The sequence below is a fragment of the Bradyrhizobium sp. 137 genome, from assembly GCF_023074095.1.
GTDB lineage: Bacteria > Pseudomonadota > Alphaproteobacteria > Rhizobiales > Xanthobacteraceae > Bradyrhizobium.
Genome location: NZ_JADPKU010000044.1, coordinates 111,574 through 167,723, shown reverse-complemented (window position 1 = coordinate 167,723; position 56,150 = coordinate 111,574). Strand labels below are relative to the sequence as shown.

Here is a 56,150-nt window from a genome sequence, read left to right as displayed (position 1 = left end):
CTACGTGTTCGACCGGGAGAACCCGCTGTTCGCCAAGCTCGAGGCCTTTCTGGGGCGGTGAGCCTCTGTTTCGTTCAGCGTAGCGACAGCAAACCGCAGCTAACATATGCTGTTGATAAGACCTAACGCCTTGGAACCTTGATCGATGACGCTGGGCTCTGACGTTTCCGGCATGACGACCACCGCGGCCAGCGCCGCCGCGAAGGGACTCTCGATTGTCGTCCCCGTCTACAATGAGGCGGCGGGCCTCGCCGCCCTGCACCAGCGGATCTGCGAACTCGCGAAGACCTTGCGGCAGCGCTATCGCCTGGCCTGCGAGGTCGTCTATGTCGACGACGGCAGCGCGGATGCGACGCTGTCGATCGCCCGCAGCCTGCCGGCTGACGCAATCGGCGTCCAGGTGGTCTCGCTGTCGCGCAATTTCGGCAAGGAGGCGGCGCTGATGGCCGGCCTCGACCATGCCCGGCTCGGCGCCGTCATGTTCATGGACGGCGACGGCCAGCATCCGCCGGCCCTGGTCGAGCAGCTGGTGCGGCACTGGATCGATGACGGCTACGACGTCGTCTATACCGCCAAGGCGCATCGCGACAACGAAAGCTTCCTGCGCCGGCTCGCCGTGCACGGCTTCTACGCCCTGATCAATTGGGGCGCGCGGCAGAAGATTCCCGAGGACGCCGGCGATTTCCGCCTGCTCTCGCCGCGGGCGGTTGCAGCGCTGAGACAGCTGCCGGAGCGCAACCGCTTCTTCAAGGGACTGGCCAGCTGGATCGGCTTTCGCCAGATCCGCGTCGACTACGAACCGGCGCCGCGCGCCCATGGCGCCACCACTTTCAACGCCGCACGCCTGCTCGGCCTGTCGATCGAGGGCCTGACCTCGTTCTCGGTCGCTCCCTTGCGCTTCGCCAGCCTGCTCGGCGTGGTGCTCGCCGGGATCGCCTTCCTGTTCGGCCTCTCGATCCTCTGGGAGGTGTTCACGACTGGCAAGCAGGTGCCCGGCTATCCCTCGCTCGTGGTCGGCCTGATGACCATCGGCGGCGTGCAGCTCATCATGATCGGCATCGTCGGCGAATATATCGGCAAGATCCTCTCCGAGCTAAAGGCGCGCCCGATCTACTTCGTCGCCGAGCACAGCGAAAAGCGCTTCGAGACCGACAACGCCGAGGACGCTTCGAAGCGGACGGCGGCCGAATGAGCGCGGCCGCGAGTCTGCGGCGAATCTGGCTCTGCGCCGACGATTACGGTATCAGCGCGGGCGTCAATCGCGCCATCCGCGACCTGATCGAACGCGGCCGCCTCAACGCCACGTCGGTGATGATGGTGGGACCTGCGATCGCGCGCAGCGAGATCGAAGCGCTGGACGCGGCAGCCAAATCGAGCCCGCACTGCGCGATCGGCCTCCACGTGACGCTGTCGGCACCGTTCCGGCCGCTCACCATGCATTTCCGTCCACTCGACGGCGACATGTTCTTGGCCTTTCCGAAGCTGCTGCGCGCCGCACTGATGCGACGGCTCGACCGCGAATTCTTTCGCAACGAGGTGAAGGCGCAGCTCGCAGCTTTCATGGAAGCATTCGGACGTGCGCCCGACTTCGTCGATGGCCACCAGCACGTCCAGCTCTATCCGCAGGTGCGCGACGGCTTTGTCGATGCCGTTAGCGAGACCGCACCGAACGCGTGGGTACGCCAGGGCGGCCGCAACCTGCCGCTGGCGCGGCGGCTGGCGTCACCAAAGGCCATGGTGCTCGATATCCTCAGCGCCCAATTCCGCCGCCGCGCCGGCAGCGCCGGCCTCAGCTTCAATCCAGGCTTCGCCGGCGCTTACGACTTCACGCGGGCGGCCGATTTCGGCGCATTGATGCGGCAGTTCCTGGAAGGCCTCCCCGACGGTGGTCTCGTGATGTGCCATCCCGGATTCGTCGATGACGTCCTTGTTGGCCTCGACCCGATGACGGATGTGCGCGAACGCGAGCACGCTTATCTCGCCGGCGACGCATTCCCACGTCTGCTGGCGGACAGTGGGGTCACGCTGGGGTGAAATCGCCGAAACGGCCGTGCGAGGCAGCTTGTCGCATACCGAAATTTAATCCGGCCGGCACTGTTGGGGCCACAATGGAACCCTACATCTGCCTCGCGCTTGGTTTTGCGCGAAGGAGACAGATCATGACGCCGCAGGAACGCCAGCTCGTCGACGAGCTTTTCGACCGGCTTACCAAACTCGAAAATGCACCGCGCGATCCCGACGCGATCGCCGCGATCTCCGACGGCTTGCGCAAGGCACCCGGTGCGATCTACGCGCTGGTCCAGACCGTGCTGCTGCAGGACGAAGCGCTGAAGCGCGCCCACGGCCGCATCCAGGAGCTGGAAGCGGGGCAGGCGCCCGAGCAGGCGCAGTCCGGCGGCTTCCTAGATACCATGCGTGACACGCTATTCGGCGGTGGCTCGTCGCGCAGTTCTGTGCCGAACGTGCCGCCGCGCGATTCGCGGCCGGTCTGGAACAGCGGCCAGGCGATGCAGCAAGGCCAGCCGGGTTATGGTCAGCCGCCTTACGGACAGGCCTACGGCCAAGGTCCGGGTCAGGGCTATGGCGCGCCCCCTATCGGCGGTGGCGGCGGCTCGTTCCTCGGCACGGCGGCGGCGGCGGCAGCCGGCGTCGTCGGCGGCTCGCTGCTGCTCTCCAGCATCCGCGGCATGATGGGCGGACCGCATCAGCAGGCTTTTGGCGACACCAACGCCTTGGGCGACCGCAGCCCCTGGGGCGGCAGCGATCAGTCAGGCGGTTCGCTGGCGCGCGACGCGGGCCTCAACGACATCGGCTCGAATCACGACTCCCGCCAGGGCTTCTTCGACCAGGCGTCGAACGACCGGGACAACAACAACGATCAGAGCTATGACGACGATCGCGACGACAACATGGATGTGGCCGACGACAGCGACTTCGGCGGTGGCGACGACGGCGGCAGCGATTACGCGTGAGCAATTCGCCCGATAGATGCGCAGCGGTCGCCTTTAGGCGGCCGTTTTCTTTTACCGGATAACTCAAGCGCCCTCGCTGCCACGTCGCACAGAGAATCCGATCGATACAATATGACTAATCCGCACGCTTGCTGCATTGCACGGAGCTAAACGTGGCCGGACGCGCCGAGTTCACCATGAAACACGAAATCGCCCTCTGACACGCGCGGCCGTAGACTCCCGGATTTCCAAATTTGGACATGGGTGTTCAACTTGAAGAACACGTTGCTCATGCCACACACACCGACGTGGCTGCCTCTCTGGTTATAGTTGGGGTTTTTAGAAATGAGTCCACTTCAGCAGCGCATTGCAACCTTGACCGACGTGACAACGCATCTCATCACCGAATTGTATGAGTTGGAGGGACTGCACGAGCGTGTCAGGAAGGCGGAGCGGTCGGCGCGACGGTTGAACCGCTCCGCTCGCGCACCGCATTCCCATTCGTCAACTCGTCGCCGCCGCTCGCTTGCCCATCGTTTCGGGTCGACGCGTCACCGCCAGCGAGCATAGACCCTAGCTGAAGGCGTACGCCGACGGCACGCAACGCCTTCGATGCCGCGCATCGCGAGCTGGCGCGACACGCAGAGGTCGGCTCACATCGAGCGCATGACGTTCACATCACCACGACCTTGGTGCCGACATTGACGCGGCTATAGAGGTCGATGACGTCCTCGTTGCGCATGCGGATGCAGCCGGAGGAGACGTTGGTGCCGATGGTCCAGGGCTCGTTGGAGCCGTGAATGCGATAGAGCGTAGAGCCCAGATACATCGCGCGGGCGCCGAGCGGATTTTCCGGGCCGCCTTCCATATGCCGGGGCAGATCGGGGCGGCGCGCGAGCATTTCCGCCGGCGGCGTCCAGTCTGGCCATTCGCGCTTGGCCGTGATCGACTTCACGCCCGACCAGGTGAAGCCGGGACGACCCACACCGATACCGTAGCGCATTGCCCTGCCATTGCCCTCGACCAGATAGAGGAACTTGTTCGGCGTATCGACCAAGATCGTGCCGGGACTTTCCTTGCCGCTATAATCGACGAGTTGCTTCTCGAATTTCGGATCGAACGGACGCTGCCGCGGATCGATCGCGTCCTGCTGGACCGCACCTTGCAGAAGCGCGCCTTGCATCTGCGGCTCGCCCATCGGCGGCAGACGGCGCTGGTCGTAATAGGCCGGCTGCTGCTGATACACCGGCCGCTCGGGCGCGTAGGCCGGACCACGACCGGGACCGTCACCGAATAGAAACTCGATGAAGCCGCCGCCCATGTTCGAATTTGAGGCGACGCGCACTGGCGCCGGCGGCACTTGCGGGGCATAGAGCACCGCGGGCGGATCGTTCGGCACCCTGTTGTCGAAGGCGCTGGCGCTGTTTGCGCCCGCAATGACGGTGCAAGCGCTGCCGAGCAGCGCGACGGACATTTTCTTGAACATCGACGTACTCTGTACTGTTTCGTCTAGATCGCATGCCGTGGAGAGCTGGTGGCTGATCCGCGTCCCTCGGCGTGGTCAATAAAAAGCAAAAGCCGTTTTGTTTGGTAAACGGAAGCAGCCTTTGGATTCACCACATCGTCAAGCGCGGGGCAATTTGGCGATCAGCGTTTATTTTCGGTGAATGCAGCAAGGCCATGGTTAATCGCGTCCTTGCGCGGCGGCGCGCGACGCCGCGCATCGGTTCCTGCTGTGAACTTCGTGTTAAATCGCTTCTGCCTACAAAGACGCGTGAGTGAGGTGGGGGAGTACCTGATGGCTGTTCACCGCAAACGTTTCCGTGTCGAAGACATCGTCGGTGGCGAGATGCCGATTCTTGACGAAACCGAAGAGGCAATCCCGATGCACAGCGAGATCATGGCCGAGTTGCGAGCGATCCGCGCACAGATGGCGAAGGGCACTATTCCGCTGTCCGGCAGCGCCGCCATGGCGGCGATCGATGCCTCCACCACCCACGAGCTCTCCGACGCCCGCACCATGCTCGAGACCTACCGGGCCCAGATCGAACAGTGCGAGAAGCTGAAGGTCGAGCTCGACCTCATCCACGACGCCATCGACCGCACCAAGCGCGAGATCGCGACGCTGCACGGCAAGAGCTTCGACGGCGGCGAAATGGCCAAGGTCAATGGCGAGCTTGGCGCGGTCGTCGGCGGCACCGAGCAGGCGACCCAGCAAATCCTCGAAGCCGCCGAGTCGATCGACCAGGCGGCCAGCGCGATGTCCAAGGTGCAATCGGCCGATCAGCAGAAGCGGCTCGCCGACGACATCCAGGAACGCGTCATCTCGATCTTCGAAGCCTGCAACTTCCAGGACCTGACCGGCCAGCGCATCAGCAAGGTCATGACCACGATGAAGTTCATCGAGCAGCACATCAATGCGATGATGGAGATCTGGGGCGGCGTCGACGCGATCAAGGCCCATGTGCCCGCGCATGTCGACAACCGCAGCGAGGACGAGAAGCTCCTCAACGGCCCGAAGCTCGCCGGCGACGTCGGCCACGCCTCGCAGGACGACATCGACGCGCTGTTCGACTGAGCGGACGCGAGGATATGAGAACGAGACGCCGGCCTTGGGGGCCGGCGTTCTTGTTTTTGGAGACGTCGATCGCGCGCCCTTCTTCCCTTCTCCCCTTGTGGGAGAAGGTGGCGCGAAGCGCCGGATAAGGGGTCTGTATCCGCGAACTCAAATGAAGTTGGATTTCGGGGAGAGAGACCCCTCACCCGTCTCGCCGCCGTCGCGGCGAGCCACCCTCTCCCACAAGGGGAGAGGGGAAAAGTCAATCACGCCCTCGGCGCGCAGCGGACGTAGACCATGTTGCCGTAGCGGGTGGCAGCGTCCTTGTCGATGAAACGGGTGATCAGCACGCGGCCGTCGAAGGAGATGATCTCGCGGTCCTGGTCGCCCGGCGTCGGGCCGGCCGGCCCGATGTAATTCTTGCCGCTCGGGGAGCCCTTCAGCCGCAGCTCCTGCGGAGTCGCTTGGTCGGCCAGATGCATGATCACGCCGCCGGAAGAGCCGGCGGTGATCACATAAGGATTCTTGCACTGGGCCCGGGCGGCCGCCTCGGTGCGCGCCCGGTCGGCCGGATTCTGGAACGAGGCGAGGCCCCAGCGGCCGACGATCTCGTCGGCGCGGATCGTCGCAGGCATTTCCGGACCGGTGCCGGGCTCAGCCTCGGGCGGCGGCGAAGACGACGAGAAGGACGGCAGGCTCATGCCGCCGCCGCAGGCGCCCAGCAATAGCGCCAGACAGGACGCGGCGGCCAGATTGGCAACCGTGCGCGCGCAAGCTGAACTGATCATGGCATTCCCCCGAACAAGACCATGGCCGCACCCCTGCAGCAGCCAAGCGCAAAACCGCTGCCGGAGCAATGCCGTCGTTTGATACGCCGGCGCCCCGAACGAGTTTCCAATGCCACCATCCTATATCCGCCTCACCAATCGCTTAACCACCTTTGCTTGACAGGATCGCGGCCAAGCCATATTTCCGGGCGCACTATTAGCACTCGGAGAGCCCGATTGCTAAGCGCGCCGTCGATCCTCGGCAAGAGGGTGGGCGGAAGCGCCGCCCCAACCTACTTCCACTACTTCCGAAGCGAGCCTCCAAAGGGAAACGTCATGGCTAAATCCAAATTTCGTCCGCTGCATGACCGTGTCGTGGTCAAACGTATCGACGCCGAGGAAAAGACCAAGGGCGGCATCATCATTCCCGACACTGCCAAGGAAAAGCCCTCCCAGGGCGAAATCGTCGCCGTCGGACCCGGCGGCCGCGACGAGACCGGCAAGCTGATCCCGATCGACCTCAGGGTCGGCGACCGTGTGCTGTTCGGCAAGTGGTCCGGCACCGAGGTCAAGATCGACAACGAAGAGCTCCTGATCATGAAGGAGTCGGACATCATGGGCGTGCTGGCCTAAGACCATCCGCCTGAACGGCCGCTGAATATCCCTACTGTCATGCCCGGGCCTGACCCGGGCATCCTCATTCTTCGCACGAAGATGGATTGCCGGATCGAGCCTGGCAAAGACGAAGGGAAGCGCGGCAACACAACACCAAACACGAGGGATTGCAGATATGGCTGCCAAAGACGTCAAATTTTCCGGAGACGCGCGCGATCGCATGCTGCGCGGCGTCGACATTCTCGCTAACGCCGTCAAGGTGACGCTCGGCCCGAAGGGCCGCAACGTCGTCATCGAGAAGAGTTTTGGCGCACCCCGCATCACCAAGGATGGCGTCACCGTCGCCAAAGAGATCGAGCTCGAGGACAAGTTCGAGAACATGGGCGCCCAGATGGTGCGTGAGGTCGCCTCCAAGACCAACGACCTCGCCGGTGACGGCACCACCACCGCAACGGTGCTGGCCCAGGCCATCGTGCGCGAAGGCGCCAAGGCAGTTGCCGCCGGCATGAACCCGATGGACCTCAAGCGCGGCATCGACATCGCGGTTGCCGCGGTAGTCAAGGACATCGAGAAGCGCGCCAAGCCGGTCGCCGCCTCCTCCGAGGTTGCCCAGGTCGGCACCATCTCGGCCAACGGCGACGCCGCCATCGGCAAGATGATCGCCCAGGCGATGCAGAAGGTCGGCAACGAGGGCGTCATCACCGTCGAGGAGAACAAGTCGCTCGACACCGAAGTCGACATCGTCGAGGGCATGAAGTTCGACCGCGGCTATCTCAGCCCCTACTTCGTCACCAATGCCGAGAAGATGACCGCCGAGCTCGAGGACGCCTACATCCTCCTGCACGAGAAGAAGCTCTCGGGCCTGCAGGCCATGCTGCCGGTGCTCGAAGCCGTGGTGCAGTCCGGCAAGCCGCTCGTCATCGTCGCCGAGGACGTCGAGGGCGAGGCATTGGCCACCCTGGTCGTGAACCGCCTGCGCGGCGGCCTCAAGGTCGCAGCCGTCAAGGCGCCGGGCTTCGGTGACCGCCGCAAGGCCATGCTCGAGGACATCGCGATCCTCACCGGCGGCCAGCTGATCTCCGAGGAGCTCGGCATCAAGCTCGAGAACGTCACGGTGAAGATGCTCGGTCGCGCTAAGAAGGTGGTGATCGACAAAGAGAACACCACGATCGTCAACGGCGCCGGCAAGAAGCCCGACATCGAGGCCCGCGTCGGCCAGATCAAGGCGCAGATCGAGGAGACCACGTCGGACTACGACCGTGAGAAGCTCCAGGAGCGCCTCGCCAAGCTCGCCGGCGGCGTCGCGGTGATCCGCGTCGGCGGCGCGACCGAGATCGAGGTCAAGGAGAAGAAGGACCGCGTCGAGGACGCGCTCAACGCGACCCGCGCCGCGGTGCAGGAAGGCATCGTGCCCGGCGGTGGCGTTGCGCTGCTGCGCGCCAAGAAGGCGGTCGGCCGCCTCTCCAACGCCAATGCGGACGTCCAGGCCGGCATCAACATTGTGCTGAAGGCGCTCGAAGCCCCGATCCGCCAGATCTCCGAGAACGCGGGCGTGGAAGGCTCGATCGTCGTCGGCAGGATCCTGGAGAACAAGTCCGAGACCTTCGGCTTCGACGCCCAGACCGAGGCCTATGTCGACATGGTTGAGAAGGGCATCATCGATCCCGCCAAGGTGGTCCGCACCGCGCTCCAGGACGCCTCCTCCGTGGCCGGCCTGCTCGTGACCACCGAGGCCATGGTCGCCGAGACGCCGAAGAAGGAAGCGCCGCCCGCCATGCCAGCCGGCGGCGGCATGGGCGGCTTCTAACGCCCGATCGTCCGTTAGCGTGTTCCGAAGGCCGCCTCCGGGCGGCCTTCTTTTTTGCCGACCCTGCCCCTCCGCTTTCCGATTCAACCGGCGGCCAAAACCCACTACGGTGGCGCCGATTCTGATGGCTCGAGGATTTCATCGATGCGCGCGCTCCTGGTTTGTTTGACCGCCCTTTTGGCAGCCTTGCTCGCCTTTGCGCCCGAGGTCGCTTCCGCCCAGATGAAGCTATCACCGAAGGCCACGACGGCCGGCGGCGCCGAGACGCGCTATTTCACGTCGATCGACGGGCTGATGGACGGTAATGCCGACGCGATCCTGAAGGAGACGCGTCAGGGCAAGACGGTCACGGCGGCCGTACTCGACGTCTGCTATCCGATCGCGAAGAATTCCGACCGCAAGGACCGCTTCGTCGTCAATCTTCAGGTTGCAGGCCAGAACCTGACGGGCACGACGCAGAGCCTCGGCGCGAAGGCGCCCGTCAGTGTCAAGCTGCTGCGCAAGCAGGCCGGGGACATGTTCGAATTCCGCGGCCAGATCACGATCGGCCAGGCCGTGACCGAGGTCACCTCGTCCGACAATTCCGATCTCAGCGAGAAGGAATTTCTGGACAACCAGACCTCCGACGACGGCATCACGCCGCAGCCGAAGGATTTCACCGACGTCTCACCGGAGGCGATCGCGGTCAAGGTCAAGCTCGATGCCGCGACCGACTTCCTGAAGAGCCTGAAGGGCCAGGAGGTCGAGGTGACGCTGGCCAGCCTCAATGTCAGCTGCGACGCCCTGCGCGCCGGTGAGCAGACCATCAACATGTCCGTCGATCCGGAGCGCGCGGGCGCACTGCTAGCAAAGTTCAAGGCGATGCCCGGCGTCACCGCCGCCGGGTGGACCGCGGGCATGACCGAGATGGACCGCACCATCCGCTTCCCCGCCGCCGACTGGCGCGACGGCGACAAGATCAACCGCGACAAGCTCGCGACCGCGGTTGCGGGCGTGCTGAGCAGGACGCTCGCGGCAAAGCCGGTCTCACAGAGCTTCAACCCCGCCACCGGCAAGCTCAAGCTGGTGTTCAAGCGGCCGAACCAGGATCACCCGGCGCTCGAGCTCACCGACACGATCGAGGTCGCAGGGCTCGTCTCGCCCGACAAGCCCGGCACGACCGACAAGCTGATGCTCTGGATCGGAAGCCCCGCGACGACCACGGCCGATGAAAGCAGCGGCGCCAGGCTCAATCTGTCCGACGACGCGAGCCCCGACGAAGAAGGCGAGCTGCCCGACGACAACGGCTCGATCGAGGCGCTTGCCAGGGAGCTGAAAGGTCAGCGCTGGGACGCCGACAAGTCGGTGTGGAAGTGACGAAGTCATTCCGGGGCGACGCGCCAGCGTCGACCCATGGTGCGCAATCGCGCCCCTGAATCTCGCGCCACAATCTCCAGATTCCGGGTTCGCGTTTCGCGCCCAACGCTCAATTCCCGTTGACGCGAAAGCGCAGCGGCTTGGGACCGACCAGCGTGAGCACCTCGCCCTGGCGCTTCCAAGTCTCGACGCTGCCGAGCGCGGCCACGAGCTCGTCGTCGGCCTGCGCCTTCGCAGGCGGACAGGACCGGTCCTGGATCTGGCCGGGGACGAAGATCACGGTGTTGCCGGCGACCGAGAACTGGCCCTTGCCGCTCTTGCACCAGAGCTCCAGCACGACCTCACCATTGTCGCCGATCTCGATGTTCGGTATCCGCTTCGAGCCGGGCTGCGGCAGCGCCTCCAGCGTCATCTCGGTGCCGAACGGGAACCCCTCCTCGGCACGCGCAAGCGTGGACATCGCGAACATTGCCACTGCCGCAAACGTCAATCGCCTGAGCGAAACCATGAGACCTCTCGACCAACCTGACTTGGCGCACCTTCTATAAGACGGCGGCGCCCTTGAGAAGGTTCGCGCAGGCGGATGTAGATGCAAAAATCCCCGCGAGGCGAACCTCGCGGGGATTTGCATCGCAGCCTGGCGCCGACCGCTACTTCAGCACCAGCGCCGTGAACGGCCAGACATAGGCCTGCAACGTCACGAGCACGCCGACGAGGCAGGCGAGCACGATCGAGTGCCAGAACACGAAGCGCAGGATGGTGCCCTCGTGGCCGTACCAGTTGGTCGCAGTGGAGGCGACTACGATCGACTGCGCGTCGATCATCTTGCCCATCACGCCGCCGGAGGAGTTCGCCGCGGCCATCAGGACCGGCGACAGGCCGAGCTGCTCGGAGGTGATCTTCTGCAGGTTTCCGAACAGCACGTTGGAGGCGGTGTCCGATCCCGTCAGTGCGACGCCCAGCCAGCCGAGCAGCGTGCCGAAGAAGGGATAGAGCACGCCGGTTGCCGCGAAGGCGAGACCGAGCGTCGCGTCGACACCGGATAGCCGGGTCAGCGTTCCGATCGCGAGCATCGCTGAGATCGTGATCAGCGAGATCGCGCACAGCCGAATGGTGCGGCCGTATTCGGTCAGGAGCCGGCCGGGACCGACGCCCATCAGGAAGCCGGAGATGATCGCCGCGATCAGCATGCCGGTGCCGGTGAAGGACAGGTAGGTGAAGGCGAACACCGCGCTTTCCTTGGTCGGCCCTGGGGCGACCGGCGGCATCTTGTTGATCATCTGGTGCAGCTCGGGCACGGGATAGTTCCAGGTGAAGATCGAGTTCGCCCAGCCCTTGAAGGCGCCGCTGCCCCAGACCAGCATCACGATGCAGACGATGATCCACGGCAGCAACGCGTTAAACAGCTCGCCCTGCGTGAGTGGCGTCTTGTCGAGCGGCTTTGCCGCCGCCATCGTGGAGGCCGATTCGTCGCGGCCGCGGAGCGCCGGCGACAGCCAGAGCTGCTTCGGCTGCCACACCTTCAGGAACAGGATCAGCGCGCCCATCGAGATCAGCGACGCACCGATGTCGACGATCCAGGGATTGATGTAGTTGGAGATGACGAATTGCGGGATCGCGAACGACACCCCCGTGACGAGGATCGCCGGCCAGACGTCCTTCATGCCCTTCCAGCCCGCGAACGCCCACACCACCCAGAACGGCACGATCAGGGAGAAGAACGGCAATTGCCGGCCGACCATGGCGCCGAGGATGTAGGGATCGAGCCCGGTGACGGAGGCAAGGCCCTGGATCGGCGTGCCCAGCGCGCCATAGGCGACCGGTGCGGTGTTGGCGATCAGCGACAGGCCGGAAGCCGCCAGCGGCGAGAAGCCGAGGCCGATCAGCACCGCACCCGTGATCGCGACCGGCGTGCCGAAGCCCGAGGCGCCCTCGAAGAATGCGCCGAACGAGAACGCGATCAGCAACAATTGCAGCCGCCGATCTTCGGTGACGCCGCCGACCGCGCGCTTCAAGAGCTCGAAGCGCCCGGTGGTCACGGTCACCTGGTAGAGGAAGATGACGTTGAGGACGATCCAGCCGATGGGGAAGAACCCGGTGACGATGCCCAGCACCGAGGCGCGGATCGACATGTTCGCGGGCATGGTGAAGACGAAAATCGTGATCAGGTTGGTCACGATCACGGCGATGATTGCGGCGATGTGGGCCTGGACGCGCCCGCTCGCGATCAGGACCAGCAGCGTGACGACGGGCACAGCTGCCGCGATCGTCGACAGCACCGGGCTGTGCAGCGGATCATAGATTTGATTCCACATGGTTCCTCCCCCACGCATGTTGCGGCAGGCGACTCGCGTGGAGAGCCGATCCTGCTTGACGTTGGAAGCGATAACCCCTGAGCTTGACGCGAATTCCTCACGAATGCGGCGGTTCCCGTCCGCTCACAAGCTCGCGAAACCCTGGTCACCCCGCCCCGCGCCGTCGAGCCCCATGCTAGGGTTGCAAGCTGCGACAAGCCAACGCAAATTGCAGAACTTGCGACTTTAGTCTAAGCGCGCCCATTTCCGTCATTGCCTCAGCCATTTGGCTCCGGCCGTTATGCACATCCCCTCTAGGAGACCCAGCTCTGTGAACAACATCCGCGCCACGCTCGCGATCGTCTGGCGAATCGCCGGCCCCTATTTCCGATCGGAGGACAAATGGGCCGGCCACGGCCTGCTCGCCGCCGTCATTGCCATGGAGCTGGCGCTGGTGGCGATCAATGTTCTCGTCAGTCAGTGGCAGAACCGATTCTTCAGTGCGGTCCAGGGATATGAACTGGACCGGTTCGTCAGAGAGATTTGGATCTTTCTCGGCCTTGCTTTCACCTTCGTCGCGCTGGCGGTCTACAAGCTCTACCTGAACCAGTGGCTCCAGATTCGCTGGCGACGGTGGCTGACGCAGCATTATCTCGGCGAATGGCTGAGCGGCTCGACGCATTACCGCATCCAGCTCAAGGGCGACCCCGCCGACAACCCGGATCAGCGCATCACCGAGGACGTCAAGAATTTCGTCGAGCAGACGTTGACCCTCGGGCTGGGCCTGCTGTCGTCGATCGTGACGCTGGCCTCGTTCGTCGTCATCCTCTGGGGTCTGTCGGACAAGGCGCCGCTGCACATTTACGGCACAGACATCATCGTCCCGGGTTTTCTGGTCTGGTGTGCGCTGGTCTACGCGATCCTGGGTACGGCGCTGACGCACTGGATCGGTGCTCCGCTGATCAACCTCAATTTCGAGCAGCAGCGCTTTGAGGCCGACTTCCGCTTCAACCTGATCCGCGTACGCGAAAATTCCGAGCAGATCGCGCTTTTGAAAGGTGAGAGCGCGGAGCGAGGGAATCTGCTGCAGCGCTTTGGTTTCGTCATCGGCAACTGGTACGCGATCATGAGCCGGACCAAGCGCCTGACCGCCTTCACGGCAAGCTACAGCCAGGCTGCAGTGATCTTTCCCTATGTGGTCGTTGCTCCGGCTTACTTCGCCAAGAGAATTCAGCTCGGCGACATGATGCAAACTGGCTCGGCGTTCAGCAGCGTGCAAGATGCGCTCTCGTTTTTCGTCACAGCCTATCGCTCGCTCGCGGAATGGCGCTCGGTGATTGCCCGTCTCGACGGTTTCGAGATGTCGGTCAGGTCGGCGGCCCATACGGCGACGCGCGAGCCGACCATCGGCGTTGCACCATCGAGCGGCAAGGCAATCGGTCTCGATCAGTTGCTGGTAAAGCTGCCGAACGGCGAGCCGCTTGTTGCGGCCGATACCTTCGCGATCCAGCCGGCGGAGCGGGTGCTGGTGACCGGGCCGTCGGGCTCCGGGAAATCCACGCTGTTCCGGGCCATCGCCGGAATCTGGCCGTTCGGCACCGGAACCATCGCGATTCCCGAAAAGGCCAAGCTAATGATGCTGCCGCAGCGGCCGTATTTTCCGATCGGCCCGCTCGGCGACGCCGTAATTTACCCCGCAGGGCGTGGCGCGATCGCACCCGAGAAGATCGCAGAGGCGCTGAACGCGGTCGGCATGCCGCGGCTGGCAAAGCGGCTCGACGAGAACGGTCACTGGAATCGGATGCTCTCGCTGGGCGAGCAGCAGCGCCTCGGGCTCGCCCGCGCGCTGTTGCATGTGCCGGACTATCTGTTCCTGGACGAGGCCACCGCCTCGCTGGACGAACCCTCCGAGGCCCGGCTCTACCGGCTGCTCGCTGAGAAGCTGCCGCAGACCACCATCGTCTCGATCGGCCACCGCTCGACGCTCGACGCTTTCCACACCCGCAAGGTGGCGCTGGTGAAGGACGGTGCGATTCACGTCCTCGGCGGCGAACGGGCTGCAGCGGAGCCGAGCGCGGCGCGTTGAGGCGCAGGGCAATCCGCACTGCGTTCTCCTTAGAACGGATGCCAAGTCTTCCTCGCGACAACGCGCCGCGTTTCTGCGTCGCCATGGCCGGGCTTGTCCCGGCCATCCACGCGCTCATTGCGCGACAGTGCCAAAGAACGTGGATGCCCGGAACAAGCCCGGGCATGGCGTTTGCGAAGAGACCCGACCCCAAAGCAAAAAGGCGGCGGATTGCTCCGCCGCCCTCATCAAGTCGTTTCGGGAAGAAACTTACTTCAGGTTGGTCATCGCTGTCAGGTCGAAGGACAGCTTGGCGATGCCGGCGGCGCCGCACCAATTGGAGCCGACGCCAGTCGGATTGATGTTGCTGAAGCTGCCGTTGAAGCCTGCCGTGTAGTCGCTGGTGAAGGCGTTGCAGTTCGCCTTCGAAAGGTCGGTGTCGGAGTAACGCAGGTCGAGCGTGAATACCTTGTACGTGAATCCGATGCCGATATTCCAGGTGTTGTAGTCGGCGTACTTGATGCCGTTCGGGAACGGACCAGCGAATCCCGGCGCAGCGAAGCCGGTGCCATAGAACGAGTCGGAGGTGCCCAGGAATTGGCGGCCGAACTCACCCGAGACGTACATGCCGACGCCACTGGAGCCGAAAAAGGTGCTCGGCGCCGTGTACTTGGCGGTGATCGACACGTAGTCGCCCCACGCACCGGAGTTCAGGAAGCTCGGCGTATAGTACTCGTTCAGGCCAACGGTCCAGTTGTCGTTGATGGTGTAATTCACCTTGCCGTAGACTTCGAAGAAGCTCACGTCCTTCTTCATGACGTTGCCGTTGAGCAGAGCGTTGGCGGCGCACTGCGCGCTAAGCGGGTTGCCGGCGGTGTCAGTCGGCGCGCCGTAAAAGCAGGTGCCACCCGGATAGAGATAACCCCAAACACCGATGTCGAAAGCGAATGCACCGAAGGTCGGGCGGATGCCGCCGTAGACGTCGATCTCGGCCGCGGCGCGGTTCGGGAAGGAAATGCTCTCACCGGCGACGCCGATGTAGAGCTGGAGGTCCTTGGTAACGTTGTAGCGCGGCTCGAAATAGGCGGCGACCGACGGTTTGTGGTTCGACTGGCTGATACCGCGGAAGATGTAGTCGCTCATGATCGCGCCACCAAAAGCGATGTCCCAGGGATCGAAGGCAGGCGGCGGCGGGGCTTTCAATGCCTTGACCGGCATGTCTGCCGCGAAAGCCGAACCCGTCACCATTGCCAGCGCCGTTGCCAACAAAGCCACTTTTTTCATTTCGATCCCCATCGCCAGTTCTTGAGCCCCAGTCGGATCCCGGTAACCCCCGGGGCGCTCGACTTGATTGCAATCTCGTAACTGCGGCAATTTGGATTGAGGGGTGCGAGCCGTGAAGCAAAAAGCGCGGGCATTTGCCGACTTTTTAGGCGTTTTGACGATTCCACGAAACGTTGTCAGCCTGTGTGTCTTCTCGAACACATTCTTTGCGTTGCAAGGTGCACGAGAGGGACCGTGCAAGTACGGGAAAGCCAGGCAGCGTGGCGCCCCGGATACGAATCAGACAGGCGCAGGAAAGGGCGGCCTCTAAAGGTGCTTGCGGCGATGCAAAAAGGCCGCAGCGTCACCGCCGCGGCCTTCCTTGTCGTCGATGGTGGTCGCTGGACCTAGCCTTGCCCCTCGGCCGGCGCAGCTTCCGCAGAAGACGAAGGCATCGCCCAGCTTGTCTCAGCGACAGGCTCGGCAGCCGGAGCTGCCGGCGTTGATGGCTTCGGCGCAGGAGCTGCCTTCGCCTTCTTCGGTGCCGCTTTCTTCGCGGCCTTCTTGGGTGCGGCCTTCTTGGCCGACCTAGTCGCCGCCTTCTTGGCGGCCTTCTTCGGGGCTGCCTTCTTGGCAGATTTCTTCGTAGCCTTCTTGGCAGACTTCGTCGCGGACTTGGCTGCCTTCTTGGCGGTCTTCTTCTTCGCCGCTACGACCTTCTTGGCCTTTTTGGCCTTCTTGCTTTTTTTCTTCTTCGCTTTCGCCATCGTGGTCCTCCTGTTGCCGCCGAACAATGGTCGATCGGGCGTCTTCAGCCGTCACTTCCGGACGAAAGCTCAGCCTTTGAAAGCTCAAACTTGCGCGTTCAATGCCGGCCGCGACCCGCCCGTAGCCCAATCGAGAAGCTCAATCGTGTGTACGACCGGAACTGACGTGCCACTGGCAATCTGCACCATGCAACCGATATTGCCCGCGGCAATCATGTCCGGCTTGACGCTCGCGATGTTGGCGACCTTGCGATCGCGCAACCGGCCCGCAAGCTCGGGCTGGAGAATGTTGTAGGTCCCCGCCGAACCGCAACACAAATGGCTCTCCGGCACATCTTTCACCACGAATCCATTCTTGGAAAGCAATTCTTTCGGAAGGCCCGTGATTTTCTGCCCATGCTGCAACGAACACGCAGAGTGATAGGCGACGACGATTTCATCGTGCGGCGCTGTGGTCGCGAGTTCGAGGCCGGCGACGTATTCGGTGATGTCCTTGGCGATCGCGGAGACCTTGGCCGCGTCGGCGGCGAACGCAGCGTCCTCGCGCAGCAGATAGCCGTAATCCTTGATCACGGTGCCGCAGCCGGAGGCCGTCACCAGGATGGCGTCGAGCCCCTCGCCGGCCGCTTCCTTCCGCCACGCCGCCACATTGGCGCGGGCTCGCGTCAAGGCGTCATGGTCGTCGCCGAGATGACGGGTCAGCGCGCCACAGCACTGCTCGTCCCGGACCAGGACAACCTCGATGCCGTGGCGGGTGAGAAGGCTGATGGCAGCCTGGTTGATGCGCGGCGCCAGCACCTGCTGGGCGCAGCCTTGCAGCAGAGCGACCCGGCCGCGCTTCTTGCCGAGCGCGGCGAACACGCTGCCGGCGCGGGGCCCCGGCGATGGCAGCCGGTTCGGCGCCAGCGCCAGCATCGCCTTGATGCGCTGGATCAACCCGGGCGTGGCCGAGGGCCGAGGCGTCGGCAGGAAGACGGCAAGCGGGCGGGCCAGCCGCGCCAGCACCATGCTCGCGCGAAAGCGCCGCGGGTCCGGCAGGACGAAGGCCAGCACCTGGCGCAACAACCGCTCAGTCAGCGGCCGCTGATAGCGCTGCTCGATCCGGACCCGGGCCTGGTCGACGAGATGCATGTAGTTCACCCCTGAGGGGCAGGTCGTCATGCAGGCGAGGCACGACAGGCAGCGGTCGACATGCTTGACCACCTCGGCGGTCGGCGCCTGGTCCTTTTCCAGCATCTCCTTGATCAGATAGATGCGGCCGCGCGGGCTATCGAGCTCGTCGCCGAGCAGCACATAGGTCGGGCAGGTTGCTGTGCAGAAGCCGCAATGGACGCAGGCGCGAAGGATCTTGTCGGCCTCCGCGATGTCGGGGTCGGCGAGCTGCGCCAGTGAGAATTCGGTCTTCATGTCGCAGCGCTCCGCGTCAACCGCCCCCGGTTGAGAATGGTCTTCGGATCGAAGCTGGCGCGCACCCGCTCGCTCAGCGCGGCAATGCCAGGCGCTTGCGGATGGAAGACATCGACATCACGCCTGACGCCCTCGGTCGCCCGGATCAGCGTGGCATGTCCTCCGAACGCGTTGGTGCGCTGGCGCACGGCCGGGGCATGCGCGTCCGGCTTCGGCGGCAACGCCGCCCAGATCAGCCCGCCGCCCCAATCGTAGATCACGTCGCCGCCGGTCTCACGGGCCAATTGGGTGCCGAGCGCTGCCCCTGATGCCGGCGGACAGACGATCCGCCAGACCGGCCAGGCGCCAAGCGCACCGCTTGCCGCGAACGGCAGGACGTCGCGGATCGTGGCCCACAGCGCCGCGGACGCCACGTCCTCGATCAGCGTCGCAGTTCCGAACGGCGCCAGCAATTCGCGCAAGGAGCCTGCGCGGTGCGCGGCAGAGGCCGTGATGCCCTCGAGCCGCAGCACGGTCAGCGCCTCGTCCTGGCCCCCGATGTCGCCAAGTCCTTCCGACTTGGCCCGAAAGGCCGATTTCGGCAGATGCGCGGCACCGGAAACGTCGAAGGGCGAGCCGAGTGCCGCCGTCATGGCCTTGTTGGCCCCGGGGTCGTCGAGCCCGTGCAGCACCAACGTCCGCTCGGCCTCGGGCTTGGGCATCACTTTGAGCGTGACCTCCGTCATCACCGACAGCGTGCCCCAGGATCCGGCGAGAAGCTTGCAGAGGTCGTAGCCTGTGACGTTCTTCACCACCTTGCCGCCGGTCTTGAAGCTGTCGCCGAAACCGGAGACGGCGTGCGCCCCGAGCAGGTGATCGCGCGCCCCGCCCGCCCTGATCCGCCGCGGACCAGCGAGCCCGGCGGCGATCATGCCGCCGATGGTTCCGAGCGCCGGCGTGCCGAGCAACGGCGCCGTGTCCATCGGCTCGAAGGCGAATTGCTGGTTCTTGGCATCGATCAGCGACAGCACGTCGGCCAGCGGCGCACCGGCCTGGAGCGTGACGATCAGCTCGTTGGGCTCGTAGGAGGTGACGGCATTGAGCGCCGAGACGTCGAGCACGGCATTGGTCGCCATCGCGTGGCCGATGCCGCGCTTGGAGCCATGACCGATGATCTCGAGCGGCTGCTCGTTGGCGATCGCCGCGCGCACCACTTCTTCGACGTCTTTGGCGTCTCTGACCTTCAGCGTATCCACGGGAAGAGGCCGTAACGAAATTCGCGCCGGAAATCAAATCTGGCAAGCCTTGAGCATCGCCCAGCCCGGCAATCTCTGGTGCAACGCGAAAGAGCGGCGGCCACGCGCTCCCCCTGCTGGGCAGACGTCAGCGCACGCCATACGACTGTCGTCAGGGGCGATTGCGGACGATTAGGGTTGCCTGCTCTCTGAGTGAGGACTCCAATAGGAACGGACGCAAGCACTCGCATTTGACATGCATTCGGCGCGCCGGCGCGAAGCGAGCGAAATGGGCGGGGCGATCTACGGCTCTTGTCAGGCGCGTCACAATCACCACGAAGAGGAGGCTTGCCATGAACGTGGAGCGAGTTCGTATCTCCCGACGGCAATCCGTTGCCGGTTTGTCGGTCCTTGGCCTGAGTGGGCTGTTGATCCCCACAGCCCATGCGCAGCACAAAGCACAACAGAAGCACCAGGAAACCACTGGGGTGGGAATACATGCCGCCGAAGTGAAGGATGAGGACATCTTTCAGTTCGCGCTGAACCTGGAATACATGGAGGCTGAGTTTTATCTGCGTGCCACGACCGGCAAGGGGATCGACGATTCTGACGCTGGACCCGACGCCGCGAGGGTCGCTGGCGGACACGAAGCCAAGTTCGACAGGAAGGAAATCCGCGAGTTTGTCGAGGAGCTGGCTGAAAACGAGCTTGCCCACGTGCGCTTCTATCGCAAGACGCTGGGCAGGATGGCGGTATCGCGCCCGGCCATCGATTTCGATGCGGGCTTCAAGGCAGCCGCCCAGGCCGCTGGTCTGCCCGCCGACTTCGATCCGTTTGCCGATGACATGAGTGTCTTGCTGGGCGGCATGCTGTTTGAGGATGTCGGCGTGACGGCATATGCCGGGGCAGCGCCGTTGCTCAAGAGCAAGGAGTTCGTCGAGGCTGCGGCGGGCATTCTGGCCGTCGAGGCGTACCACATGGGCATGGCGCGCTCGCAGCTCTATTTGATGGGTGAAAAGGCCTGGAATGCGGCCAACGCCATCTCCGACGCCCGGGACCAGGTCGACGGTGGTCAGGACAAGGACCAGGGCATCCGGATGAACGGCAAAGCCAATGTCGTTCCGTCAACGCCCGATGCCATTGCCTTCCGCCGCACGCCGCAGGAGGTGCTGCATATCGTCTATCTGACCGAGAAGCAGGGTGTCAGCAAAGGCGGGTTCTATCCGAACGGAATGAACGGCGTGCTCAAATCCACCTGAGTTCTCGGCCGAATGGGAGCCGGATCGGCCGTCGTGCCGGCGGCCGAAACGCGCCTGCGCACGATCATTGGGTAGGTCGCTCTTGATGCTGTCGTAATCTTGTTTGGGTGGCTCGCCCCACCCGGACGAGATCATCGTCGGTACGTCGAGCAAGCAAGAACCGTAGCGACGCAATCTCTCGGCGCCCACAGCTCGACTCCGCGTTCTGCATCAACCGTCGCGATCATCGGCACTGCTTTCGGCGAATCGGCGCGAGGCGCACATCGGGCGTTTGCTGACCTGCGATAATAGATTGATGAACAGGCGTTCATGGAACTGCGCAGTTTCCAACTCGTTGATCAAAGTTATTCGTTGAGAGGAGGAATGAAGATGAAGAGGATGATAATTGCACTTTCTGCCATCGCCCTCATCGGCACTGCGCCGGCTGTCTTTGCCCAAGGCGTATCAAGCAAGACGCCGGGCCACGAGATGCAAACCAAGGGCTCCAAGGCAGGCCATCCGGGAGCATCCGGCTACGCTCCGGGACATAAGAAGCAGGCCATGGGTTCTAAGAAAGGTCATCCCGGCGCTTCTGGCTACGCTCCTGGCCAAACCACGGGCGCGAACACGAAACGTAGCTACTGACGGCCATCTCGCAATTGCCAATAGGCCAATGACAGGAGCCGCCGCGGTCTCAACCCGGCGGCTCTTTGTGTGAGCGATCCCAAGGCGACGACGAGGGTTGCGAACGTGGGCGGCCACCCCGGAGCGTGGCACCTTCCCTCGTCCTGAGCAGCTTGCGCAGCAAGCGTCTCGAAGGACGAGATCCGCGCTGCAACCGCCGGGCCTTCATAGGCGAGACGACAGCTTCGCGGTCTCCCATGAGGATGTGGAGTGTACCTCGGGCCTCAGCTCCTGCGACATCCGCACTTCGATCATGATCGAACCATCTTCACCCGAGACTTGGCTACTGGTCGCATGGTCTTCGTCAAAACGGAGCTCCATCATGGACGAACAGGCAATGAACCAACAGGCCATCCATCAGGCCGTCGGCGGCGGCGGTTTGCTGGTTGTGGCGCAATGGGAAGCGAAGGCTGAAGAAGCCGATCGGGTTGCCGAGATCCTGCGCAGCTTCCTGCCACAGGCTCAAAGCGAACCCGGCGTAAAACTATTCCTGATCAGCCGCGCCAAGGACAATCCGGCCCAGTTCCTGTTCTACGAGCTATTCCGCGACGAGGCCGCATTCAAGGCGCATCAGGACAGCGCACATTTTAAGACCCATATCGCCGGTCAAGCCCTACCTCTGCTGACCAGGCGCGAACGCACGCAATATGCGCTGATGTAGACCCGCGGCAGCATCAGGAAAGCCGAATGGTGTAGCCTCGCTGCGCCGTTCGGCGCCGCGTCACGCCCCGTCATGCGTCCCCTGCCAATCGCCGCCACTCGCGCGATCGAGCTGAAACGTGACCGATCTTCGGGTGTGAATTGCGGCGAGGACTTCTCCCGATAGCGTCGACATAGACAGCCCAGGATGAGGAATATCCGACATTGCGAGCCTAGAACCGCGGGATATCCGGAAACGCCAGCTTGCCTGCGTGGACATGCATGCGACCGAGCTCGGCGCAGCGATGCAGGGTCGGAAACATCTTTCCGGGATTGAGCAGGCCCTGGGCGTCGAAGGCGCATTTGAGGCGCTGCTGCTGGTTGAGGTCGATCTCGCTGAACATGTCGGGCATCAGATCGCGCTTCTCGATGCCGACGCCGTGCTCGCCGGTGAGCACGCCGCCGAATTCGACGCAGGCGCGCAGGATGTCCGCACCGAACGCCTCCGCACGCTCGATCTCGCCAGGCTTATTGGCGTCGTAGAGGATCAGCGGATGCAGATTGCCATCGCCGGCATGGAACACATTGGCGCAGCCGAGCTGGTATTTTTCCGAGAGTTCGCGGATGCGCGCCAGCGCCTTCGGCAGCGCACCGCGCGGGATGGTGCCGTCCATGCAGAGATAATCGGGCGAGATGCGCCCGACCGCGGGGAACGCGGCTTTCCGGCCCGCCCAGAACAGATTGCGCTCGGCCTCGGAATTGGAGATCTGGCAGGTGGTGGAGCCGCAGCCATTCGCGATCGCCTCGACGCGCGTGATCAGCTCGTCGACCTCGATCTTGGGACCGTCGAGTTCGATGATGAGCAGCGCCTCGACGTCGAGCGGATAGCCGGCGTGGACGAAGGCTTCGGCCGCGTGGATCGCGGGCTTGTCCATCATCTCCATGCCCCCAGGGATGATGCCGGCGCCGATGATGCGTGCCACGCATTCGCCGGCGGCTTCGACTTCTGCGAAGCCGACCATCAGCGCGCGCGCGGTCTCCGGCTTTTGCAGGATGCGCACGGTGATCTCGGTGATGACCCCGAGCAGGCCCTCGGAACCGGTGATGACTCCCATCAAGTCGTAGCCGGGGTTCTCCGCCGACTTGCCGCCGATGCGCAGGATCTCGCCGCTCATCAGCACGATCTCGCAACCGAGCACGTTGTTGGTGGTCATGCCGTATTTCAGGCAATGCACGCCGCCGGAATTTTCCGCGACGTTGCCGCCGATCGAGCAGGCGATCTGCGAGGACGGGTCGGGCGCGTAATAGAATCCGGCATGCGCGACCGCCTGACTGATGGCGAGATTGGTGACGCCGGGCTCGGTCACGACGACGCGGTTCTCGAAATCGATCTCGCGGATGCGCTTGAACTTGCCGAGCCCGAGCAGCACGCCATCCTCGAGCGGCAGGGCGCCGCCGGATAGCGAGGTACCGGACCCCCGCGGCACGACCTTGATGCCCTGCCCTGCACAATACTTCAGGACCAGCGAGACCTGCTCGGTGGTGTCGGGCAGCACCACGACCATCGGCGGCTGCCGATAGGCCGTCAATCCGTCGGATTCATAGGCTCGCATCTCGGCGGCGCTGTCGATCACACCCTCGCCAGGCACGATTGCGCGCAGCGCGGCAACGATGTCCGCGCGGCGCGCGAGCACGGCCTGGTCGCTCGCAGGCATCATGATAGCCATATCAAATCCTTCATGGCATTTCCTTTCCGGCCCAGGCCGCCTGATCAATTTGTTGCGGCAAATCAACCACGTCCGCGGATGTTTGGGTAGGCCATCCGAAAGTCGGACAACGATCTTTCCGCGACTTCGCTCTGGGACAAGTAGGAAATCGTGAAACCTGTCATGGTCTGGCGGCTTGTCCAAGCCGGGCAGGCCTGCCAAAACCGGCACGTCCGACCATTGCCGCTCAGGCAAGAGACTGACTAGACCCACCAGGGAAGAGACGAAGAGCACCCGATGACAAAACTGACCTTTGGCGCACTGACGACCCTCACCGTGATTGCCACCGCACCCGCCGCGATGGCGCAGGATGTCGCGGCCGGCAAGACGTCGTTCAACAAATGCCTGGCCTGCCACGCGATCGGCGAAGGCGCCAAGAACAAGGTCGGCCCCGAGCTCAACGGCCTCAACGGCCGCAAGTCGGGCACCGCTCCCGATTATAACTACACGGATGCGAACAAGAATTCCGGCATCACCTGGGACGAGGCGACGTTCAAGGAATACATCAAGGATCCCAAGGCCAAGATCCCCGGCACCAAGATGGCCTTCGCCGGCATCAAGAACGAGACCGAGATCAACAATCTCTGGGCCTTCATTTCCCAATTCGACAAGGACGGGAAGATCAAGCAGTAAACGCGGAAAAGGCGGCCGCTAATCGGCGGCCGCCTGCGCCGGCACGATCTTGCCGATCATCGCCTCGATCTCCGCCTTCACGAGATCCGGCACGGCGTTCTGCACCATGTGGCCGAGATCGGGCAGCACGATCAACTTCGCATTCGGCACGGTGGCAGCGAGCGGGCGCGCGTGGATGCCGGTCGAGACGGTCTTGTCGGGCTCGCCGGCGATGATCGTGACCGGCGCCGATATCTCGCCGTAACGCGCGACTTGCCCGGCCACTGCTTCCTTCAGCGTCACCAGGTCAAAGGCATTGGCGATGAACTCGCGCGGACGCAGCAGCAGCGGCGTCGCGGAATCCTTGACGAAGCCGTCCGGCATGACTTGGGGCAGGAAGACGTTGCGCGCACCGGATTCGGTGAGGACGTAGCCGAGCGGCAGCGTGATCGTGTAGGCGAGCAGCGGACCGACCACGGGCGTTGCGATGATCTCGTTGTAGCGGCCGACGCCGCCGCGCCAGGGATGAGTGACGGGCGCGAGCATCACGAGGCCGGCAACGCGGTGGGGGTGATCGAGCGCGATCCGCGCGCCGAGGGCGCCGCTCCAGGAATGCACCACGAACACCGCGCGATCGATCCCGAGCCTATGAAGCGCTTCATCGATCATCCGCGCCTGGATCTGCGGCGTCGAATCCTGCCGCCGCAGGCGCGTGCTCCAGCCGTGGCCGGGGCGATCGATCAGAATGACGCGATGATCCCTGGCGAGGAGATCGCCGAGCGGCCGTCGCATCGCTTCGAGATTGGAGCTCGCGCCGTGCAGCATCACGATCGGCAGGCCAGCGTCGCGCGGGCCGAGATCGAGGACGTGAAGCACAGCGCCGTCGACCTCGATCATCCGGCCCTGCGCCGGAAAGGCGCGCTGCACGACGACGATTCCAGCCTGCGTGACCAGCGCCAGCAGAACCAGCGCCGTCACGATTGACATCACGATCATCGAGAGAATCCGGGCGATCCTGGGCACAGGGCAGTTACGAGTCTTGGCACACGGCAGTTTCGCTCAGCCGGCATCAAGGCTTCCACCGGAAATGGTGGGCTGTGGATATGTGCACAATTGGGGAGCGTAAAAACTCAATGGAATCAACAATATTCCTTGGCGACACGGACGCCTCGGCCCAGCTTCATGCAGTCGTCATCGCGGAATCCATATAATCGCCATGGTCGGTTCGGCCATCTAGGCGCGGGTGGGCGCCGATCCTCCTCGCAACCTCGGGGATGCGGGAAAGACCGGCAGGATGTTTCCTGGTTGAACCGGAGGATTTTCGATGAGCTTCAGATCGAATGACACTGCGATCGATGAGATCGTCGCGAGCTGTAACGGCGACCTGCGCGGTGCCGTGCGGGCGCTGCTCCTGATCAACGAGCATCTCGAAGCGGAGCTTGCAAAGGCTTACGCTGCAGCCGCCGATCGCGGCCTCTCCGAGCGCGGCGGCAGCGTCCTGCATTGAGTGCAGGCTAGTTCGACCCGTCCTCGTCCTTTTCCTCGTCCGGCGTGAGCGCGGGACAGGCGCGGATCGTTGAACGCGCAACCTTGGCGTCGGCCTTGGATTTGTAGGGGCCGTCACCGAACCAGATATCGCCGATGATCACGGGATTGCTGGTCACGATGTTGCATTTGCCGGTGGCGCGGTTGCCGACCACCCAGAACAATCCGTCGGCGAGGCTCGCCGTGCCCGACGCGAGCAGCAAGCTACCCGCAAAGATCAAACGCTTCATGGCTTTGCTCCTGCCCTGCAGGTAGGCCCGCGGCGGCCCCGGCAATAGCCCTCACGATGCGACGCCTGCGATCGTGGTTAATCCGCGCCGGCCGCGATCGCTAGAAGCTAGATGTCGCGGCCTTCGACCTTCTCGGTCAGGGCCTTGACCTGGTCGGGAATCTTCTCGAGGTGCGGATTGACGGCGAGTGCCTTGCGGTAGGCGTCCAGCGCGCGCTTCTCGTCACCAACCTCCTGCATAATCATGCCGAGCCCGGCGAGCGCACCGAAATGGCGCGGTTCGCGGATCAGCACTTGCTGGATGTCGGCGAGCGAGCGGCCGTAATCGTTCTGCATGTAATAGAGCGTGGCGCGCCGGTTCCACGCCTCGATGTAGTCGGGCCTGAGCTTGATGACCGAATCCAGCAGCTTGATCGCGACCTCGATCTTCTGCGCGTCGACCGCGGTCTTGGCGCGCGACATCAACAGTGCCGCGGTGTCGCTCGGGGTCTGGAGCCAGATCGCCCAGATCCGCGCCTCGACATGCTTGGCGCTGGCCTCATCGGGCGCCGCCTTCAGCGCGCCGAACAGGAAATCGAGATTCTTGGTGCGGTCGACCTTGGGCAGCTTGGCCGGCGCTTCCGGCAGCTTCTTCTGCTTGCCGGGCGGGGGCGGCGGCTCAATCTGCTGTGCTCGCGCCGGGGCGAAGCCGGCGGTTCCCAGGACAAGGGCCAGACACAGCGTAAGCGCGAAAGGGAATCTCACTGCCATGGTGAAAGTCTAAACGCGTAAAGCCGCCCTTGCAAAGCAAAGGCGGCGTCAAACTCGTGTGAGACCGGGTCTTGCGGGACGCGCGCGGCGTCCGGCAGGGCGAGATCAGCCCTGGCGCGCCTTGAAGCGGCGCTGCACCTTGTTGATCACATAGACCCGGCCCTTGCGGCGGACCAGGCGGTTGGCGCGATGGCGACCGCGCAGCGATTTCAGCGAGTTACGGACCTTCATGGCAGAATCCTGAACGTTCGAAAGGCCGTGTTCGGCACTACCGTTTCGGCACGCGCGAATGTGGCAAAATGAGATTTTTCCCGCTGGCAGACCGACCGCCCGGGACGGGGCGGTTCTTAAGTCATGGCGGGCGGTGATGTCAATGTTAACGGCCCCGTTCCGAACCAGCAAATTCGTGAAAACAACCCCATGCACAGTAGAAACGGCCGGATCGGCTCGATCTGCCAATCGATAACCTGCGGCTTTGCCTTGCAAAATTCGTTATATCATATAATCAATTCGGCAACCCGCCGGGAGGAAAACCATGCCGAAGCTGAAGCTGCCCAACATCGACGATGTCGTCGCCATCGACATCCACACCCATGCCGAGGAGCCCTGCGGCTGCCATGCTGACGACGGCTATGACGATTTCCAGGCGCAGATGGCGGAGTATTTCAAGTCGCCAAACAAGCATCCGCCGACAGTGCCGGAGACCGCGGCGTACTACCGCGCCAAGAACATCGCCGCCGTGATCTTCCCAGTCGACGCCGAGCGCGAGACGGGCTTCCGCCGTTACAACAATTACGAGATGCTGGAGGTCGCCTCCGACCACCTCGACGTCCTCATCCCCTTCGTCTCCATCGACCCGCACAAGGGCAAGCTGGGCGTCCGCGAGGCGCGCAAGCTGATCGAGGAATACGGCGTACGCGGCTTCAAATTCCACCCGACCATGCAGGGCTTCTACGCCAATGACCGCATGGCCTATCCACTCTATGAAGAGATCAACAATGGCGGCGCCATCGCGCTGTTCCACACCGGCCAGACCGGCGTCGGCTCCGGCATGCCCGGCGGCATGGGCATGCGGCTGAAATACTCCAACCCGATGTACATGGACGATGTCGCGGCCGATTTCCCCGACCTCAAGATCATTCTCGCCCACCCCTCCTTCCCCTGGCAGGAGGAGGCACTGTCGGTCGCAACCCACAAGCCGAACGTCTACATCGACCTTTCGGGCTGGTCGCCGAAATATTTCCCGCCGATCCTGGTGCGCTACATCAACTCGATTCTCCAGGACAAGATGCTGTTCGGCTCGGACTGGCCGGTGATCACGCCGGATCGCTGGCTGTCGGATTTTGCCAAGATCGACATCCGCGACGAGATCCGGCCCAAGGTGCTCAAGGCCAACGCGCGCAAGCTGCTGGGAATCTAGACGCGCTCATGGATCGGTGGAGTCTGGCTGATTTTCGTGGGCGCAACGGATACTGCGCCAACGGAAGCTGCCTCCGGTCACATCGTCCGCGCCAAATCACGGTGTAACTCCCGGTTCTCTAGTGGCTTCGGCGCGCAGCTTCTCAACTGCACGCAGGAACTCCCCTTCGGTGGTATCAGCCTGATCGACTTCGGAACGCATTCACGCCAGATGCGCTTCGCTTCGTTGAAATATTGCAGCGTTCGCCTCGCAACCCGATCGAATTCCTCGCACACTCTTGGCCGCGCAACAGCGCCCGATCCGAATTTCCTGCTTGGATCGATATCACGGGGCCCGCTATAGTCCTGCGGCTGCATCGAGCCCGGAGGACGGTCAATTGCCCCTCAAAGCCGTCGTCTTCGACGCCTACGGAACGCTCTACGATATCCAGTCGGTCGCTGAGATCACCGAGGATGCATTTCCAGGCTATGGCGGGATCATCACGCAGATCTGGCGCATCAAGCAGCTCGAATATACCTGGTTGCGCTCGCTGATGCGGCGCTACCAGGATTTTTCGGCGGTCACGCGCGACTCCCTGGCCTATACGTTGCGCGTGCTCGGGCTCGCTTATGACAGCGAGGCGTTCGAGCGCGTGATCGAGAAATATCTGCATCTTGAGCTCTATCCGGATGCGATCGATGCGCTCACCGCGCTGAAGCCGCGCAAGCTCGCGGTCCTCTCCAATGGCAGCCCGCACATGCTGAACGCGTTGGTGCGGAATACCGGCCTCGATCGCCTGCTCGATGCCACCATCAGCGTCGACGCCAAGAATATCTTCAAGCCGAGCCCGGAGGCCTATGGCCTCATCGGCGAGGTGCTGGGCACCAAGCCGAACGAGGTTCTGTTCGTCTCCTCCAATCCCTGGGACGCCGCCGGCGCGAAATCATTCGGATTGAAGGTTGCCTGGATCGAGCGGGTGGCACCCGAAGCCATGGCGCTGGCTTGCGTCGAGACCGAACTCATGGCACCGCTGACGATGTTCAAGGCGATCCGCACCCAGATGGACGAGCTCGGCTTCGCGCCGGATCATCGTGTCCGCGCGCTCTCCGAGCTGCCAAGCATCGCTTAGGGATCGCTAGCTGCCATGAGTTCGAGTGAACTGCTGGAATGAGCTGTTTGGAATGAGCCTGCAATCCGTTCGCGATTTCTTCGCCGAGAAAGCCCCCGACATTACCGTCATCGAATCCCCGATCAGCTCCGCCACGGTGACGCTGGCGGCCGAAGCCTATGGCGTCGAGCCGGGGCGCATCGCCAAGACGCTCTCGTTGCGCGTCGGCGAGCGCGTGATCCTGATCGTCGCTGCCGGCACATCGCGCATGGACAACAAGAAGGTGAAGGCGCAGTTCGGGGGCAAGCCGAAAATGCTGGGACCGGAGGAGGTCGCCGAGATCACCGGCCACGAGGTCGGCGGCGTGTGCCCGTTCGGCCTGAAGGCACCGCTGCCGATCTATTGCGACGTCTCGCTGAAAGCGTTCGACGTCGTGGTGCCAGCCGCGGGCTCGACCCACAGTGCCGTGCGCATCACCCCTGACCGGATGGCCGAGTTGGTCGCGGCCGAATGGGTCGACGTCTGCGAAATCAGGCGCGACTAGAGCCTTATCGGTTCTGATCGAATCAGAACCGAACCTCTCCGCGCGACCGGGTATCCACGTCGCGCGAAAGCACTTTAATCGTCATCGTAGGGTCGGGGCTGAGCCCCGGGCGGAGCCGCATTATAGCGCGGCGGCGGCGGCGCGGCGCGGTTGCGCGGGACCGGCTGCTGCGGCTGGGCCTGATTGTTCGACTGGAACACCGCACGGCACCCGCTGGAGAGTTGCGGCGTGTTCTGCTGCAAGCAGGCCACGATGCGGTTCACGTCGGGAATCTGATCGCTGCACAGACGCCACACATCAGGCGTGCAGGCCATCTGCTGTTCCATCGTGCCGCGGTATTCTTGCGCAGATGCCGCGCTCTGCGCGACGATGCCGCTGATCGCGAGCGCCACACCCAGCGCAATCCGCTCTGTTCGCATGTCCCGATCCTTCCCGAATCCGTCAAAACCTCCTCAATCAATGAGGCGGGGGAAGGTTCTGGACCAACAACAAAATGTGAAAGCGCGTCTGGAACCTACTCGACCTTGCCGATCTTCTTCACCGCCGCGATCAGCCGCGCGCTGTCGGCCGCGACGAATTGCGCGAAGGCCGGGGCATCCTGATAGGCCACGAGGCTGCCCGAGGCCTCGAACGATTTGAGCACGTCCGGACTCGTCATCACCTGCGCCATCGCCTCGCGCAGACGGGTCGCGATCGCGGCCGGCAGCGCGCTCTGCGCGAACAGGCCGGCCCAGATGTACATCTCGACATCCCTGTAGCCGAGTTCCTGAAAGGTCGGCACGTCGGGGAAGCTCGCGATGCGCTGCGCGCCGCAATTGCCGAGCACGCGCAGCTTGCCGCCGTCGACCTGCGGCTTCAGCGTGCCGGGTGCCGCGGCGATCGCCTGCACGGTACCACTGAGGATGGCGGTCAGTGCGGGACCTGCGCCGCGGAACGGCACATGCAGCAGCTTGATGCCGGCGCTGCTTGCGAACATCTCCATCGCCACGTGCAGCGTGCCGTAGGGCCCGGACGAGCCATAGGTGATCTGGCCCGGTCGCCTCTTCGCGTCCTCGACGAAATCCTGCGCCGTCTTCCACGGTGCCGAGGCTGGCACCGCGAGCAGCGTGGGATCGGCGAGCACGCGCGCGATCGGCATGAACTGCGAGACTTCGTACGCAACAGGACGCTCGAACAGGCGGTCGGCTTCGGGGAGCACCGCGAGCGAGGACAGTGTCATCAGCAGCGTGTAGCCGTCGGGCTCGGCGCGCGCGGCCGCGGCATTGCCCACCGATCCGCCGCCACCGCCGGCGCGGTTGTCGACGATCACGGGCTTGCCGAGAATCCGCTCCAGCGCCTGGGCCACCGGACGCGCCGCCAGATCGGCCTGTCCGCCAGCGGGAAACGGCACGATCATGGTGATGTTGCGGGCTGGATAGGTTTGAGCAAAGGCATTGTCAGGTAACCCAGCGCGCAACAACGGCAGTGCAGCAGCGGCGCGCAGGACGTCGCGTCGGTCCATGGCAGGTCCCTCCCCTCATTTTCTTTGTTCGCTCGCCAGCCTAACGTCGCGATCGGCAAGAACAAGATGTTTACGAAGCATTAGCCATGTTCGACTGGGTCCGGAACGCATGCCTGAGGCCTCCGTTTTCATTCCAAGGAGTGTGCCATGGGAAAACTCGCGACCATCGACGTCGCCTTGGACGAGATGCTGGTGAATCTCGCCGCGATCGTGTTGCGACTTTCAACGCCCGAAATGACGCGAACGCCGGAAGCGCGACGCGCACTGGCGCAATCTGTCCATCAATATGCGGTTTGCGCGAGACGCTCGAGCGACCCGCGTGTTCACGAATTGAAGTCCCAGCTGGAAGGGACACTGAAGCCGAGCTTGCGGATTGTCGCGATCGACGGCGTGAAGTTGCCTTCGTTTTAACCCGTCATTGCGAAGAGCTCTTGCAACGAAGCTATCCAGAGTTTCTCCGCGGGTTTACTCTGGATTGCTTCGCTGCGCTCGCAATGACGAGGTCGTTAGATCTGTCAGTCTGCGTGGGTCTACGACGTCTTTGCCTTCCCGCGTGTCCGCCGCTTACAGGTGCCCGGCAGCTTCGCGGCCAGGAAATCGCCAAGGGCCTCGACACGTGCGGGACGCGGGCCACCGGGCGGCGTCACCAGGTGCACGGCGCCTTCGGCCTGCTTCCAGTCCTTGAGGATCACTTCGACCTGACCTGAGGAGATCGCCTCGCCGACGATGAACTCGGGCAACTCGGCGATACCGAGGCCCGCGATCAGCGCCGGCATCACCGCTTCACCATTGTTGACGCGGAGCTGGCCGCCCGGGCGCACGCTGGCCTGCTCACCGGCCGAATTGGTGTAGTGCCAGGCATTCGGCGTCGAGAGATAGGCGTAGCTGAAGCATTTGTGCTCGGCCAGATGCATCGGATGCGTCGGACGGCCATATTGCTTGAGGTAAGACGGCGCCGCCACGGTATAGCGCGGCATGGTGAAGAGCTGCCGTGCGATCAGCGAGGAATCCGGCAGCCGCGCGATCCGTACCGCCATGTCAAAGCCTTCCCCGATCAGGTCGACGGTCGCATCGCTCAAATGCAGGTCGACCGAGACTTCCGGATAGGCCTGAAAGAATTCCGGCAGCAGCGGCGCCACGGCCTTGATGCCGAATGTCATGGGCACAGCGAGCCGGACCAGGCCGCGCGGCGCCACCGATTGCGCCAGCGCTTCGTTCTCCGCGGCTTCGCCATCGGCCAGCAGGCGCGTCGCGCGTTCGGCGAGCTTGTGGCCGGCATCGGTCAACGCGAGCCGGCGGGAGGTACGGTTGAACAGCCGGGCGCCGAGCCGCTCCTCCAGCCGGGTGACCGCCTTGGAGACCGTCGCCTTCGACATCGCGAGCTCGCTTGCGGCCCCCGCAAACGACCGCAATTCCACGACTTTTGCGAAAACCGCGAGCGCCTCGAAATCGGGGAGTTTTGCCATGTGAAGTCCGTCGTTAGTTTATTTAATGAAACAATGAGTTTCAACAGTTTCTATTTCTATACCACAGGCGGAGGCTTATCCAAGCGTCAATCGCAATTCCAGCAATGGAGACATCCAATGACCAAGAAGCTCTCAGGCAAGGTTGCTCTCGTCACCGGCGGCTCGCGCGGCATCGGCGCGGCGTCGGCCCGCGCGCTCGCAGATGAAGGCGCGGACGTCGCCATCAGCTACGTCGCCTCGCCCGAAAAGGCGGAGGCCGTCGTTGCCGATTTGAAAGCCAAGGGCGTCAAGGCACGCGCCTTCAAGGCCGATCAGGCTTCGGCCAGTGACGTGACGCAGCTGGTCAAAGACGTGGCCAAGGAGTTCGGCCATCTCGACATCCTCGTCAACAATGCCGGCGTCGCCGCGGGCGGAGCGATCGACGATGCCAATGCCGACACCGAAGCGTTCGCCCGCCAGGATCTGATCAACGTGCATGGCGTGATCGCGGCTATCCGCGCCGCCTCGCAATTGATGAATGAGGGCGGCCGCATCATTACCGTCGGCTCGATGCTGGCCGACCGCGCCTCGTTCCCCGGACTCGCCGACTACGTCGCCACCAAGGCGGCCGTGGTCGGCTACACCAAGGGTGCGGCGCGCGATCTCGGCCCACGCGGCATCACCGTGAACGTGGTGCAGCCGGGCTCGATCGACACCGACATGAATCCGAAGGACGGCGGCGAGTTCGCCGAGACCCAGCGCAAGCAGCACGCGCTCCAGCGCTTCGGCCGCCCCGAGGAAGTTGCAGCCGGCGTCGTCTTCCTCGCAAGCCCCGAAGCCTCCTTCGTCACCGGAACGGTGCTCAATGTCGACGGCGGATTCGGCGCCTGATTCAGGCGCCGTCCGTTCAAGTCAAGGAATTACGCAAATGATCGAACTCAGACCTTTCGCAAAGCTCGGCGGCGCCGATCACGGCTGGCTCAAGGCCAAGCATCATTTCTCCTTCGCCAGCCACTACGACCCGAACAACATGGCTCACGGCGCCCTGCGGGTGTGGAACGACGACGAGATCGCGCCGAACACCGGCTTTCCCGCTCACCCCCACGCCAACATGGAAATCATCACCTATGTGCGCGAGGGCGCGATCACCCATCAGGACAGCCTCGGCAACGAGGGACGCACCGAGGCCGGCGACGTGCAGGTGATGAGCGCCGGCAGCGGCATCCGCCACTCCGAGTACAATCTCGAGCCGACCAGAACGCGGATCTTCCAGATCTGGATCGAGCCGACCGCACGCGGCGGTCAGCCGACCTGGGGCTCGAAACCATTCCCCAAGGCGGACCGTTCCGGCAAGCTCGTCACCATCGCGAGCGGCTTCGAGGACGACACCGACGCGCTGCCGATCCGCGCCGATGCGCGGGTGCTCGCCACCACGCTGAAGGCCGGCGAGAGCGCAGAATACACGCCGCAGAAGTCACGGCACCTCTACCTGGTGCCGGCTGCGGGCGCGGTCGAGGTCAATGGCGTTCGCGTCGAAGCCCGCGATGGCGCCGCAATCCGCGACGAGGACAGGCTGAAGATCACCGCTCTGGAAGATACGGAGCTCGTGCTCGTCGATGCGGCGTAGGCGCCCCCACCACACAGCAACTCGTCATGCCCGGCCTTGAGCCGGGCATCCATCGCCTTCGTAAAGAGCTTTTTGAAAAGCGATGGGCTGCCGGGTCAAGCCCGGCAACGACGGCGAACAAGCAACTCACCTCGTCATCCAACGGAGACCACCCATGACCAAAGTTCTCGTCCTCTATTATTCCGCCTATGGTCACATCGAGGCGATGGCGAATGCCGTTGCCGAAGGCGCGCGCGAGGCCGGCGCCACCGTCGACATCAAGCGCGTGCCGGAGCTGGTGCCGGCGGAGGTCGCGAAAGCCTCGCACTACAAGCTCGATCAGGCCGCCCCCCTCGCCAAGATCGAAGATCTCGCCAATTACGACGCGATCATCGTCGGTACCGGCACCCGGTTCGGCCGGATGGCCTCGCAGATGGCCAACTTCCTCGACCAGGCCGGCGGGCTGTGGGCCAAGGGCGCGCTCCACGGCAAGGTCGGCGGCGCGTTCACGTCGAGCGCGACCCAGCATGGCGGCCAGGAAACGACCCTGTTCTCGATCATCACCAACCTGCTGCATTTCGGCATGATCGTCGTCGGCATGAACTACGGCTTCGCCGGACAGATGAAGCTGGACGAGGTCACGGGTGGCGCGCCCTACGGCGCCACCACCATCACCGGCGGCGATGGCAGCCGCCAGCCCAGCGCCAACGAGCTCGCCGGCGCACGCTATCAGGGCCGCCAGATCGCGGAGACCGCCAGGAAACTACATGGCTGAGCTGCACGGCTGACGCGATCGCGGGCGGCATTTCTCGTTCGGGAATGCCGCTTCAGCGCGTCCCCTTGCCCATCGCCCGCGCCGCAAGCGCGGCGAGCCTCGGGTGACGGCGCAGCCCCTGCGCGGCGTGGTCGCGCCATGCATAGGGCAGGCCCCGCCAGGACAGTGCGACGCTGACATCGGTCAGCGGGACCCTCTGAGCGCCGAAGCGGCGCTTATAGTCCTGATTGCCGATGCTGAGATCGAAGCAGCGCACGCCCCCTGCATGCAGTGCGGCCATGGTGCGCTCGGCGACGAGCAGCCCGGGCGAGCAGCTCGACCATGAATCACCGGCGTGGCTGATGCGCAGCAGGTAGTAAGTCGCATCCTGCCTGACGCCGAGCGAGGTGGCGACGACGCCCTCGTCGCAGACCAGCGCCGAGACGACGGCATAGCCTTCCACGACGCCCTGGCGGGCGACCTCGCGGTAAAATCGCGCATGGGTCTCGTCGTTGAGGATAAATGGCGAGCCGAGCTTTCGCATGCGCGCCTGCTGCTGAACATCCATGACATCCAGCAGTTCATGCGCGCGAGCGATATCCGCAGCGATCTCGAACCGCGCGCCGGCATGACGGCTGAAGACGCGCCAGCAGCGCGGCATCTGCATGCGCTTGATCGAGGCCTGGTAAGCCTCATAGTCGTCGCCCATCAGCACCAGATTGCCGTTGAGCGAGGAGGATCCGATCCGGCCGAGCGAGACCAGCGGGTTCGGCTTGCCGCCGATTTGGGCCGGCATCTTCCTCAGGCGCAGCAGATCGAAGCCATCGGGCAAGGCGCGTAGTGCATCGATCAACGCCTTGCTGATGGCATCTGGCGCATCCGCGTCAAGCGACAGGATCGGCGCATTGTTATCGGAGACGCCGAGATCGGCAAATTCGACCACGCGGATGCCGCGCCTGGTATGGCTGATCATCGGCACAAGAGCGATGTCCTTGCCGGTCGCGGCATCGGAGATCACGGCGATCAGCGGTGTGAGGTCGTGGAACGCCTCGTACCAGGCGCCGAGCCAGTAACCGTGCTGGAACGCGGTGCGATGGCTTGCATTCAGGCGCAATGCGGCCCGCCGCCAGTCGCGTATGAAATCGACCGCGATTCCCGACGTGCTCGACACCCGGCCTTCTGATTGCTCGACGCTGAGGAACGTCATCCGCGGGACATAGGATTACTGAAGTTTCCGGATAGATTATGTTTTGCCGCGGAGGACAAGTAACGTCGCCTCTTATCGTTAAGCGATGCCACTTAAAGCCGCCCCGCTGCGACAGGTGTCAGTGCTCAGGTTCCACCTGCCCTGCGCACTGGAACCGGGCCAGGAAGTGCAGGCCGGCCACTGCGACAGCGAAGATGAACCAGATCGGACTCTGTCGGTCGAGCAGGAAGGTCTCGGTGGCTCCGTAATAAAGGCCGAACAGCCATACCGTCAGGAACAGCTTTGCCAGCGCGCGACTGCGGTTATGCGCCTGGGCCGACTGAAAATTGCCGAGCGGTGCGAGCACGAAGACGAGGATCACCAGCAGCAGCCCCGACAGGCCGATGGTGACGGCGAGGTCGAGATAGCTGTTGTGGCTGTGCGCCGCGCTCGTCGCCCATTCCGCGCCTTGCGTGGTCTGCCGCTCGGTCAAATCATCCCAGAAGGCTGCATAGCCGTGGCCGATGATCGGCTTCTCGGCGACGGCTGCGAGCGCGAATTCCCAGATGGCGGAGCGCCCGGTGAAAGTGGGGTCGAGCGGAAGCAGCCGCGTCATGGCGCCGAGCGACGGACTCAAGACGCTGCCCACCGTCAGCAGGTTCATCGCGATCAGCGGCACGAAACAGATGATCCGCTTCAGCCAGAGGCTGCGCGTGACGTAGACCAGCGACGCCAGCGCGTAGATCGCAAGGCACAGCACCGAGGACGTCTTGCCGCCGGTGAAGATCAGGAAGATGCCGGCAAGCACCGCGATCGCCGGCCCCATCACGAACGCGCCGGCACTGCAAAGGTAGATGCCGACATAGACCAGGATGGTCATCACCGGCGAGGCGACGTTCTTGTGGCCGAAACTGCCGCGCCAGTCACCGGCAAGCTGCGGCTCGGTGATGTCGAACGCGGTGTGAATCGAATATTGCGGCGCGAGGAAGACGCCGAGATAGCAGAGCACGAGCAGCGCGAGCGCGGCACCGCCGAGGCACAGGTTGAAGCTGCGCTGCGTCGGCGGCAACAGCGGCAGGAGCACGGCGAGCGACGTCACGCTCGCCGCGAGCACGAAGCGCTGAAACGAAACGCCGCGGCTCTCGGAGAAGGCGATGTTGATCAAGAGCCAACCGACGAGACAGAGATGCAACGGGGTCACCAGGGACTTCAGCGCTGGCGCATCGGTCACGGCGGCGAACAGCACGGCGACCACGGCCAAGAGGCCGAAGGCGATGTAGGTCAGCGCCATTCGCCCGCTGACGACAGTAGCGAAATTCTCACTCCGCAGGTCCGGAAACGGATCGAGCGTCACCAGGATCAACAGCAAGGCCGCGACGGCGACGAGACAGCGCGCTGCCCGCACCGCGTTCAGCCCTGCGAGCCCGCCGCGCAGGACGTGGCCCAACGATCGGGCCTCGACGTCAGTCATGTCAGCGGCGCTGCGATCCAAGCTGCGATCCATAGCTCAAGGCAGGTGAGGCCGGGAAGCTTCAGGTTCTAGCTCACCGCCGTTAACCATCCGTCAACCAGCATGTCGAAGACGACAGGCATATTCTGTGCGGCAGCGCTGCCGCACTCTAGATTTGCCGCAGGCTCAATGTCACCGGCTTAACGTTATTCCACGAATCCGGCGCCGCGCAGGCGCTCGCGGCAGCGACTTGCCCATAATGCGGGTATCATCCGCAGCAGCCGAGATTTCGATTGCTGGCATTGCCGGCTCGGCAGACGCGCCCTGGTTAACGGATCATTAAAGACGAGTCGCAGCTTGATCACCGCCGACGAGGTTCTCGAATTAACGGCTGCCTCACGCGTGATGCCGGCGGCGCGCCTGCCGTTGCCGGTGAATCCGGGCGCGTCGGTATCCGTCGTCATTCCCGCCAAGAACGCTTCGGCCTATATCGGCGAAACCATCGCCAGCGCGCTGGCGCAACGCGATGTCGCCGAAATCATCGTCGTAGACGACGGCTCGACCGACGACACGATTGCGATCGTCCGCGCCATGCGTGATCCACGGCTCCGCATGATACAAAACGCCTCCGCGGGCGTGTCAGCGGCGCGCAATCTTGGCGCGCGGCAGGCGGTCGGCGATTGGCTGCTCTTCCTCGATGCCGACGACCGCCTGCGGCCCGATGGCGTGGCGGCCCTGCTGGCGGCAGCGCGCGGCGCTCCGCGCGCGGTTCTCGTCTATGGCGACTACAACACGATCGACAGCGAGGGACGGCAGATCGGCCGGCGCGATCTGCTGAAGGGACGTTGCAAGCCGTCCGGCGACGTGCTGACGCGGCTCGCAGCCGGCAACTTCATCGTCAATGGCGGCATCGTGCTCACCCGTGCGGAGGCTTTTCGCGCTGTGGGCGGCTTCGACGTCTCCCTCAGATATTGCGAGGATTGGCATTGCTGGTGCCGACTTGCCGCGATCGGCGAGTTCGAATTCGCGCCAAAGCTCCTGCTCGACTATCGCCTGCACACGGCGAACACGATGAATGCCGCGGTGCGGACGCCGCAGGATTTCTTCCCGGCGGTCGCGCGAGTCTTCGACGACGGGCTGATCCTGGCGAGACTGCCCGAAGGCACGGCCGGCGCGCTGCGCCGGGCCGCCGAGATTCATCTCGTCACCTATTCGGCGATGCAGGCGGTTCGCTTCGGCAGATATCGCGACGCCGTCGCCTATCTCGCCATGGTCGGCCGGCGCTCGCTCAAATCGCTGCCGCGCTCCGCGCTCCGGGTCGTCCTCGCCCGTTTTGGCATCTAGCTCCGCTACCAGGGCGTCAGGACACGATCTTCGAGGCTTCATAGGGCTTCGGCTCGATGCCGAATGCCGCAAGCACGGAGCCGAGCGCGACCATCACGGGATGCATCGCGACGACTGTCTTCGACGATGTCAGCAGACCGGCCGCACGCACTAGCGACAGCGGCAACCGGCCAACCATCTGCGCAAACACCAGCATCCGCGCCGCTGCGCTCTGCGCAGCCTTGGACTGCACGCGATAATTGATCGCACCGATGCGCAAGCCTCGCTTCGCGATCCAGCCGAGGCTGGTGCGGCTTTGCGGCACGGTCTCGGTGATGACCGCCTCCGCCGTCCAGTGGAATGTCATGCCGGCATCGCGGCACCGCACGAAGAAATCGCAGTCGCCGCCGCCGAGGAAATTGAAGCGCAGGTCGAAGGCCGGACGCTCGAACCGCTCGAATACCGCACGCGTGATCAGACAATTGCCGCAGCCATAGATCAGCGGCACCGCGCCGCTGTAATCATAGGCGGGACAGAAAGCGGGATGACGTGACAGCCAGGGCTGGCTGTCGTCGTCGAAGACCGGCAACACCGGCCCGCCGACCACGTCGGCGCCGGTCGCCTCCGCGGTGCGCACCATCAACTCGAGCCAATCGGGCGAGGCGATCTCGTCGTCGTCGATCATCAGGAAGCGGGTCGCGGCGGGAAATATGGCCTGCGCCGTCTCGAACGCGGCGTTGATCGCCTGGCAATTGCCCTGCCGCTTCTCGACGAGGCAGATGCCCTGGAGCCTCCCGTCGGCGAGATATTCCGCGGCGACCGGCGCGCTCTCGCGCAGCGCGGCATCGTTCTCGACCATGACGACCGCAAAGGAGCGAGGTGTGCGCTGGCTGGCCAGCGAGTCCAACGTCAGCCGCAGATGCTGCGGGCGGCGGAAGCAGGGAATGCAGACGACGATGCCGACCGACAGGTCGATGACGCTGGAGCTCGCCGCGATCTCGCGGTTGGGATCGCACACGAGGTCCGAGAAGCGCGTGGCGGACAAGTCTGTCGGGATCAGTGTCATGACGTCCTAGATGTCCGAGATATGTTGAAAAAGCCCTGCTTCGATCGCGCGGATCGGCCGCGTCCCGCGACGGCACATCGCGGCGGGACAGATGCGTCCCAAAATGAACGGCCGGCGAGCGGAAAATCCTCGCGCACGCTGGCGATCTCCAGCCATCTTGGCACAAACACCATGCAGTTAACCGCCTTCGCACGCTTCCGCAGCGAAACCTCGCACCCGTGTTAGTGCAACTCGCGGTCCAATGCGCCGACAACACCTCAACACGAACAATGCCGTAGTTAACGCCTATGCGCATTAACCCGACCGTAAGCACTGCGATCAGTGAGATGGCGCGGCATCAGATTTGCTCTTCGGCCAAGCGAGTTTTTTCCTGTAAATTTGAATAGAACAAGTGCGGTCAGAAAATCATGAACAAGCCAGCGACGATCGAGTTCGCGACAGCCACGGCGATCAACGTCTCCGCGGCCACTCCCCCCACCCAGGCGCTGCACGATCTGATCCCTGGCGAAGCCCGCGACAGCCTGCTCGCGATTCATGACGTGCTGCGCCGCGAACTGCCGCAGGGCCGGCTCGCCATCTATGAAGCCGGCGGTGGCTCGTGCAGCGTTCTGCCGCCGGACTTGCCAAGCCGCAGTCACATCACCGTCGTCGACATCGACGAGGATCAGGTCCGCAACAATACCTACGCGGACGTGGCGATCCTCGGTGACGTCCAGACCTACCGTTTTGGGCAAGAGACTTTCGATCTCGTCATCTGTTACAACGTGATCGAACATCTTCCCGACGTCGAAGCCGCACTGCTGAATTTCCGCGATGCGCTCAAGCGCGGCGGAATGATCCTGATCGGCGCCCCCAACCCGCGCTCGCTGTCCGGCGTGGTCACCAAATACTCGCCGCATTGGTTCCACGTCTGGTTCTACCGGAATATCCGCGGCATCAAGGATGCCGGCCTGCCGGGCGAGCCGCCGTTCCCGACGTTCTTCCATCCGCTGGTGACATTGCCGAGGCTCGAAGCATTTGCGGCCGCCAACGGTCTCGAGATGATCTATCGTCGTGAAGTCGAGAGCCCGCGCTATCCCGAGATGCGCCGGCGCAAGCCTTTGTTTGCGGCCCTGGCCGACGCTGGGGCCACGGTGCTGAACGCCGTGCTGCCGCGCGGCACCGACGTCCGCCGCGGCGATTATCACGTCATCCTGCGAAAGAGCTGACGCCATGCGCGCGCAGCGGATCGCACAACAAGCGAAGCTTCGCGGCCACGCTGCGCGCGGTAACGAACCGTTGATCTCTGAGCGACCTCAGCGTCGCCGCGACGCACCGAAGAACGACATGCGCTTAAACGCTTTGTTTGCCATTTCGGTGAATAGTCCCTCAATGAGTATGGTTAATTTTTCCTGTTGCGTTGATTGGGCACCTATATCCCGGGTGCGTGGCGTGAAACGAAGAGTAACCCCTCAGCCCGCGGCAGTTGGAATGAAAGCTGGGGATCATGCTTGACTATAACCAGCCGATTGAGCGGGCCAGACCGGAGGCCCCGCGAGGAAAGCCTCAGGCCGGCTTCAGCGTGCTGGAGCTCGCCAATCTGCTCTGGCGGCGAAAGGTCGCGATTGCCGCGGCCGCCCTGCTCGGCGCGACGCTTGCGGTCACCATCGGCAAGAGCCTGACGCCGCGCTACACCGCCACCGCACAGCTCTATGTCGACCCGCGCGAGCTTCAGCTCGTCGATCGCGAGCTGACGCCGCGCGCCCAGGACGTCTCCGGCATGTCCATGGTGGTGGAGAGCCAGGCGCGCCTGATCACCTCCAATAGCGTGCTGCTCCAGGTCATCCAGCAAGCCGGCCTCGACAAGGATCCGGAATTCGGCGGCGGCGAGGGCACGAGCCTGATGTCATCGCTGCTCGGCCTGATCGGCCTTCAGCCCCGCGCGCCCTCCGCTGCGGAAAAGAAGGAAGTGCAGCTCGCGGCGCTCGACGCGCTGAACCGGCACATCACGGTCCGCAAGACCGAGAAGAGCTTCATCGTCGACATCGAGGTCTGGTCGACGGACCCCGCGAAAGCGGCAATGCTCGCCAACACGCTGACCAATGCCTATCTTGCGGAATCCCGCAACTCGCAGGCCTCGGCCGCACGGCGCGCCACCAATGATCTCTCCGGCCGCCTGAAGGAGCTGCGCGAGCGGCTGCGCAACGCCGAGACCGCGCTTGCCACCTACAAGGCCCAGAACAATTTCGTCGGCACCCAGGACACGCTGATCAGCGACCAGCAGCTCTCCGCCAGCAACCAGCGGCTGGCCGCGGCCCGCGCGGCGACGATGGATGCGCAGGCGCGGCTCGACCAGATCGAGGCGAGCCGGCGCACGGCGGCGGATGCGGGCGCAATCCCCGAGGCGCTGCAATCGCCGACGATTGCGAACCTGCGCGCGCAATATGCGGACGCCCGCAAGAAGTATGCGGAACAAGCCGGCGAGCTCGGCCCGCGCCACCCGGCGCTGCGCCAGACCGAGAAGCAGGTCGAGGATCTCAAGCGCACCATCAACGAGGAAATCGATCGCTTCGCCCAGTCCGCCAAGAACGACCTGACGCGTGCCCGCGACTTCGAAGCCTCGCTCAACCGGGCGCTGGAAGCGCAGAAGCGGCAGAGTGTCCAGCTCAGCCAGGCCGCAGTCCGCCTGCGCGAGCTCGAGCGCGAGGCCGACGCCAGCCGCGACGTCTATCAATCCTTCCTCAAGCGTTCCCGCGAGACCGAGGAGCAGGAGAGCCTGAACACCTCAGCAGCCCGCGTCATCGGCGAAGCGACGGTGCCGCAGCGGCGCTCGTTCCCGCCGGCGATGAGCCTGTTTGCCATGATCGGCTTCATCTTCGGTGCGGTCGCGGCGTCGAGCTGGTTCGCTGCGGCCGAGCTCATGTTCGCTGGTGCGAGCGCGCCGGCGCCAACACCTGCCCGTCCACAGCGCACGCCGGCGCCGGATGCGACGCGAGCTCCGCAGCGCGCGCGGGCACCAGAGGTCTCGGAGGCCTGGCCGTCCCCGCAGGTCTCAGGTGCTCCGGAAGTAGAGCAAGCTCCGCCGGAACTTGCCGCACCTCCGTTACAGCCTTCGATCGTCGAGAAGCCCCTGATCGAGAAGCCGCTGATCGCACGCCTCCAGGAGGCCGACGTCATTCATACGCTCGGCGCCATTCTCGCCACCGGCGGCAGCGTCGATCTCACCCGGCTGGGCTGGCCGACCCTGCGCCCCGGCTTTCCCCTCACCACGCTGCTCAATGCCTGGCGCGACATGCGCGCTGCCGTGGCCCGGCGCGCCGGCGGCATGGCGATGCCGGTCATCGCGCTCGTCGGGACCGGCGAGACCACCGGGCGTAGCGTGGCCGCATTGAATTTCGCACTGGCCGCCGCGCGCGACGGCACCCGCGTGCTGATGATCGATGCCGATCATCAGGCGCGTTCGCTCTCGAACAAGGTCGATCGTCGCGGCAAGAACGAGCCGAGCAGGCTCGGCTGGCTCTCGATTGGCAGCAAGGACGCCCGCGAGATCAAGACGGTCAACGGCATCTCGGTGCTGCCGGCCGCAGAGGGCGACGCCGGCAAGGCGGCCGACGCCATCCGCAAGGCGATTACACAGGCGCGAGCCGCGGGTGGCTATGATCTCGTGATCCTCGACGGCCCCGCGGTGCCGCTCTCGGCCGGCGGCCGCAAGCTGCTGGACGACACCGACGCGCTGGTGGCGGTGCTGCCGACCAGCCTCGACATCAACGACAGCCTGGAAGAGATCTTGACCACACTCGGCCGCGCCGAGCGCAAGCTCGTCGGCGTCGTGCTCGACGAGCTCACTCCCGCAGCCCAAACGCGCCAGCGAGGCCGGCAATATGCTTGAGCGTCGCGTCAATTTCGAGGGACGGACGGCAACTGCCGACGTGCCGCGGATCACCGTCGGCGGCCTTCGCATGGCCGCGATCGACCTGGAAGCGACCGCCGATTTCATGATCGAGGCGACCGATCCTGACAATCGCATCGGCCGTCCGCTGTTCCTGACTTCGGCCAATGGCGAGGTGCTGGCGCGCTGCTCGACCGAGCCGCAGACCGAGCGCCTGTTCCGCATCGCCGACCTGATCAACGCCGATGGCCAGCCGCTGGTCGCGGCTTCGAAGCTACAATCTTGGTTTCCGCTGCCGGAGCGCGTCGCAACCACGGACCTGTTCCATGTCGTCGCGCGCAAGGCGGAAGCGCTCGGCCGCACCTTCTACATGCTCGGCGCCAGCGAGGCCGAGAACATCGCAGCGGTCGAGAACGTTCAGAAGATGTATCCGAACCTCAAGATCGTCGGCCGCAGCCATGGCTATCTGCGCGGCGAAGCGTTGCGCGCGAAGGTCCAGGAAATCAACGCGCTTGCGCCGGATTATCTCTGGGTTGCGCTCGGCGTGCCCAACGAGCAGGCATTCGTGGAGGAATTCACGCCGCATCTCACCAATGTTGGCGTTATCAAGACATCCGGCGGCCTCTTCAACTTTTTGTCGGGCAGCCGTTCCCGCGCGCCGCAATGGATGCAGAAGATCGGGCTCGAGTGGGCCTGGCGCACCTGGCTCGAGCCACGCCGCCTGTTCTGGCGCTATTTGACCACCAACCCCCGCGCGCTCTATCTTCTCTTCAGCCGTAACCGACCCGTCCGTTAAGGGAAGAGCTGAACACGACATGACCGACCGACCGACCGTCCTCGTCACCGGGGGCGCGGGCTATATTGGCTCGCATGCCTGCCGCGCACTGACCGCCGCCGGCTATCAGCCCGTCGTTTATGACAATCTCTCGACGGGCCATCGCAGTTTCGTGACTGGCCCGCTGGTGACGGGCGATCTGCTCGACGGCACAGCACTGGCGCGCGCCTTCGCCGATCACAAGATCACGGCAGTGATGCATTTCGCGGCGGCGAGCCTCGTCGGGGAGTCCATGACCGACCCGCAGAAATATTACATCAACAACGTGCAAGGCACGCTGTCGCTGTTGCAGGCGATGCGTAACGCGAACTGCCATCGCATCGTGTTCTCCTCGACCGGCGCCGTCTATGGCAACGCCGATTCCAAGGAACTGCCGGAAGACTTTCCCTGCGTGCCAATCAACCCCTACGGCGCATCGAAATGGATGATCGAGCGCATGCTCGCCGATTACCGCGCGGCCTATGGCTTCGGCGCGTTCTGCCTGCGCTATTTCAACGCCAGCGGCGCCGACCCAGCCGGCGGCATCGGAGAACTGCGCGACAACGAAACCCATCTCATTCCGCGCGCCATGATGGCGCTTCAGGGTCATGTCGACTTCGCAGTGTTCGGCGACGACTACGGCACGCCCGACGGCACCGCGATCCGCGACTACATCCATGTCACCGATCTCGCCGCGGCGCATGTGGCGGCACTGAAGCTTCTGGAAGAAGGGCATGCCGGCGGCAGCTTCAATCTCGGCACCGGCTCCGGCTTTTCCGTGCGCGAGATCCTCAACGCCATCAGGCAGGAGACCGGACGCGAGGTGCCACACACCGTCAAGCCGCGCCGCGCCGGCGATCCCACTTATCTGGTCGCGGATCCCTCTGCCGCGAAGAAGGTGCTGAACTTCATGCCGCGTCACTCCGACCTGTCTACGATCATCCGCACCGCCTGGGCCTGGCACCAGAAGGCGCATCCCTTCAGGTCGCGTTAGGTAACCGTCCTGCACCTTGCCGGCAGGGCCCTTCAGCGGCTAAAGAGAATGAAGAGACTATGACAACCGGCGTCGACCGCTTTTCCGGCCGCCGCATGTTTCAGGCCTGGCCGCCGATGGGAGCGGCAGACGTGGCTGCGCGACACGAGCCGTTCTTCAAACGTAAAGACCACGACCGAGTGCGCGCATCGGCCTGCTCAGGCGGACCCAAGGGAGCACGGAACGAATGCATCAGGCCGCAAGCCTGCAATTCGAGCGCGTGGTGGAGGAGTTCGCCCGCTGGCTCGCTGTGCCCGAGGACGAACGTTCGCCGGCGCCGGCCTGGTGGTGGGGACCCGCGATCGCGGTGCTCGACGTGCGCCAGCCTATGCCAAGTGCGTGGTCGCGCACGCTCGGCCTCGGCGAAGGATCGGCCTTTGCCGATGGCGCGCGCCTACTTCTCGCGCTGTTCGAGGATCAGACCTCACTGCCGTGGCCGGAAGATTTTCCGCGCAAGGCGGAAAGCAAGGATGACGACGTCCGCGAGCTGCACCCGCAGCCGTCAGATGACAGCGCGTTTCAGCCGTAACGCTGCGGCATCGGTTGCGGCAAGGTCCGGCTCCGGCTGGAGCGGCGGCGCAACGGTCAGCTCCATCGGCCGCAGCAGTTCGGCCATCTGCCGCGCCGGCAGCGGCTTGGAGATCAGATAGCCCTGCATCTCGTCGCAGCCATGGGTACGCAAGAATGCCTCCTGCTCGGCGTTCTCGACGCCTTCGGCGACGACGGTCATGCCGAGCGCCTTGCCCATGCTGATGATCGCCTGCGCGATCGCCTGATCTTCCGAATCCTGCGGCAGGTCGCGGACGAAGGAGCGGTCGATCTTGATCGTGTCGATCGGGAAGTGCTTCATCAGCGACATCGACGAATAACCGGTGCCGAAATCGTCGATGGCGAGGCGAATGCCGCGGCTCTGTATGGCGTCGAGCACCTTGAGCGCGCGCCCGACATTGCGCATCATCATGCTCTCGGTGACCTCAAGCTGGAGCAGCACCGGCGACATGCCGCTGGCGGCCAGCGCCTCATCGACGTCCTGCAACAGATGCTCGTCGGCAAACTGCCGCGGCGACAGGTTGACCGCCATCGACAGGGGCAGCAGGCCGCGGCGCTGCCAAGCCATCGCTTGGGCACAGGCTTCATTCAGCACCCAGCGGCCGATCGGCACGATCAGCCCGGTCTCCTCGGCAAGCGGAATGAATTGCGCCGGCGAGACGTTGCCGAGATCGGGATGCGTCCAGCGCAGCAGCGCTTCCACTCCGGTGATCTGGCCGGTCTCCATATCCACCTTGGGCTGGTAATTCAGCGAAAATTGCTGGCGCTCCAGCGCCCGGCGCAGCGCGCTCTCCAGCGACAGACGTTCGATCGATTGCGTCTTCACTTCCTTCGAGAAGAAGCGATAGCCGTTCTTGCCGTCTTCCTTGGCGAGATACATCGCCATGTCGGCATTCTTGGTCAGCGTCTGCGCGTCGGAGCCGTTGGTCGGATACATCGCAATGCCGATCGAGGCCGTGGTGTGGCACTCGTGCCCGGCCAGCTCCATGGGCTCGGCAAGCACGGCAAGCAGCCCGCTGGCGATGCGCTGGACCTCGTCGATCTCGCCGCACCGGTCGAGGATCACCACGAACTCGTCGCCGCCGAGCCGTGCCACCACGTCGCTAGTCCGCAGCGCGCTCCGCAACCGACTCGCCACTTCGAGCAAGAGCAGGTCGCCGGCCTCGTGGCCGAGCGAATCGTTGATGACCTTGAAGCGGTCGAGATCGATGAACAGCACCGCAAAGCGGTGATCGTAGCGCTGCGCCGCGCCGATCGCTTCGCGCAACAATCCGTTGAATGTCTCGCGGTTCGGCAGGTCCGTCAGGCTGTCATGCGAGGCGAGGTATTCGATCCGCTCGTCGGCCTTCTTTTTCTCGTCGGCGCGATCGAAATTCTCCATCGCGAAGGCAACGTTGTCGGCAAGGCGCTGCAACAGCTCGACGAACTCGGCGGTGAACGTGTCCTTGTCGGTCGACATGTAGATCATGACGCCGACGGCCAGATCATGAACGATGAGCGGGATCGCCGCGCCCGACCGTGCGCCGTCGCCACGAACAATGGCGTGGAAGGCGCTCACGCGCTGGTCGTTGAGATAGTCGTTGCTGATGCAGGGCTGCCGGGTCCGGAACGCCGTGCCGGCCATCCCCCGACCTTCGGGGCGCTCGGGGTCGACCGAGAGGCGGACATTGCGCGTGGTGTCGGACGACGGTCCTGCGCTTGACACGATCTTGAGCTGGTCGCTGTCGGCGCCGGCGAGCGCAATGGTCGTCGAGGTGAACTTGGCGCCGTTCGATGCGGCGAGACACACGAGGTCGAACAATTCGGCGCGCGATTTCGCCCGCATGATCGCCTCGTTGGTCGCGCTCAGCGCCGCGAACATGCGGGTCAGGCGCTCCTTCTGCGCCTCGGTGCGGGCCTTTTCCTCGGCGCGGTCGAAATTGTCGAGCGCGAACGAGACGTTCTCTGCGAGACGGGCCAGCAGTTCGACCAGATCGGGCGTGAATGTATCCTCCTCCGGAGCAAGGAACAGCAGGATGCCGATCGGCTCCTGACCGGAACGTAGAAGCGGGAAACTGGCAGCGGCCCGGGTTCCGTCCTCGACCGCCTTGGAGTGCCAGTGTGCTGAGCGCGGATCGTGCATATAGTCGTTGACGACACTGGGCCGGCGCGTCCGCAGCGAGGTTCCAATGATGCCCTGGCCCTCGGGATGATCCGGGGCAATCGCGCAGGTGCGCCCGACCATTCGCTGCTGGAGCCGTCCCTTCACGGCGACGACCCGGACCAACTCACGTTTCTGGTCGATGATTCCAATCGTCGCAGAGGCGAACATGCCGCCCAGCACGGCCGCCTGACATGCGACTTCGAACAGCTCCTCACGGGTCTCGGCGCGCATGATGGCTTCGTTGGTGGCACTCAACGCCGCGAACATGCCGCTCAGCCGGTCTCGCTGCTTGTCGGCCTTCGCCTTCTCCTCGGCGCGGTCGAGATTTGCGATCGCAAATGACACGTTGCGTGCGAGCCGTTCCAGCAGTTCGACCAATTCCGGCGTAAACGTGCCGATCTCGAGCGAGTTGAACAGGAACACGCCCTCCGTGCGGTCGCCGTTCAGCAACGGCAACACGGCGGAGGACTTGACGCCGGTGCGGCGGGCACTCTCGTGCCAGGGTTTGAGGCGCTCGTCGGCGAGCAGGTCATTGGAGATGCACGGCTGCCCGGTGCGGAAGCACGTGCCGGTCAGGCCTCTTCCCTCCGGCACCTTGTCGGTCGTGGCGAATTTGAGTCTGCGTACTTCATCGGAGTACGGCCCTGCGGAGGCGACGACCCGAAGCAAGCCGGAGGCGGGCTCGGCAAGCGCGATCGTTGCCGAGCCGAACTTACCACCCTGCACTGAGGCCTCGCATACGAGATCGAACAGCTCGGCACGCGACGTGGCCCGGATAATCGCCTCATTGGTGGCGCTCAGCGCGGCGTACATGCGCGCGAGCCGCTCCTCCTCGCGCGCGATCTGCGCCTTCTCCTCGTCGCGATCGAAATTCTGGAGCGCAAAGCACACGTTCTCGGTCATCCGCAGCAACAGCGCGACGATGCCATGGTCCTTCGCCCAAGACTTGCTGACGAAGAAGAACATCACGCCGACGCTGGTTCCGCGCTTGATCAGTGGTGCGGCGACGCAGGCGACCGCGCCAGCATTGATGCTGGCCCGCTCCCAAGTCGTTCCCTTGGTACGACCGACGAGGTCGTCTTCGACCATCGCCTTCTGTGTCCGGAAGACCTGGCCGGAGATGCCCCGACCGTGAGGATTGTCGGGATCGATCGAGTAGCGTGCCTGTCTGATCAGATCGAGATTTTGTCCGGTCGCGGCCACCGGCGTCAGCCAATGCGAGTTCTCCTCGCGCAACAGCACGAAAGTCGCCAGTGATTTGCCGCCGTGCACTGCTGCGTCGCAGACCCGCTGATACAAGTCCAATTCGGTATTGGCTTTGAGGATTGCCTCGTTGGTCGCGCTAAGCGCCCCAAACATGCGATTGAGCCGCCGCATCGCCGCCTCGCTGTCCCGGCGCGCTCCTTCTCGCTCGAAATTCTCGAGCGCATAGGAGATATTGGCTGACATGCGCTCGAACAGCGACACCATCTGCTCGTTCAGCGATCCGGCGTTGCGGCGGGTCACGTAGAGCACGCCGACGCCCTTGCCGTTACAGAGGAGCGGGACTGCTGCAGCCGCCCCGATTTGGGCCTTCGCCGCACCCTCGCGCCACGCCAGCGAACGCGGGTCGTTCAGATAGTCGTTGCTGATGCACAGCTTCTGATCGCGAAACGCCTCGCCGCCGACGCCGGATCCTTCGGGCGTGCCTGCTTCCGTCGTGATCACGATCGAGCGCAGGCGCGCAACGTCATCGCCGCAGCCGGCCGCAAAATGCAGCCGCCGGCCGTCCGGTCCCACCAGAAACACCGCGACCGCCAAAAAATCTCCGCTCGAAAACCCGGCGTCGCAGACCTTCTGGTACAGCTCGTCCGGCGATTTCGCGTAGAGAATCGCTTCGTTGATGGCGCTCAACGCCGCAAAGGTGCGTGCGAGGGTCGTCGGCACGTTCTCAGCTCCCGGGCATTTTCTGCCTATTTTTCCCGGGTGACTTTATGGGTGGCGATCGCCTAAGTGGACGTTATTGCGCGCTGCAAACCCTCAATCAAAGTGAATGAGCGGCGAACGGCCGGCGCCAAACTGTCGAAAATACCGCCGCATGGCACGAACTGTCGACCGAAGGCGCGTTCTCTTTACGAAAATGCAGCCCTGTATTGGTTTACGGGAGATTGATATCGCGCCGGCGCTTTGAGACCATGCACCCAACAAACACCCTGTTAAGGGCACCAAGCCGAGGAAACGCCATGCCGATCGTCGGGGCCGAGCGTCTCACGTGCATCAGCGCAGCGCTGCTCCGCGCCGCCGGAGCGTCCGAGGAAGAAGCGGACGCGGTGGCGTTCGGCTGCGTCAACGCCAATCTCGCCGGCCATGACTCGCACGGCGTGATCGCCGTTCCCACTTATATCGACCGCATCAAGGCCGGACACATCGTTCCCGGCGCCAAATGGACCATCGTCCAGGAATCGCCGACCACGACCGTGATCGATGGCCATTGGGGGTTGGGCTACCACGTCAACGCCAAGGCCATGGCACTGACCATCGAGAAGGCGAAGACGGCGAACGTCGCCGCCTGCACCGTGTTCCGGCAGAGCCATGTCGGCCGCCTTGCCGCTTATCCGTTGATGGCGATGCGGGAAGGTATGATCGGAATCGCAACCGCGGACTCCGGCCGCTCGCCGAAGCACGTCGCCCCGTTTGGCGGCAAGGAGGCGCGGCTCGGCACCAACCCGATCTCGATCGCGGTGCCGTCCGACCTCGATGCGCCGTTCTATCTGGACATGGCAACCTCGGCGGTGGCGGCCGGCAAGATCCAGCTCGCGCTTGCCCGCGGCGAGGAGATTCCGGCGGGGTGGATCATCGATGCCGAGGGGCGGCACACCACCGATCCGTCCCAATATCGCAAGGGCGGCGCGCTGCTGCCGCTCGGCGGCACCGAGGGCTACAAGGGCAGCGGTCTTGCTGCCATGGTCGAGGTGCTGTGCGGCCTGCTCACCGGTCTCGGCTTCGGCGTCGAGCCGACCGGGCGGCACAATGACGGATGCTTCATGGCGGTGTTCAACGTCGCGGCCTTCCGTCCGCTGAAGGAGTTCAAGCGTGAAGTCGCCGAGTTTGCGCATTACCTCAAATCGACGCCGCCGTCCGAAGGCAGCACGGGCGTGTTCTATCCCGGCGAGATCGAGGGCCTGCGCGAGCGGCAACGCCTGCGCGACGGCATCGAGATCGAGGATACGACCTGGGGGAAGCTGCGCGCGCTGGCGCGCGAGTACCGGCTCGACACCGTCCTCGATCTGGCTTGACGGCATCAGGAGAACAGCAGCATGACGCGGCAGATGGTACTGGTCGGCTTCCTCCAGGCGCAGAACTGCACGAACTTGCCGAGCTCCTGGCGGCATCCGGACTCGCGCAACGATTCGATGTCGGCGGATTATTATCAGGAGATCGCGAGAATCCTCGAAGCCGGCAAATTTCACATGGCCTTCTTCGACGATCGCCTTGCGATGCCGGACCGCTACGGCAACGATCACGCCCACACCGTCGAATACGGCATCCGCTGCGTGAAGATGGACCCGCTGATCGTGCTGACCACGATGGGCATGGTCACCGAGAAGCTCGGCCTTGGCGCGACCTGCTCGACCACTTATTACGAGCCGTTCGACGTCGCGCGACGCTTTGCAACGCTCGATCTGATGTCCGGCGGGCGCGCCGGCTGGAACGTCGTCACCTCGCTGAACGACGGCGAGGCGCTCAACATGGGGCGCGACTCGCACCCCGAGCATGATTCCCGCTACGACCGAGCCGACGAGTTCATGGAGGTCGTGCTCGGCCATTGGGACACCTGGGAGGACGGCGCGCTCATCATGGACAAGAAGAGCGGCCGCTTTGCCGATCCCACCAAGGTCAAGCGACTCGATCACAATGGACCGGCCTTCAAGTCGCGCGGACCGTTCACAGTGCCGCGCTCGGACCAGGGCCATCCCGTGATCATCCAGGCCGGCGCGTCCGGTCGCGGTCAGCGCTTTGCCGGGCGATGGGGTGAGGTGATCTTCACCGCCGCGCGCAACCTCGCGGGCGCCAAGGAAGGCTATGCTTCCGTGCGTAACGAAGCCGCCAAGGCTGGCCGCGATCCCGACCAGATGCTCCTCTGCAACCTGACGACGCCGGTCTGCGCCGCGACCAAGGCGGAGGCCGAGGACAAGATGGCGCTGATCAACAAACTTCCGCTCGAGATCGACGCGTTGTCGCTGCTCGCCGAAGCGCTCAACTACGATTTCGCCTCCAAGGATCTCGACGAGCCGCTGACGACGGCAGAGCTGAAGAGCATGCAGGGCATCTTAGGCATTCGCGACGGCGTGCTGAAGAATTCGGGCAAGAGCAATCCGAGCGCGCGTGACTTCGTCACCTACTCCGGCCGCGGCCAGGTTCAGGATGCGATGGTCGGTGGTCCGAAGGAGATCGCGGACAAGCTGGAAGAGATGTTCGCCGAGCGCGGCTGCGACGGTTTTGTCATCGCCGCGACTTACGTACCCGGCTCTTACGCGGATTTCGTGCAACACGTCGTGCCGGAATTGCAGCGGCGCGGCCTGTTCCAGAAAGAATACCGCGGCAAGACGTTGCGGGAAAATCTCGGGCTCAAGCGGCCGGCACCCGGTGCCTGGAAGACTCAGCCCGCGATGCCGCGGAATGACAACGAGGGCATAACATGCGCTGGCTGAAATTCACTGCCAGGGACAGGACGTCCTGGGGGATCGTTGAAGACGACCAGGTGATCGCCGTGGACGGCGATCCCTTCAGTGAATGGCGGCGCAGCTCGCGCACGCATCCGCTGTCACAAGTTACCATCGAGCTGCCGCTGATTCCCCGCACCTTCTATTGCGTCGGCCTGAACTACCTGAAGCACCTGAAGGAGGCCGCCGACAAGCGCGGCGAGGTGCCGGCAGTGCCAGACCGTCCCGAGATCGGCTATCGCGCGCAAAACGCGCTGATCGCGCATGACCAGGATGTCGTGATCCCTTCCTTTGCAACGGACAAGATCCACTATGAAGGCGAGCTCGTCGTCGTCATCGGCAAAAAAGTGAAGCATCTCACCGAAGCGAACGCGATGGATTGCGTGTTCGGCTACACCATCGGCAACGACGTCAGCGAGCGCAGCTGGCAGAAGGCTGATCGCAGCCTGTGGCGCTCCAAGAACGCCGACACGTTCAAGCCGATGGGCCCGTGGATCGAGACCGAGGCGGACCTCGCCAGGATGCAGACGATCGTCCGGGTCAACGGCAAGGAGACCAATCGCTTCCAAACCAACGACATGATCTTCGGCGTGGTGCCGTTCCTGGTCGAGCTGACGAAGTATTTCACGCTGTGGCCCGGCGACGTGATCTGGATGGGCACGGACGGCGCCTCGCCGGATATCAAGCACGGCGATGTCGTGGAGATCGAGATCAGCGGCATCGGAACGTTGCGGAACAGGTTTGTCAGGGAGAAGGTATAGCGCACGCTGCACCCACAGTGTCGGCCCGGCGAAAGCCGGGAGCCATACCGCCGCAGCAGATATGTTATGATCGGGACTCGTTGTTATAGCTTCGCAAACAATTGGCATTCGTGATCATGGGTCCCGGCTCCCTGCGCAATGGCGCAGCAGGGCCGGGACGACCACGGATAATCCGTGCACACCTGCGTCAAAACGGCAGTGCCACGCTCGTCTTGATCTCCTTCAGCACCACATTGCTGCGGACGTAGCGGATGCCGGGGATGCGGAACATGAATTCGTCCAAGAATCTGTTGTAGGCGGCCATGTCCTGCACGACGACGCGCAAGTGATAATCGGCATCGCCCGTGGTCGCAAAGCACTCCAGCACCTCGCGGCGCGTGGTGACCCGAGCGACAAATTCATCGACGAACTTGGCGTCATGCCGCTCCAGCGAGACGTGGAGGATGGCGGACATCGCAAAGCCCGCCCGCTCGCGATCGATCAGCGCTGCATAGCTACGGATGACGCGGCTTTCCTCAAGCGCGCGCACCCGGCGCCAGCAGGCCGAGGTGGACATGCCGACCTCATCGGCAAGCTGCTGGTTGGTGGCGCGGCCGTCCTTCTGGAGGTGCGCAAGAATCCGCGTATCCTGCTCTTCGATCATGGAATCCTCACAAACCGGATAACTTAACCGAATTATAGGCCAAATCAGGTTACATCTACCAGAATAACCGCGCCTATTGGGAAAGATAGGTAAGACCTACCAGCCCCCGGAGCCTAACCTCTGCTGATCCGGCAGGGAATGCCGCGGGAGGTCCGCATGGACGCCATTCCGTCCCTCGACACTTACGAACTCTCCGACCGCTATGACCGCGAGCAAGGCCGTGTCTTCCTCACGGGCACACAGGCGATCGTCCGTATCGCACTCGACCAGGTCAGGCGCGATCGCGCCCGCGGCCTCAACACCGCCGGCTTCATCTCCGGCTATCGCGGCTCGCCGCTTGGCGGCATCGATCTCGAGCTCTGGCGCATCCAGGAGCGATTAAAGCGCGACCGCATCGAATTCCTCCCCGCAGTCAACGAAGACCTTGCGGCAACAGCCGTGCTCGGATCGCAGCAGGTCGAGACGCAAGGGGACCGCGAGGTCGATGGCGTGTTCGGGCTCTGGTACGGCAAGGGCCCCGGCGTCGATCGCTCGGGCGATGCGCTCAAGCACGGTAATGCCTATGGCTCCTCGCCGCATGGCGGCGTGCTGGTGGTCGCCGGCGACGATCATGGCTGCGTCTCATCCTCGATGCCGCACCAGTCCGACGTCGCCTTCATGAGCTGGTTCATGCCGACGTTGCACCCGGCAAGCGTCGGCGAATATCTCGAGTTCGGCGAGTATGGGTACGCATTGAGCCGCTTCTCCGGCATGTGGGTCGGCTTCAAGGCGATTTCGGAGATCGTGGAGTCTGGCGCCTCCGTGGCGCTAAGCCCGCCCCGCGACTTCCGCACGCCCGACTTCGCGCCACCACCGGGAGGCCTGCACTATCGCTGGCCAGACCTGCCGGGTCCGCAGATCGAGGAACGACTGGAAGCGAAGAAGCACGCCGTCTACGCCTTTGCGAAGGCCAATCCGATCGACAGGCACATCTACGACATTCCGGGTGCCACCTACGGCATCGTCACCACGGGCAAGGCGCATCTCGACCTGATGGAAGCGCTGCGGCTGATGGACCTCGATGAAACGGCCTGCCGCAGCATCGGCATCGACATCTACAAAGTCGGCATGGTCTGGCCCCTGGCGCTGCATGATGCCATGGAGTTCGTGAAGGGCAAGCGCGAGATCCTCGTGGTCGAGGAAAAGCGCGGCATCATCGAGAGCCAGTTCAAGGAATATTTCTACGATTATCCGGGCGCGAAGCCCGAGCGCATGGTCGGCAAGCATGACGAGCGGGGGGCGCGGCTGATCTCGTGGATCGGCGAATTGTCACCGCGCGCGCTGGCTGCCGTGCTGGCGCGCCGGCTCGACCCGATGTTTCCAGGCCTCAATCTCGCCGCGCGGGCAGCTGCCTTGATGCCGGAGGCCGCGCGCACGATCAACGTCCCAGGCGCGACGCGCACACCCTATTTCTGCTCGGGATGTCCGCACAACACGTCGACCAAGGTGCCGGAGGGCTCCAAGGCCCTCGCCGGCATCGGCTGCCACTTCATGGCGAGCTGGATGGACCGCGAGACCTCCTCGCTGATCCAGATGGGCGGGGAGGGCGTGAACTGGGCGGCTTCGTCGAAATTCACCGGCCACAAGCACGTGTTCCAGAATCTCGGCGAAGGCACCTATTATCATTCCGGGTCGATGGCGATCCGGCAGGCGATCGCCGCCAAGGCCAACATCACCTACAAGATCCTG

52 protein-coding genes (2 of these 52 only partly in view) are annotated in these 56,150 nt (G+C 64.0%); 31 read left to right on the top strand and 21 right to left on the bottom strand.

Going from position 1 to position 56,150, the window contains the following annotated elements; translation table 11 throughout:
- The 4 genes from hisG to IVA78_RS09965 all read left to right on the top strand — a co-directional run.
- Window positions 1-61, top strand: the final stretch of a protein-coding gene (gene hisG / locus IVA78_RS09980; protein ID WP_247277601.1) for an ATP phosphoribosyltransferase. 917 nt of this gene lie to the left of the window's left edge; the window shows 61 of its 978 coding nt (coding positions 918-978); the start codon falls outside the window, past its left edge; it ends in the stop codon at window positions 59-61.
- Window positions 62-145: 84 nt separating this feature from the next.
- Window positions 146-1,192 carry a glycosyltransferase family 2 protein gene (locus IVA78_RS09975; protein WP_247465151.1) on the top strand — a complete coding sequence of 349 codons (1,047 nt, stop codon included), beginning with the start codon at window positions 146-148 and terminating at the stop codon, window positions 1,190-1,192.
- A complete protein-coding gene (locus IVA78_RS09970) occupies window positions 1,189-2,034 on the top strand; it encodes a ChbG/HpnK family deacetylase (RefSeq protein ID WP_247277603.1) in 846 nt (281 codons plus the stop codon). The genes IVA78_RS09975 and IVA78_RS09970 overlap by 4 nt, the downstream gene beginning before the upstream one ends.
- Window positions 2,035-2,159: 125 nt before the next feature.
- A complete protein-coding gene (locus tag IVA78_RS09965; protein ID WP_247465148.1) occupies window positions 2,160-2,972 on the top strand; it encodes a DUF2076 domain-containing protein in 813 nt (270 codons plus the stop codon).
- Window positions 2,973-3,624: 652 nt separating this feature from the next.
- Here IVA78_RS09965 and IVA78_RS09960 read toward each other — a convergent pair.
- Entirely contained in the window at window positions 3,625-4,437 is an 813-nt protein-coding gene (locus IVA78_RS09960; protein ID WP_247415091.1) for a L,D-transpeptidase, read from the bottom strand.
- 312 nt (window positions 4,438-4,749) lie between these two features.
- Here IVA78_RS09960 and IVA78_RS09955 point away from each other — a divergent pair, with 312 nt between their 5' ends.
- Window positions 4,750-5,529 (top strand): protein phosphatase CheZ, encoded by a 780-nt coding sequence (locus tag IVA78_RS09955; RefSeq protein ID WP_247465145.1) that lies wholly within the window; start codon window positions 4,750-4,752, stop codon window positions 5,527-5,529.
- A 245-nt stretch (window positions 5,530-5,774) separates the two neighbouring features.
- Here IVA78_RS09955 and IVA78_RS09950 read toward each other — a convergent pair whose 3' ends face one another.
- Window positions 5,775-6,296, bottom strand: a complete 522-nt coding sequence (locus IVA78_RS09950) for a hypothetical protein (RefSeq protein ID WP_247277607.1) — start codon at window positions 6,294-6,296, stop codon at window positions 5,775-5,777.
- Window positions 6,297-6,611: 315 nt separating this feature from the next.
- Here IVA78_RS09950 and IVA78_RS09945 point away from each other — a divergent pair, with 315 nt between their 5' ends.
- The 3 genes from IVA78_RS09945 (at window position 6,612) to IVA78_RS09935 (ending at window position 10,053) form a co-directional block, all read left to right on the top strand.
- Complete coding sequence (locus IVA78_RS09945) at window positions 6,612-6,908, top strand: co-chaperone GroES (protein ID WP_247277608.1); 297 nt, start codon at window positions 6,612-6,614, stop codon at window positions 6,906-6,908.
- 157 nt (window positions 6,909-7,065) lie between these two features.
- On the top strand, window positions 7,066-8,697 hold the full coding sequence (gene groL, locus IVA78_RS09940) for a chaperonin GroEL (RefSeq protein WP_247415092.1): 1,632 nt from the start codon (window positions 7,066-7,068) through the stop codon (window positions 8,695-8,697).
- 144 nt (window positions 8,698-8,841) lie between these two features.
- Complete coding sequence (locus tag IVA78_RS09935) at window positions 8,842-10,053, top strand: hypothetical protein (protein ID WP_247277610.1); 1,212 nt, start codon at window positions 8,842-8,844, stop codon at window positions 10,051-10,053.
- A 109-nt stretch (window positions 10,054-10,162) separates the two neighbouring features.
- Here the strand turns inward: IVA78_RS09935 and IVA78_RS09930 are convergent, their stop codons facing one another.
- Together IVA78_RS09930 and IVA78_RS09925 are read right to left on the bottom strand one after the other, a co-directional pair.
- Window positions 10,163-10,561, bottom strand: coding sequence for an META domain-containing protein (locus tag IVA78_RS09930; protein WP_247277611.1), 399 nt, complete (start codon window positions 10,559-10,561; stop codon window positions 10,163-10,165).
- Window positions 10,562-10,703: 142 nt separating this feature from the next.
- Entirely contained in the window at window positions 10,704-12,368 is a 1,665-nt protein-coding gene (locus IVA78_RS09925) for an L-lactate permease (protein ID WP_247277612.1), read from the bottom strand.
- Window positions 12,369-12,678: 310 nt separating this feature from the next.
- Here IVA78_RS09925 and IVA78_RS09920 point away from each other — a divergent pair, with 310 nt between their 5' ends.
- Window positions 12,679-14,433, top strand: coding sequence for an ABC transporter ATP-binding protein/permease (locus IVA78_RS09920; protein ID WP_247277613.1), 1,755 nt, complete (start codon window positions 12,679-12,681; stop codon window positions 14,431-14,433).
- 249 nt (window positions 14,434-14,682) lie between these two features.
- On the opposite strand, the gene IVA78_RS09915 is transcribed toward IVA78_RS09920, so the two are convergent.
- The 4 genes from IVA78_RS09915 to IVA78_RS09900 form a co-directional block, all read right to left on the bottom strand.
- Entirely contained in the window at window positions 14,683-15,696 is a 1,014-nt protein-coding gene (locus IVA78_RS09915; RefSeq protein WP_247277757.1) for a TorF family putative porin, read from the bottom strand.
- Window positions 15,697-16,082: 386 nt separating this feature from the next.
- The gene (locus IVA78_RS09910; RefSeq protein ID WP_247277614.1) at window positions 16,083-16,442 is read right to left on the bottom strand and encodes a histone; all 360 of its coding nucleotides are present in this window, start codon (window positions 16,440-16,442) and stop codon (window positions 16,083-16,085) included.
- Between the two features lie 84 nt (window positions 16,443-16,526).
- Complete coding sequence (glcF, locus tag IVA78_RS09905; protein ID WP_247415098.1) at window positions 16,527-17,849, bottom strand: glycolate oxidase subunit GlcF; 1,323 nt, start codon at window positions 17,847-17,849, stop codon at window positions 16,527-16,529.
- Window positions 17,846-19,084: an FAD-binding protein gene (locus IVA78_RS09900; RefSeq protein ID WP_247277616.1), complete on the bottom strand. Its 1,239-nt coding sequence runs from the start codon at window positions 19,082-19,084 to the stop codon at window positions 17,846-17,848. The genes glcF and IVA78_RS09900 overlap by 4 nt, the downstream gene beginning before the upstream one ends.
- 332 nt (window positions 19,085-19,416) lie before the next feature.
- On the opposite strand from IVA78_RS09900, the gene IVA78_RS09895 reads away from it, so the two are divergent.
- From IVA78_RS09895 to IVA78_RS09885, 3 genes are all read left to right on the top strand, one after another.
- Complete coding sequence (locus IVA78_RS09895) at window positions 19,417-20,322, top strand: ferritin-like domain-containing protein (protein WP_256464547.1); 906 nt, start codon at window positions 19,417-19,419, stop codon at window positions 20,320-20,322.
- 309 nt (window positions 20,323-20,631) lie between these two features.
- Window positions 20,632-20,946, top strand: a complete 315-nt coding sequence (locus IVA78_RS09890; protein WP_247277617.1) for a hypothetical protein — start codon at window positions 20,632-20,634, stop codon at window positions 20,944-20,946.
- Window positions 20,947-21,307: 361 nt separating this feature from the next.
- A complete protein-coding gene (locus tag IVA78_RS09885) occupies window positions 21,308-21,646 on the top strand; it encodes an antibiotic biosynthesis monooxygenase family protein (protein WP_247277618.1) in 339 nt (112 codons plus the stop codon).
- Between the two features lie 211 nt (window positions 21,647-21,857).
- Here IVA78_RS09885 and IVA78_RS09880 read toward each other — a convergent pair whose 3' ends face one another.
- Window positions 21,858-23,351 carry an FAD-linked oxidase C-terminal domain-containing protein gene (locus tag IVA78_RS09880; protein ID WP_247277619.1) on the bottom strand — a complete coding sequence of 498 codons (1,494 nt, stop codon included), beginning with the start codon at window positions 23,349-23,351 and terminating at the stop codon, window positions 21,858-21,860.
- 276 nt (window positions 23,352-23,627) lie between these two features.
- Here IVA78_RS09880 and cycA point away from each other — a divergent pair, with 276 nt between their 5' ends.
- The gene (gene cycA, locus IVA78_RS09875; protein WP_247277620.1) at window positions 23,628-24,023 is read left to right on the top strand and encodes a cytochrome c-550 CycA; all 396 of its coding nucleotides are present in this window, start codon (window positions 23,628-23,630) and stop codon (window positions 24,021-24,023) included.
- An 18-nt stretch (window positions 24,024-24,041) separates the two neighbouring features.
- Here cycA and IVA78_RS09870 read toward each other — a convergent pair whose 3' ends face one another.
- Window positions 24,042-24,998 carry an alpha/beta hydrolase gene (locus IVA78_RS09870; RefSeq protein ID WP_247277621.1) on the bottom strand — a complete coding sequence of 319 codons (957 nt, stop codon included), beginning with the start codon at window positions 24,996-24,998 and terminating at the stop codon, window positions 24,042-24,044.
- Between the two features lie 328 nt (window positions 24,999-25,326).
- Here IVA78_RS09870 and IVA78_RS09865 point away from each other — a divergent pair, with 328 nt between their 5' ends.
- Window positions 25,327-25,509 carry a hypothetical protein gene (locus tag IVA78_RS09865; RefSeq protein WP_247277622.1) on the top strand — a complete coding sequence of 61 codons (183 nt, stop codon included), beginning with the start codon at window positions 25,327-25,329 and terminating at the stop codon, window positions 25,507-25,509.
- 7 nt (window positions 25,510-25,516) lie between these two features.
- On the opposite strand, the gene IVA78_RS09860 is transcribed toward IVA78_RS09865, so the two are convergent.
- The 3 genes from IVA78_RS09860 to ykgO form a co-directional block, all read right to left on the bottom strand.
- Complete coding sequence (locus IVA78_RS09860) at window positions 25,517-25,777, bottom strand: hypothetical protein (protein ID WP_247277623.1); 261 nt, start codon at window positions 25,775-25,777, stop codon at window positions 25,517-25,519.
- 107 nt (window positions 25,778-25,884) lie between these two features.
- Window positions 25,885-26,526, bottom strand: coding sequence for a tetratricopeptide repeat protein (locus IVA78_RS09855; RefSeq protein ID WP_247277624.1), 642 nt, complete (start codon window positions 26,524-26,526; stop codon window positions 25,885-25,887).
- A gap of 105 nt (window positions 26,527-26,631) precedes the next feature.
- On the bottom strand, window positions 26,632-26,757 hold the full coding sequence (gene ykgO / locus IVA78_RS09850; RefSeq protein ID WP_006611362.1) for a type B 50S ribosomal protein L36: 126 nt from the start codon (window positions 26,755-26,757) through the stop codon (window positions 26,632-26,634).
- Window positions 26,758-27,061: 304 nt separating this feature from the next.
- Here ykgO and IVA78_RS09845 point away from each other — a divergent pair, with 304 nt between their 5' ends.
- The 3 genes from IVA78_RS09845 (at window position 27,062) to IVA78_RS09835 (ending at window position 29,577) form a co-directional block, all read left to right on the top strand.
- Window positions 27,062-27,946, top strand: a complete 885-nt coding sequence (locus IVA78_RS09845) for an amidohydrolase family protein (protein WP_247277625.1) — start codon at window positions 27,062-27,064, stop codon at window positions 27,944-27,946.
- Window positions 27,947-28,322: 376 nt separating this feature from the next.
- Window positions 28,323-29,054 carry a haloacid dehalogenase type II gene (locus tag IVA78_RS09840; RefSeq protein ID WP_247277626.1) on the top strand — a complete coding sequence of 244 codons (732 nt, stop codon included), beginning with the start codon at window positions 28,323-28,325 and terminating at the stop codon, window positions 29,052-29,054.
- A 52-nt stretch (window positions 29,055-29,106) separates the two neighbouring features.
- On the top strand, window positions 29,107-29,577 hold the full coding sequence (locus IVA78_RS09835; protein WP_247277627.1) for a YbaK/EbsC family protein: 471 nt from the start codon (window positions 29,107-29,109) through the stop codon (window positions 29,575-29,577).
- A gap of 74 nt (window positions 29,578-29,651) precedes the next feature.
- Here IVA78_RS09835 and IVA78_RS09830 read toward each other — a convergent pair whose 3' ends face one another.
- Window positions 29,652-29,996: a hypothetical protein gene (locus tag IVA78_RS09830; RefSeq protein WP_247277628.1), complete on the bottom strand. Its 345-nt coding sequence runs from the start codon at window positions 29,994-29,996 to the stop codon at window positions 29,652-29,654.
- A gap of 95 nt (window positions 29,997-30,091) precedes the next feature.
- Window positions 30,092-31,078, bottom strand: coding sequence for a tripartite tricarboxylate transporter substrate binding protein (locus IVA78_RS09825; RefSeq protein ID WP_247277629.1), 987 nt, complete (start codon window positions 31,076-31,078; stop codon window positions 30,092-30,094).
- A 147-nt stretch (window positions 31,079-31,225) separates the two neighbouring features.
- On the opposite strand from IVA78_RS09825, the gene IVA78_RS09820 reads away from it, so the two are divergent.
- Window positions 31,226-31,489, top strand: coding sequence for a hypothetical protein (locus IVA78_RS09820; protein WP_247277630.1), 264 nt, complete (start codon window positions 31,226-31,228; stop codon window positions 31,487-31,489).
- Between the two features lie 119 nt (window positions 31,490-31,608).
- Here IVA78_RS09820 and IVA78_RS09815 read toward each other — a convergent pair whose 3' ends face one another.
- On the bottom strand, window positions 31,609-32,544 hold the full coding sequence (locus IVA78_RS09815) for a LysR family transcriptional regulator (RefSeq protein ID WP_247277631.1): 936 nt from the start codon (window positions 32,542-32,544) through the stop codon (window positions 31,609-31,611).
- 117 nt (window positions 32,545-32,661) lie between these two features.
- On the opposite strand from IVA78_RS09815, the gene IVA78_RS09810 reads away from it, so the two are divergent.
- From IVA78_RS09810 to wrbA, 3 genes are all read left to right on the top strand, one after another.
- Window positions 32,662-33,414 (top strand): SDR family oxidoreductase, encoded by a 753-nt coding sequence (locus IVA78_RS09810; RefSeq protein WP_247277632.1) that lies wholly within the window; start codon window positions 32,662-32,664, stop codon window positions 33,412-33,414.
- Between the two features lie 37 nt (window positions 33,415-33,451).
- Window positions 33,452-34,150: a pirin family protein gene (locus IVA78_RS09805; protein WP_247417072.1), complete on the top strand. Its 699-nt coding sequence runs from the start codon at window positions 33,452-33,454 to the stop codon at window positions 34,148-34,150.
- Window positions 34,151-34,304: 154 nt separating this feature from the next.
- Complete coding sequence (gene wrbA / locus IVA78_RS09800) at window positions 34,305-34,904, top strand: NAD(P)H:quinone oxidoreductase (RefSeq protein ID WP_247277633.1); 600 nt, start codon at window positions 34,305-34,307, stop codon at window positions 34,902-34,904.
- 52 nt (window positions 34,905-34,956) lie between these two features.
- Here the strand turns inward: wrbA and IVA78_RS09795 are convergent, their stop codons facing one another.
- Both IVA78_RS09795 and IVA78_RS09790 read right to left on the bottom strand, forming a co-directional pair.
- Window positions 34,957-36,090: a GNAT family N-acetyltransferase gene (locus IVA78_RS09795; RefSeq protein ID WP_247277634.1), complete on the bottom strand. Its 1,134-nt coding sequence runs from the start codon at window positions 36,088-36,090 to the stop codon at window positions 34,957-34,959.
- 118 nt (window positions 36,091-36,208) lie between these two features.
- A complete protein-coding gene (locus tag IVA78_RS09790; protein WP_247277635.1) occupies window positions 36,209-37,561 on the bottom strand; it encodes an O-antigen ligase in 1,353 nt (450 codons plus the stop codon).
- A gap of 315 nt (window positions 37,562-37,876) precedes the next feature.
- On the opposite strand from IVA78_RS09790, the gene IVA78_RS09785 reads away from it, so the two are divergent.
- Window positions 37,877-38,863, top strand: a complete 987-nt coding sequence (locus IVA78_RS09785; RefSeq protein ID WP_247417075.1) for a glycosyltransferase — start codon at window positions 37,877-37,879, stop codon at window positions 38,861-38,863.
- Between the two features lie 16 nt (window positions 38,864-38,879).
- On the opposite strand, the gene IVA78_RS09780 is transcribed toward IVA78_RS09785, so the two are convergent.
- Window positions 38,880-39,908 (bottom strand): glycosyltransferase family 2 protein, encoded by a 1,029-nt coding sequence (locus IVA78_RS09780; protein WP_247277637.1) that lies wholly within the window; start codon window positions 39,906-39,908, stop codon window positions 38,880-38,882.
- 407 nt (window positions 39,909-40,315) lie between these two features.
- On the opposite strand from IVA78_RS09780, the gene IVA78_RS09775 reads away from it, so the two are divergent.
- From IVA78_RS09775 to IVA78_RS09755, 5 genes are all read left to right on the top strand, one after another.
- Entirely contained in the window at window positions 40,316-41,116 is an 801-nt protein-coding gene (locus IVA78_RS09775) for a methyltransferase (RefSeq protein ID WP_247277638.1), read from the top strand.
- A 278-nt stretch (window positions 41,117-41,394) separates the two neighbouring features.
- Window positions 41,395-43,776 (top strand): Wzz/FepE/Etk N-terminal domain-containing protein, encoded by a 2,382-nt coding sequence (locus IVA78_RS09770; protein WP_247417077.1) that lies wholly within the window; start codon window positions 41,395-41,397, stop codon window positions 43,774-43,776.
- A complete protein-coding gene (locus tag IVA78_RS09765; RefSeq protein WP_247277640.1) occupies window positions 43,769-44,572 on the top strand; it encodes a WecB/TagA/CpsF family glycosyltransferase in 804 nt (267 codons plus the stop codon). The genes IVA78_RS09770 and IVA78_RS09765 overlap by 8 nt, the downstream gene beginning before the upstream one ends.
- Window positions 44,573-44,591: 19 nt before the next feature.
- Window positions 44,592-45,584 (top strand): UDP-glucose 4-epimerase GalE, encoded by a 993-nt coding sequence (gene galE / locus IVA78_RS09760; protein WP_247277641.1) that lies wholly within the window; start codon window positions 44,592-44,594, stop codon window positions 45,582-45,584.
- A gap of 226 nt (window positions 45,585-45,810) precedes the next feature.
- Window positions 45,811-46,152, top strand: a complete 342-nt coding sequence (locus IVA78_RS09755) for a hypothetical protein (RefSeq protein ID WP_247277642.1) — start codon at window positions 45,811-45,813, stop codon at window positions 46,150-46,152.
- On the opposite strand, the gene IVA78_RS09750 is transcribed toward IVA78_RS09755, so the two are convergent.
- A complete protein-coding gene (locus tag IVA78_RS09750; protein ID WP_247417080.1) occupies window positions 46,126-50,241 on the bottom strand; it encodes a GAF domain-containing protein in 4,116 nt (1,371 codons plus the stop codon). The two genes, IVA78_RS09755 and IVA78_RS09750, sit on opposite strands and share 27 nt — an antisense overlap.
- Window positions 50,242-50,537: 296 nt before the next feature.
- On the opposite strand from IVA78_RS09750, the gene IVA78_RS09745 reads away from it, so the two are divergent.
- The 3 genes from IVA78_RS09745 to IVA78_RS09735 are packed head-to-tail and all read left to right on the top strand — an operon-like array spanning window position 50,538 to window position 53,779.
- Window positions 50,538-51,590 (top strand): Ldh family oxidoreductase, encoded by a 1,053-nt coding sequence (locus IVA78_RS09745; protein WP_247277644.1) that lies wholly within the window; start codon window positions 50,538-50,540, stop codon window positions 51,588-51,590.
- Between the two features lie 21 nt (window positions 51,591-51,611).
- Window positions 51,612-53,006, top strand: a complete 1,395-nt coding sequence (locus IVA78_RS09740) for an LLM class flavin-dependent oxidoreductase (RefSeq protein WP_247277645.1) — start codon at window positions 51,612-51,614, stop codon at window positions 53,004-53,006.
- Window positions 52,994-53,779, top strand: coding sequence for a fumarylacetoacetate hydrolase family protein (locus tag IVA78_RS09735; protein ID WP_247417085.1), 786 nt, complete (start codon window positions 52,994-52,996; stop codon window positions 53,777-53,779). Before IVA78_RS09740 ends, IVA78_RS09735 begins: the two co-directional genes overlap by 13 nt.
- Window positions 53,780-53,966: 187 nt before the next feature.
- Here the strand turns inward: IVA78_RS09735 and IVA78_RS09730 are convergent, their stop codons facing one another.
- A complete protein-coding gene (locus tag IVA78_RS09730; RefSeq protein ID WP_247277646.1) occupies window positions 53,967-54,422 on the bottom strand; it encodes an Lrp/AsnC family transcriptional regulator in 456 nt (151 codons plus the stop codon).
- A 156-nt stretch (window positions 54,423-54,578) separates the two neighbouring features.
- Between IVA78_RS09730 and IVA78_RS09725 the strand changes: the two genes are divergently transcribed.
- Window positions 54,579-56,150, top strand: partial view of an indolepyruvate ferredoxin oxidoreductase family protein gene (locus tag IVA78_RS09725; RefSeq protein ID WP_247417089.1) — the 5' portion only. The gene runs 1,860 nt beyond the window's last position; only the first 1,572 of its 3,432 coding nucleotides appear in the window; it begins with the start codon at window positions 54,579-54,581; its stop codon lies beyond the right edge, outside the window.

What these genes read in the sequence shown, in the direction of transcription:
- IVA78_RS09745 (WP_247277644.1), top strand. Translation starts at nt 50,538, where the DNA reads ATGCCGATCGTCGGGGCCGAGCGTCTCACGTGCATCAGCGCAGCGCTG.
- IVA78_RS09855 (WP_247277624.1), bottom strand. Translation starts at nt 26,526, where the DNA reads ATGGCAGTGAGATTCCCTTTCGCGCTTACGCTGTGTCTGGCCCTTGTC.
- IVA78_RS09835 (WP_247277627.1), top strand. Translation starts at nt 29,107, where the DNA reads ATGAGCCTGCAATCCGTTCGCGATTTCTTCGCCGAGAAAGCCCCCGAC.
- IVA78_RS09865 (WP_247277622.1), top strand. Translation starts at nt 25,327, where the DNA reads ATGAGCTTCAGATCGAATGACACTGCGATCGATGAGATCGTCGCGAGC.
- IVA78_RS09810 (WP_247277632.1), top strand. Translation starts at nt 32,662, where the DNA reads ATGACCAAGAAGCTCTCAGGCAAGGTTGCTCTCGTCACCGGCGGCTCG.
- IVA78_RS09945 (WP_247277608.1), top strand. Translation starts at nt 6,612, where the DNA reads ATGGCTAAATCCAAATTTCGTCCGCTGCATGACCGTGTCGTGGTCAAA.
- IVA78_RS09775 (WP_247277638.1), top strand. Translation starts at nt 40,316, where the DNA reads ATGAACAAGCCAGCGACGATCGAGTTCGCGACAGCCACGGCGATCAAC.
- cycA (WP_247277620.1), top strand. Translation starts at nt 23,628, where the DNA reads ATGACAAAACTGACCTTTGGCGCACTGACGACCCTCACCGTGATTGCC.
- IVA78_RS09765 (WP_247277640.1), top strand. Translation starts at nt 43,769, where the DNA reads ATGCTTGAGCGTCGCGTCAATTTCGAGGGACGGACGGCAACTGCCGAC.
- IVA78_RS09970 (WP_247277603.1), top strand. Translation starts at nt 1,189, where the DNA reads ATGAGCGCGGCCGCGAGTCTGCGGCGAATCTGGCTCTGCGCCGACGAT.
- IVA78_RS09780 (WP_247277637.1), bottom strand. Translation starts at nt 39,908, where the DNA reads ATGACACTGATCCCGACAGACTTGTCCGCCACGCGCTTCTCGGACCTC.
- IVA78_RS09950 (WP_247277607.1), bottom strand. Translation starts at nt 6,296, where the DNA reads ATGATCAGTTCAGCTTGCGCGCGCACGGTTGCCAATCTGGCCGCCGCG.
- IVA78_RS09825 (WP_247277629.1), bottom strand. Translation starts at nt 31,078, where the DNA reads ATGGACCGACGCGACGTCCTGCGCGCCGCTGCTGCACTGCCGTTGTTG.
- IVA78_RS09795 (WP_247277634.1), bottom strand. Translation starts at nt 36,090, where the DNA reads ATGACGTTCCTCAGCGTCGAGCAATCAGAAGGCCGGGTGTCGAGCACG.
- groL (WP_247415092.1), top strand. Translation starts at nt 7,066, where the DNA reads ATGGCTGCCAAAGACGTCAAATTTTCCGGAGACGCGCGCGATCGCATG.
- IVA78_RS09915 (WP_247277757.1), bottom strand. Translation starts at nt 15,696, where the DNA reads ATGAAAAAAGTGGCTTTGTTGGCAACGGCGCTGGCAATGGTGACGGGT.
- IVA78_RS09890 (WP_247277617.1), top strand. Translation starts at nt 20,632, where the DNA reads ATGGAACTGCGCAGTTTCCAACTCGTTGATCAAAGTTATTCGTTGAGA.
- IVA78_RS09910 (WP_247277614.1), bottom strand. Translation starts at nt 16,442, where the DNA reads ATGGCGAAAGCGAAGAAGAAAAAAAGCAAGAAGGCCAAAAAGGCCAAG.
- IVA78_RS09965 (WP_247465148.1), top strand. Translation starts at nt 2,160, where the DNA reads ATGACGCCGCAGGAACGCCAGCTCGTCGACGAGCTTTTCGACCGGCTT.
- IVA78_RS09845 (WP_247277625.1), top strand. Translation starts at nt 27,062, where the DNA reads ATGCCGAAGCTGAAGCTGCCCAACATCGACGATGTCGTCGCCATCGAC.
- IVA78_RS09895 (WP_256464547.1), top strand. Translation starts at nt 19,417, where the DNA reads ATGAACGTGGAGCGAGTTCGTATCTCCCGACGGCAATCCGTTGCCGGT.
- glcF (WP_247415098.1), bottom strand. Translation starts at nt 17,849, where the DNA reads ATGAAGACCGAATTCTCACTGGCGCAGCTCGCCGACCCCGACATCGCG.
- IVA78_RS09960 (WP_247415091.1), bottom strand. Translation starts at nt 4,437, where the DNA reads ATGTTCAAGAAAATGTCCGTCGCGCTGCTCGGCAGCGCTTGCACCGTC.
- IVA78_RS09880 (WP_247277619.1), bottom strand. Translation starts at nt 23,351, where the DNA reads ATGGCTATCATGATGCCTGCGAGCGACCAGGCCGTGCTCGCGCGCCGC.
- IVA78_RS09805 (WP_247417072.1), top strand. Translation starts at nt 33,452, where the DNA reads ATGATCGAACTCAGACCTTTCGCAAAGCTCGGCGGCGCCGATCACGGC.
- IVA78_RS09830 (WP_247277628.1), bottom strand. Translation starts at nt 29,996, where the DNA reads ATGCGAACAGAGCGGATTGCGCTGGGTGTGGCGCTCGCGATCAGCGGC.
- IVA78_RS09955 (WP_247465145.1), top strand. Translation starts at nt 4,750, where the DNA reads ATGGCTGTTCACCGCAAACGTTTCCGTGTCGAAGACATCGTCGGTGGC.
- wrbA (WP_247277633.1), top strand. Translation starts at nt 34,305, where the DNA reads ATGACCAAAGTTCTCGTCCTCTATTATTCCGCCTATGGTCACATCGAG.
- IVA78_RS09935 (WP_247277610.1), top strand. Translation starts at nt 8,842, where the DNA reads ATGCGCGCGCTCCTGGTTTGTTTGACCGCCCTTTTGGCAGCCTTGCTC.
- IVA78_RS09820 (WP_247277630.1), top strand. Translation starts at nt 31,226, where the DNA reads ATGGGAAAACTCGCGACCATCGACGTCGCCTTGGACGAGATGCTGGTG.
- IVA78_RS09925 (WP_247277612.1), bottom strand. Translation starts at nt 12,368, where the DNA reads ATGTGGAATCAAATCTATGATCCGCTGCACAGCCCGGTGCTGTCGACG.
- IVA78_RS09740 (WP_247277645.1), top strand. Translation starts at nt 51,612, where the DNA reads ATGACGCGGCAGATGGTACTGGTCGGCTTCCTCCAGGCGCAGAACTGC.
- IVA78_RS09770 (WP_247417077.1), top strand. Translation starts at nt 41,395, where the DNA reads ATGCTTGACTATAACCAGCCGATTGAGCGGGCCAGACCGGAGGCCCCG.
- IVA78_RS09730 (WP_247277646.1), bottom strand. Translation starts at nt 54,422, where the DNA reads ATGATCGAAGAGCAGGATACGCGGATTCTTGCGCACCTCCAGAAGGAC.
- IVA78_RS09870 (WP_247277621.1), bottom strand. Translation starts at nt 24,998, where the DNA reads ATGATCGTGATGTCAATCGTGACGGCGCTGGTTCTGCTGGCGCTGGTC.
- IVA78_RS09755 (WP_247277642.1), top strand. Translation starts at nt 45,811, where the DNA reads ATGCATCAGGCCGCAAGCCTGCAATTCGAGCGCGTGGTGGAGGAGTTC.
- IVA78_RS09815 (WP_247277631.1), bottom strand. Translation starts at nt 32,544, where the DNA reads ATGGCAAAACTCCCCGATTTCGAGGCGCTCGCGGTTTTCGCAAAAGTC.
- IVA78_RS09735 (WP_247417085.1), top strand. Translation starts at nt 52,994, where the DNA reads ATGCGCTGGCTGAAATTCACTGCCAGGGACAGGACGTCCTGGGGGATC.
- IVA78_RS09975 (WP_247465151.1), top strand. Translation starts at nt 146, where the DNA reads ATGACGCTGGGCTCTGACGTTTCCGGCATGACGACCACCGCGGCCAGC.
- ykgO (WP_006611362.1), bottom strand. Translation starts at nt 26,757, where the DNA reads ATGAAGGTCCGTAACTCGCTGAAATCGCTGCGCGGTCGCCATCGCGCC.
- IVA78_RS09885 (WP_247277618.1), top strand. Translation starts at nt 21,308, where the DNA reads ATGGACGAACAGGCAATGAACCAACAGGCCATCCATCAGGCCGTCGGC.
- IVA78_RS09930 (WP_247277611.1), bottom strand. Translation starts at nt 10,561, where the DNA reads ATGGTTTCGCTCAGGCGATTGACGTTTGCGGCAGTGGCAATGTTCGCG.
- IVA78_RS09860 (WP_247277623.1), bottom strand. Translation starts at nt 25,777, where the DNA reads ATGAAGCGTTTGATCTTTGCGGGTAGCTTGCTGCTCGCGTCGGGCACG.
- galE (WP_247277641.1), top strand. Translation starts at nt 44,592, where the DNA reads ATGACCGACCGACCGACCGTCCTCGTCACCGGGGGCGCGGGCTATATT.